The 49240-nt window shown below is 57.1% G+C and carries 51 protein-coding genes and 1 tRNA gene; 28 read left to right on the top strand and 24 right to left on the bottom strand.

What is annotated here, in order from left to right:
* The 4 genes from K5I40_RS08900 to K5I40_RS08885 all read left to right on the top strand — a co-directional run.
* Positions 1-169 (top strand): carbohydrate porin (locus K5I40_RS08900; RefSeq protein WP_223074355.1); only part of this gene is annotated, 169 nt, incomplete at its 5' end.
* A gap of 170 nt (positions 170-339) precedes the next feature.
* A tRNA-Ser gene (locus K5I40_RS08895) sits at positions 340-427 on the top strand.
* A 134-nt stretch (positions 428-561) separates the two neighbouring features.
* Positions 562-756: a transposase gene (locus K5I40_RS24120; RefSeq protein WP_405023082.1), complete on the top strand. Its 195-nt coding sequence runs from the start codon at positions 562-564 to the stop codon at positions 754-756.
* Positions 726-1022: a hypothetical protein gene (locus K5I40_RS08885; protein ID WP_251931011.1), complete on the top strand. Its 297-nt coding sequence runs from the start codon at positions 726-728 to the stop codon at positions 1020-1022. Before K5I40_RS24120 ends, K5I40_RS08885 begins: the two co-directional genes overlap by 31 nt.
* Positions 1023-1067: 45 nt before the next feature.
* Here K5I40_RS08885 and K5I40_RS08880 read toward each other — a convergent pair whose 3' ends face one another.
* The gene (locus K5I40_RS08880) at positions 1068-2171 is read right to left on the bottom strand and encodes an NADH:flavin oxidoreductase/NADH oxidase (protein ID WP_139564715.1); all 1104 of its coding nucleotides are present in this window, start codon (positions 2169-2171) and stop codon (positions 1068-1070) included.
* A gap of 904 nt (positions 2172-3075) precedes the next feature.
* On the opposite strand from K5I40_RS08880, the gene K5I40_RS08875 reads away from it, so the two are divergent.
* From K5I40_RS08875 to ampC, 5 genes are all read left to right on the top strand, one after another.
* The gene (locus tag K5I40_RS08875; protein WP_039032273.1) at positions 3076-3636 is read left to right on the top strand and encodes a fimbrial protein; all 561 of its coding nucleotides are present in this window, start codon (positions 3076-3078) and stop codon (positions 3634-3636) included.
* Between the two features lie 59 nt (positions 3637-3695).
* Positions 3696-4358 (top strand): molecular chaperone, encoded by a 663-nt coding sequence (locus tag K5I40_RS08870; protein ID WP_223074337.1) that lies wholly within the window; start codon positions 3696-3698, stop codon positions 4356-4358.
* Between the two features lie 104 nt (positions 4359-4462).
* The gene (locus tag K5I40_RS08865) at positions 4463-6901 is read left to right on the top strand and encodes a fimbria/pilus outer membrane usher protein (RefSeq protein ID WP_223074354.1); all 2439 of its coding nucleotides are present in this window, start codon (positions 4463-4465) and stop codon (positions 6899-6901) included.
* Between the two features lie 2 nt (positions 6902-6903).
* Complete coding sequence (locus K5I40_RS08860) at positions 6904-7968, top strand: fimbrial protein (protein ID WP_223074336.1); 1065 nt, start codon at positions 6904-6906, stop codon at positions 7966-7968.
* 95 nt (positions 7969-8063) lie between these two features.
* On the top strand, positions 8064-9206 hold the full coding sequence (ampC, locus tag K5I40_RS08855; RefSeq protein WP_223074335.1) for a CMY2/MIR/ACT/EC family class C beta-lactamase: 1143 nt from the start codon (positions 8064-8066) through the stop codon (positions 9204-9206).
* Positions 9207-9246: 40 nt separating this feature from the next.
* Here ampC and K5I40_RS23910 read toward each other — a convergent pair whose 3' ends face one another.
* The 5 genes from K5I40_RS23910 to K5I40_RS08835 all read right to left on the bottom strand — a co-directional run bounded on the left by K5I40_RS23910 (position 9247) and on the right by K5I40_RS08835 (position 12639).
* The gene (locus K5I40_RS23910; protein WP_255588898.1) at positions 9247-9378 is read right to left on the bottom strand and encodes a hypothetical protein; all 132 of its coding nucleotides are present in this window, start codon (positions 9376-9378) and stop codon (positions 9247-9249) included.
* An 89-nt stretch (positions 9379-9467) separates the two neighbouring features.
* Positions 9468-10784, bottom strand: a complete 1317-nt coding sequence (locus K5I40_RS08850; RefSeq protein WP_251929593.1) for a Xaa-Pro peptidase family protein — start codon at positions 10782-10784, stop codon at positions 9468-9470.
* A gap of 78 nt (positions 10785-10862) precedes the next feature.
* Positions 10863-11099 carry a DUF1272 domain-containing protein gene (locus tag K5I40_RS08845; RefSeq protein ID WP_039032278.1) on the bottom strand — a complete coding sequence of 79 codons (237 nt, stop codon included), beginning with the start codon at positions 11097-11099 and terminating at the stop codon, positions 10863-10865.
* Between the two features lie 111 nt (positions 11100-11210).
* Positions 11211-11792: an NTP transferase domain-containing protein gene (locus K5I40_RS08840; RefSeq protein ID WP_223074333.1), complete on the bottom strand. Its 582-nt coding sequence runs from the start codon at positions 11790-11792 to the stop codon at positions 11211-11213.
* Between the two features lie 52 nt (positions 11793-11844).
* Entirely contained in the window at positions 11845-12639 is a 795-nt protein-coding gene (locus K5I40_RS08835; RefSeq protein ID WP_223074332.1) for an SDR family oxidoreductase, read from the bottom strand.
* Between the two features lie 207 nt (positions 12640-12846).
* Between K5I40_RS08835 and K5I40_RS08830 the strand changes: the two genes are divergently transcribed.
* The 3 genes from K5I40_RS08830 to K5I40_RS08820 all read left to right on the top strand — a co-directional run bounded on the left by K5I40_RS08830 (position 12847) and on the right by K5I40_RS08820 (position 16460).
* On the top strand, positions 12847-13710 hold the full coding sequence (locus tag K5I40_RS08830; protein WP_223074331.1) for a DMT family transporter: 864 nt from the start codon (positions 12847-12849) through the stop codon (positions 13708-13710).
* 306 nt (positions 13711-14016) lie between these two features.
* Entirely contained in the window at positions 14017-14511 is a 495-nt protein-coding gene (locus tag K5I40_RS08825) for a molybdopterin-dependent oxidoreductase (protein WP_138368582.1), read from the top strand.
* Positions 14512-14528: 17 nt separating this feature from the next.
* The gene (locus K5I40_RS08820) at positions 14529-16460 is read left to right on the top strand and encodes a bifunctional diguanylate cyclase/phosphodiesterase (protein ID WP_039032283.1); all 1932 of its coding nucleotides are present in this window, start codon (positions 14529-14531) and stop codon (positions 16458-16460) included.
* Positions 16461-16635: 175 nt separating this feature from the next.
* Here the strand turns inward: K5I40_RS08820 and K5I40_RS08815 are convergent, their stop codons facing one another.
* Positions 16636-17613: a hypothetical protein gene (locus K5I40_RS08815; protein WP_039032284.1), complete on the bottom strand. Its 978-nt coding sequence runs from the start codon at positions 17611-17613 to the stop codon at positions 16636-16638.
* Positions 17614-17900: 287 nt separating this feature from the next.
* On the bottom strand, positions 17901-18785 hold the full coding sequence (locus tag K5I40_RS08810) for an SDR family oxidoreductase (protein ID WP_223074330.1): 885 nt from the start codon (positions 18783-18785) through the stop codon (positions 17901-17903).
* 225 nt (positions 18786-19010) lie between these two features.
* On the opposite strand from K5I40_RS08810, the gene K5I40_RS08805 reads away from it, so the two are divergent.
* Positions 19011-19805 (top strand): helix-turn-helix transcriptional regulator, encoded by a 795-nt coding sequence (locus K5I40_RS08805; protein WP_052246253.1) that lies wholly within the window; start codon positions 19011-19013, stop codon positions 19803-19805.
* On the opposite strand, the gene leuA is transcribed toward K5I40_RS08805, so the two are convergent.
* Both leuA and K5I40_RS08795 read right to left on the bottom strand, forming a co-directional pair.
* A complete protein-coding gene (gene leuA / locus K5I40_RS08800; protein WP_223074329.1) occupies positions 19757-21433 on the bottom strand; it encodes a 2-isopropylmalate synthase in 1677 nt (558 codons plus the stop codon). The genes K5I40_RS08805 and leuA overlap by 49 nt on opposite strands.
* A gap of 94 nt (positions 21434-21527) precedes the next feature.
* Positions 21528-22412 (bottom strand): LysR substrate-binding domain-containing protein, encoded by an 885-nt coding sequence (locus tag K5I40_RS08795; protein WP_223074328.1) that lies wholly within the window; start codon positions 22410-22412, stop codon positions 21528-21530.
* Between the two features lie 100 nt (positions 22413-22512).
* Here K5I40_RS08795 and K5I40_RS08790 point away from each other — a divergent pair, with 100 nt between their 5' ends.
* From K5I40_RS08790 to K5I40_RS08765, 6 genes are all read left to right on the top strand, one after another.
* A complete protein-coding gene (locus tag K5I40_RS08790) occupies positions 22513-22815 on the top strand; it encodes a carboxymuconolactone decarboxylase family protein (RefSeq protein WP_039032288.1) in 303 nt (100 codons plus the stop codon).
* 5 nt (positions 22816-22820) lie between these two features.
* A complete protein-coding gene (locus tag K5I40_RS08785; RefSeq protein WP_139564725.1) occupies positions 22821-23231 on the top strand; it encodes a tautomerase family protein in 411 nt (136 codons plus the stop codon).
* Between the two features lie 228 nt (positions 23232-23459).
* Entirely contained in the window at positions 23460-24020 is a 561-nt protein-coding gene (locus K5I40_RS08780; protein ID WP_039032289.1) for a hypothetical protein, read from the top strand.
* Positions 24017-24433 (top strand): putative T6SS immunity periplasmic lipoprotein, encoded by a 417-nt coding sequence (locus tag K5I40_RS08775; protein ID WP_197057151.1) that lies wholly within the window; start codon positions 24017-24019, stop codon positions 24431-24433. Before K5I40_RS08780 ends, K5I40_RS08775 begins: the two co-directional genes overlap by 4 nt.
* Before the next feature lie 26 nt (positions 24434-24459).
* The gene (locus K5I40_RS08770) at positions 24460-24828 is read left to right on the top strand and encodes a putative T6SS immunity periplasmic lipoprotein (protein WP_223074327.1); all 369 of its coding nucleotides are present in this window, start codon (positions 24460-24462) and stop codon (positions 24826-24828) included.
* 66 nt (positions 24829-24894) lie between these two features.
* Positions 24895-25398, top strand: coding sequence for a type VI secretion system tube protein TssD (locus K5I40_RS08765; RefSeq protein ID WP_223074326.1), 504 nt, complete (start codon positions 24895-24897; stop codon positions 25396-25398).
* Positions 25399-25526: 128 nt separating this feature from the next.
* Here the strand turns inward: K5I40_RS08765 and catA are convergent, their stop codons facing one another.
* Together catA and K5I40_RS08755 are read right to left on the bottom strand one after the other, a co-directional pair.
* Positions 25527-26213: a type A chloramphenicol O-acetyltransferase gene (catA, locus tag K5I40_RS08760; protein ID WP_405023065.1), complete on the bottom strand. Its 687-nt coding sequence runs from the start codon at positions 26211-26213 to the stop codon at positions 25527-25529.
* A gap of 52 nt (positions 26214-26265) precedes the next feature.
* Complete coding sequence (locus tag K5I40_RS08755) at positions 26266-26736, bottom strand: helix-turn-helix domain-containing protein (RefSeq protein ID WP_223074325.1); 471 nt, start codon at positions 26734-26736, stop codon at positions 26266-26268.
* A 146-nt stretch (positions 26737-26882) separates the two neighbouring features.
* Here K5I40_RS08755 and agp point away from each other — a divergent pair, with 146 nt between their 5' ends.
* The gene (agp, locus tag K5I40_RS08750) at positions 26883-28124 is read left to right on the top strand and encodes a bifunctional glucose-1-phosphatase/inositol phosphatase (RefSeq protein WP_223074324.1); all 1242 of its coding nucleotides are present in this window, start codon (positions 26883-26885) and stop codon (positions 28122-28124) included.
* Between the two features lie 121 nt (positions 28125-28245).
* Here agp and K5I40_RS08745 read toward each other — a convergent pair whose 3' ends face one another.
* On the bottom strand, positions 28246-28473 hold the full coding sequence (locus K5I40_RS08745; RefSeq protein WP_039032294.1) for a YccJ family protein: 228 nt from the start codon (positions 28471-28473) through the stop codon (positions 28246-28248).
* Between the two features lie 20 nt (positions 28474-28493).
* A complete protein-coding gene (wrbA, locus tag K5I40_RS08740) occupies positions 28494-29090 on the bottom strand; it encodes an NAD(P)H:quinone oxidoreductase (RefSeq protein ID WP_223074323.1) in 597 nt (198 codons plus the stop codon).
* A gap of 394 nt (positions 29091-29484) precedes the next feature.
* Between wrbA and K5I40_RS08735 the strand changes: the two genes are divergently transcribed.
* Both K5I40_RS08735 and K5I40_RS08730 read left to right on the top strand, forming a co-directional pair.
* Entirely contained in the window at positions 29485-29661 is a 177-nt protein-coding gene (locus K5I40_RS08735; protein WP_072036748.1) for a general stress protein, read from the top strand.
* A 140-nt stretch (positions 29662-29801) separates the two neighbouring features.
* Complete coding sequence (locus K5I40_RS08730) at positions 29802-30722, top strand: DMT family transporter (protein ID WP_039032297.1); 921 nt, start codon at positions 29802-29804, stop codon at positions 30720-30722.
* Here K5I40_RS08730 and rutG read toward each other — a convergent pair.
* From rutG to rutA, 7 genes are read right to left on the bottom strand one after another with little or no spacing between them, the layout of a single operon-like run.
* Positions 30713-32035 carry a pyrimidine utilization transport protein G gene (gene rutG, locus K5I40_RS08725; RefSeq protein ID WP_223074322.1) on the bottom strand — a complete coding sequence of 441 codons (1323 nt, stop codon included), beginning with the start codon at positions 32033-32035 and terminating at the stop codon, positions 30713-30715. The genes K5I40_RS08730 and rutG overlap by 10 nt on opposite strands.
* Before the next feature lie 20 nt (positions 32036-32055).
* Complete coding sequence (gene rutF / locus K5I40_RS08720; RefSeq protein WP_223074321.1) at positions 32056-32547, bottom strand: NADH-dependent FMN reductase RutF; 492 nt, start codon at positions 32545-32547, stop codon at positions 32056-32058.
* 9 nt (positions 32548-32556) lie between these two features.
* Entirely contained in the window at positions 32557-33147 is a 591-nt protein-coding gene (locus K5I40_RS08715) for a malonic semialdehyde reductase (protein WP_039032300.1), read from the bottom strand.
* The gene (gene rutD, locus K5I40_RS08710) at positions 33144-33956 is read right to left on the bottom strand and encodes a pyrimidine utilization protein D (protein ID WP_223074320.1); all 813 of its coding nucleotides are present in this window, start codon (positions 33954-33956) and stop codon (positions 33144-33146) included. Before rutD ends, K5I40_RS08715 begins: the two co-directional genes overlap by 4 nt.
* 7 nt (positions 33957-33963) lie before the next feature.
* Positions 33964-34350, bottom strand: coding sequence for a pyrimidine utilization protein C (gene rutC, locus K5I40_RS08705; protein WP_139564733.1), 387 nt, complete (start codon positions 34348-34350; stop codon positions 33964-33966).
* An 11-nt stretch (positions 34351-34361) separates the two neighbouring features.
* The gene (gene rutB / locus K5I40_RS08700) at positions 34362-35054 is read right to left on the bottom strand and encodes a pyrimidine utilization protein B (RefSeq protein ID WP_223074319.1); all 693 of its coding nucleotides are present in this window, start codon (positions 35052-35054) and stop codon (positions 34362-34364) included.
* Positions 35054-36145: a pyrimidine utilization protein A gene (rutA, locus tag K5I40_RS08695; protein ID WP_223074318.1), complete on the bottom strand. Its 1092-nt coding sequence runs from the start codon at positions 36143-36145 to the stop codon at positions 35054-35056. Before rutA ends, rutB begins: the two co-directional genes overlap by 1 nt.
* Positions 36146-36395: 250 nt before the next feature.
* On the opposite strand from rutA, the gene rutR reads away from it, so the two are divergent.
* Positions 36396-37034 carry an HTH-type transcriptional regulator RutR gene (gene rutR, locus K5I40_RS08690; RefSeq protein WP_039032305.1) on the top strand — a complete coding sequence of 213 codons (639 nt, stop codon included), beginning with the start codon at positions 36396-36398 and terminating at the stop codon, positions 37032-37034.
* Here rutR and K5I40_RS08685 read toward each other — a convergent pair.
* Positions 37031-37426, bottom strand: a complete 396-nt coding sequence (locus tag K5I40_RS08685; protein ID WP_223074317.1) for a lysozyme inhibitor LprI family protein — start codon at positions 37424-37426, stop codon at positions 37031-37033. The two genes, rutR and K5I40_RS08685, sit on opposite strands and share 4 nt — an antisense overlap.
* Before the next feature lie 162 nt (positions 37427-37588).
* A complete protein-coding gene (gene putA / locus K5I40_RS08680; protein WP_223074316.1) occupies positions 37589-41551 on the bottom strand; it encodes a trifunctional transcriptional regulator/proline dehydrogenase/L-glutamate gamma-semialdehyde dehydrogenase in 3963 nt (1320 codons plus the stop codon).
* A gap of 420 nt (positions 41552-41971) precedes the next feature.
* Here putA and putP point away from each other — a divergent pair, with 420 nt between their 5' ends.
* Both putP and K5I40_RS08670 read left to right on the top strand, forming a co-directional pair.
* Positions 41972-43480, top strand: a complete 1509-nt coding sequence (gene putP, locus K5I40_RS08675; protein ID WP_138368601.1) for a sodium/proline symporter PutP — start codon at positions 41972-41974, stop codon at positions 43478-43480.
* Positions 43481-43596: 116 nt separating this feature from the next.
* On the top strand, positions 43597-44016 hold the full coding sequence (locus K5I40_RS08670) for a DUF3574 domain-containing protein (protein ID WP_223074315.1): 420 nt from the start codon (positions 43597-43599) through the stop codon (positions 44014-44016).
* A gap of 130 nt (positions 44017-44146) precedes the next feature.
* Here K5I40_RS08670 and K5I40_RS08665 read toward each other — a convergent pair whose 3' ends face one another.
* A complete protein-coding gene (locus K5I40_RS08665) occupies positions 44147-45331 on the bottom strand; it encodes a NupC/NupG family nucleoside CNT transporter (protein WP_223074314.1) in 1185 nt (394 codons plus the stop codon).
* 250 nt (positions 45332-45581) lie between these two features.
* Between K5I40_RS08665 and efeU the strand changes: the two genes are divergently transcribed.
* Genes efeU through efeB form a run of 3 tightly spaced genes read left to right on the top strand, consistent with a single transcriptional unit; the run spans position 45582 to position 48874 of the window.
* On the top strand, positions 45582-46415 hold the full coding sequence (gene efeU / locus K5I40_RS08660) for an iron uptake transporter permease EfeU (protein WP_223074313.1): 834 nt from the start codon (positions 45582-45584) through the stop codon (positions 46413-46415).
* Positions 46416-46458: 43 nt separating this feature from the next.
* Positions 46459-47586 carry an iron uptake system protein EfeO gene (efeO, locus tag K5I40_RS08655; protein WP_138368604.1) on the top strand — a complete coding sequence of 376 codons (1128 nt, stop codon included), beginning with the start codon at positions 46459-46461 and terminating at the stop codon, positions 47584-47586.
* 4 nt (positions 47587-47590) lie between these two features.
* Entirely contained in the window at positions 47591-48874 is a 1284-nt protein-coding gene (efeB, locus tag K5I40_RS08650) for an iron uptake transporter deferrochelatase/peroxidase subunit (RefSeq protein ID WP_139564741.1), read from the top strand.
* Positions 48875-49240: the final 366 nt, after the last annotated feature.

Here is a 49240-nt window from a genome sequence, read left to right as displayed (position 1 = left end):
CCTGTCGCAGAACATGTCCATCGCCATGGGCCCGGAATTCCGCCCGATGCTGCGCTTCTACGTCACCGGCGGCAAGGTGGATAACGAACGCACCGCCCGCGTGAACAACACCAAAGACGAAACCCTCGACGACTTCAACGTCGGCGCGATGTGGGAGGCGTGGTTCTGAGACCCGCCCGGCGGCGCTGCGCTTGCACGGGCCTACTAAATTCGTAGGCCGGGTAAGCGTAGCGCCACCCGGCAATGGTATGCGAAAGACGCAAAAACCATCACATTATCAAATTCTTCAATTCACCCCTTTACATAGCGCGCAGAGATGTTTATAGTGCGCCTCACTTTGGAAGCGTGGCCGAGCGGTTGAAGGCACCGGTCTTGAAAACCGGCGACCCGAAAGGGTTCTAGAGTTCGAATCTCTACGCTTCCGCCAAATTCTGCAAAAAGCCCGTGAAAACGGGCTTTTTTGTATCTAAAATTTGTACCTTTCTCACTCCGCCTCTTTTCAGTTATTCATTTTTCAGGTGAGGGCAACGCCCGCCCAGGTTCTGCGAAGGAAGAGACTCTATGAGCAGAAAGCGTTTTAAAGAGGAGCAAATCGCAGATTTTCTTCGACAGGCTAAAGAAGGCATGCCTGATAAGGCGTTGTGTGAACAATACGGTTTCAGTATCACTACGCTTCGACGCTGGAAAGAGCTGCACGACGGTGCTATCAGAAACAAACTAAAAAAATGGAATCGATCGCAGCGGTGGTCTATTTAGCGATCATCGCCACTAGCGTGCTGCTTGCGATCGTTTTTGATAAGGTCGTTGGTGTCCTGTTCATATTCCTGATGCTGGGTTATTGCGTTTATTATATTGTTCAGTTTCGCAAGGTGTCCGGGTTATTTATCTCAGGTGATAATGTATTTCTCTCTCGCAGAGGATTAGGAGCGAGTAATGCATTTTATTTGTTTAGCTGGATCTTTGTTATTTTGTTTACGCTCTTCATCATTAGCTCAGCTGCTGTCGGCGTTTTTCGGGGCTGAGGCATAAAGCGTACCCGTGTGACCACGGGTACTTGCAGGGAAAAATCAGGACTTAAACAGGTTCTTCAGGGTGTGGGGCTGACAGCGCAGATACTGTTCCGGCGCATGCACCTGCGCACCCAGTGCCGCCGCCGCATGCCACGGCCAGCGTGGGTTGTAGAGCGCCCCTCGGGCGATGGCGATGATATCCGCATCCCCGCTCGCCACGATAGATTCCGCATGCTCCGGCTCGGTGATTAACCCCACCGCCACCACCGGAATGTTGACCGCCGCTTTAACCGCTCTTGCCAGCGGCACCTGATAGCCAGGATAGACAGCAATTTTCTGGTCAGGATGCAGGCCGCCGCTGGAGACGTGAATCGCGTCGACGCCGTGCGCTTCCAACATCTCAGAGAACGCGACCGCTTCCTCGAGGTCAAATCCGCCGTCCACCCAGTCCGTCGCAGAGATACGCACGCTGATGGCTTTGTCCGCAGGGAAGACTTCGCGCACCGCATCGACAATCTCAAGCGGGAAGCGGGCTCTGTTTTCCAGCGAACCACCGTAATTATCCGTGCGCTGGTTAGAGAGCGGCGATAAGAACTGGTGCAGCAGATACCCGTGGGCAGCGTGGATCTGAATCAGATCAAAATTCAGTCTGGCGGCACGCTTAGCGGCCTCGATGAACTGATTGCGGATTTCGGCCAGGCCGTTGCTGTCGAGGGCCGTCGGCGGGATATAACCCTCGTTGTAGGGCACCGCCGAAGGGGCCAGGGTTTGCCAGCCACCCTGCCGATCGGGTGGGATCTGGCCCTGTTTTTCCCACGGTTTGTACGTAGAAGCTTTGCGGCCCGCATGAGCCAGCTGAATGCCTACAGGAATATTTGACCACTTACGAATCGTGTTAAGCACCTGGCCCATGGCTTCTTCGGTTTTATCATCATAGAGCCCGACGTCCGCGTAAGTAATGCGGCCTTCAGGGGAGACCGCTGCCGCCTCGATGGTCAGCAGGCCCGCGCCGGACAGCGCCAGTTGTCCCAGATGGAGAGTGTGCCAGTCATTCATACAGCCCTCTTCGGCGGAATACTGACACATGGGGGCGATCACGATGCGATTATCAAGTTCAAGATTGCGGATACGTAACGGTGTAAACAGCTTGGGTTGAGACATACATGTCACTCCAGATTGCAGCGTTAGAAACAGGGTGTTTAATGCTGGAATACTCAGCAATATAACGCAGGGATACCGGTAGATGAATGTTCATTTTATGCTACAAACGTATCCGGGTTAGGGCTTATGGACTTATCCGAGGCCGACAAGAAGCGCGTCAGCGTAAAGTTATTTAAGCCTGGCGGCATAAACGATACAGCACCATCAGCATCACGCTGATGGTGCTGGTTTTGCTGGCATGCTCTATTTTTTCTCGTCAGCATAGCGACGAGCGTTGTCATAAAGACCTGTACACATCAAATTCCCCTTTTTAAATTGTCCCCTGCCCACCATGGGCAGGGGAAGATACAGCGCTTAATTTGTATTCTGCGCACGGTCATTATCAATATCACAAATTAATTCCGTAATCATCCCGCGTCACGATGAATATTTTAATGTAAACATTTACACTGTGATTTTTATTTAAAATTCCTCCTTAGGATTTTTCCTAATATTAATTTCACTGCTATTTTTACTGTCGGGGATAATTTCTTGGGTAGCCATTTTAAACGCTTGGATGTTATATTTTTGTAGCTATATCTCACCATTGTGGTGCAATCTAATACAAAAATAGCTATATTAATCAGGTACATCAATGTTGACATGTATACATTGATGGGCGCGCAGTTTTACGTCGTCGTGCAATGGTTGTGTTTTATTGTTACGGGAAATATCATTTTTCTGTGCGTAAAAGAATTAAACGTATTTTATTCATTTATAAAGGGCGATTAATCAGGGGAATAATGCACTCCGGTTAACCAGACGAGGCATTTTAATTTAAAGGGAAACGCATAAGGGATGAATGTCACGACCGGAGGGCTTCGGTCAACGTCATCATGAATAACAATTAAAGTTGAGTGTAATAATGAAAAATCACTTTCGCGTCGCCGCAGCCCTGATGGGCATTCTGGCTTCTGGTGCGGCATTTTCTAACAATATAACCACCAACCCGGGCGCTGCCGCAGGTACGCAAAGCACCGGCGGCGTCGTTGAGTTCAGCGGTGAAATCGTCGACAACTCCTGCGATGTCACCACCTCCAGCAAAGATGTGAAGGTGGATCTGGGGAAATGGAGCGCAAGCTATTTCACCGCAGCCAATGTCGAAACAACAAAAACCCCCTTCAAAATTCAGATAGATAACTGCCCGACGTCGGTTAAGACGGTGGCGGTGCTGTTTGATGGTCAAAAAGATGCCGACGATGCCACGCTGCTGGCGGTAGCAGGCGGAGCGAAGGGCGTGGGCATTAAATTGTATAACGGCGGCGCATCCAGCTCGCAGGTCAACCTGGGGAGCGTGTCTGCCAGCGTTCCGGTGGCCTCCGGTAAAGCCACGGTGCCGTTTTTCGCTGACTACACCTCCACGGTGGCAACCGTCACCTCGGGTGCGGCCAACGGCGTTGCAAACTTCCTGATGGTTTACAACTGATCCCCGCATGAGCAGGCCCCGCGCCTGTTCATCTCTCTGACTTCGATGGTAATTGCACGATGAAACAGCTTCTTGCCGCTGTGATGGCCTCTTTTTTTCTGTTCTGCGCCAGCGCGCAGGCCGGCATCGTTATGGGCGGAACCCGCGTTATTTATCAGGAAGGTAAACGCGAGGCCGCCATTACGGTGACCAATATGGATACCCACGTTCCGTACCTGGTGCAGTCGTGGGTGGAAAACCTGGCCGCGGACGATAAACGCCCGGTGCCTTTTGTGGTGACACCGCCGCTCTTTCGCCTCGATCCCGAGCAGGAGAACATCCTGCGTATCAGCTTTACCGGCGGGACGCTGCCCGGTGACCGGGAATCGGTTTTCTGGCTGTGCGTGAAAAATATCTCCCCGTCGCAAAAAGGGGAGTCCAACAAGCTGCAGATCAACGTCAAATCCAAATTCAAGCTCTTCTGGCGACCGAAAGGGCTGGGCGACGCAAAAGAGGCCTGGCAGAAGCTGACCTTTACCCGCAGCGGCAACCGGCTGGTGGCCCATAACCCGACGCCGTTTTACGTCTCATTTTACAGTCTGGCGGTTGGCGGAAAAGAGATCTTCGAGCCGGGGATGATCGCCCCGATGAGCAGCCAGACGTGGACGGTTAGCGGCACCGGGCAGGTGACGTGGCGCGCCATTAATGATTCGGGCGGTATCACTGACGCCGCGCAGCAGTAAACCGGGGAGCGAGGGTGAAAAAGCAGACATCACGCCGTCACCGCGCGCAGACGGCCTCGTCCGGCGGCGCGTTACTGCTGGCGACGGTTCCTACGGCGCTGTTTATGCTGTGCCGGCCCGGGCTGGTAAGGGCTGAGGATTATTTCGATCCGGCGGCGCTGGAGCTGAGCTCCCCGCAGCAAAAAACCGCCGACCTGCACTATTTTGCCTCTGCGGGCGGGCAGCAGCCCGGGACGTATCCGGTCAGCATCTGGGTCAACGGTCAGCAGGTGAGCGAGAGCAACATCACCTTTGTGGAAGAGAACGACAAACTGACGCCGGTGCTGACGGCCCCGCAGCTGGCGGAATATGGCGTCAACGTCAGCGCGTTCTCGTCATTTGAACGGCTGCATGAAGGGGAGACCTTTACCCGCATCGGGGAATACATCCCGGATGCCAGCAGCGCGTTCGACTTCTCCACCCAGCGTCTCAATCTGAGCATTCCCCAGGCGGCGATGAACGTGCAGAGCCGTGGCTACGTCGATCCGGCGCGCTGGGATGAGGGGATTCCGGCCGCGTTTGTCGACTATACGCTTAGCGGATCGCAAACCGGGCAGTCCACTCATGACGGGCGCGCCACCTTCCTGAGCCTGCGCAGCGGCGTAAACCTTGGGGCGTGGCGCTTACGCAATACCTCGTCCATGCAGTATGACACCACCCGGCGCTGGAATTCGCTCAGCACCTGGCTGCAACGGGACGTCACGGCGCTGAAAAGCCAGCTGCGGATGGGGGATACTTACACCAGCGGCGACGTGTTCGACAGCGTGCAGTTTCGCGGCGTCCAACTGATGTCGAATGAGGAGATGCTCCCGGACAGCCAGCGCGGTTTTGCCCCAGTGATCCGAGGCGTGGCCCACAGCAACGCCAAAGTCACCGTCTCCCAGCACGGCTACGTGATCTACGAAACCTATGTCTCGCCCGGGGCGTTTGCCATCAAGGATCTCTACCCGACGGCGCAGAGCGGCGACCTTGAGGTCAAAGTGAAGGAGAGTGACGGGTCGGAACGCACCTTCACCCAGCCGTTTTCCTCCGTGCCGTTTATGCTGCGCGAGGGCCGGGTTAAATACAGCCTCAGCGCCGGGCGCTTTCATTCCGGTGAGGATGAGAGCCGCTCGCCTGTTTTTATCCAGGGCACGCTGTTTTACGGTTTACCGGCCGCGTTCACGCTCTATGGCGGCACGCAGGTTGCCGACGATTATCACGCCCTGGCCCTCGGGTTGGGGCACGGCTTAGGCGAGCTCGGGTCTCTTGGCGCGGACGTGACGCTGGCAGGCACCGCCGCACCGTCCGGCAGGCGCTACAACGGCCATTCCCTGCGGGCGCAGTATCAGAAAAGTTTTGCCCAGGCGGGTACCACCTTCAGCCTCGCCAGCTATCGCTACTCCTCCAGCGGGTTTTATGATTTCAGCGAGGCGATGATGCTGGAGCGTCGCGACGGGCAGATTGACAACAAACGCAGCCGGGAAGAAATAGCCATCAGTCAGACCCTCGGCGATGTGGGTAACATGTCGTTTTCCGCCTGGTCCCAGGATTACTGGCACAGCCAGAGCAGCGACAAAACGCTCCATGCCGGGTTTTACAGCGCCTGGAAAGGCATCTCCTGGGGGCTCGGCTACTACTACACCCGATCCAGCAGCCACAACAATCCCGATCGCTCCTGGTCGTTCAACGTCAATATTCCGCTGGGCGGCGCGCTGGCCAGCAGTTCCGTCAGCTACACCACTTCATCGGATAACCGCGGCTACACCTCGCACCAGATGGCGATGTACGGCTCGGTGCCAAAGAACCCGAACCTTTATTACTCGGTGCAGCAGGGCTACGCCCGCCAGGGGCAGGGGAGTAACAGCGGCGCTTCCCTCGATTACCACGGCGGCTACGGTCAGGCGCAGCTCGGCTATCGACGCGACCGCGACAGCAGCCAGCTCACCTGGGGAGCCTCGGGCTCCATCGTCGCGCACCCGCACGGCGTCACGCTGGGGCAAAATCTCGGCGACAGCTTTGCCATCGTGCGGGCACCGGGGGCCGCTAACGTGGCTGTCCAGAACGGCAGCAACGTCCACACCGACTGGCGGGGCTACGCGGTGGTGCCCACCCTGACGGCGTATCACAAGAACGTCATCACTCTCGATACCGAATCGATGACCAGCGACACCGACGTCGATCAGTTCGGCGCAACGGTGATCCCCGGCGGTGGAGCGGTGGTCGAAGCCAACTACCAGACCCATATCGGCCATCGCGTGCTGTTCACCCTGCATGACAAACAGGGCCCGGTGCCGTTTGGCGCCAGCGCGCAGCTGGCGGGTGATAATACCGCCGCCACCGGCATGGTCGCCGACGGTGGAACCGTCTATCTGAGCGGTATCCCGGATGACGGCATCCTTGAGGTGAACTGGGATGACGACGGGGTGGCCCACCGGTGCACGCTGCCGTTCCACATTGCTGGCGGCCAGCAGGACGCGGTGAAACGTATCTATGCCGCCTGTTTATCTCCCGGAGGAAATTAATCATGCGCTTAATGTATTTACTTCTGATAGTGGCCGGGCTGTTCAGCCCCGGCGTGTGGGCGGCAGCCTGTAATGGCGATACCGGCCAGATGACCATTAACTTTCAGAACATCAAATATCTGCCTTCGCTGCGTAATAACATCCAGATGACCAGCATCATGGCCGACAGCGGCAGCGGGTTTCGCTTCACCTGCGACCAGCAGGCCCAGCAGGCGAGTGCGTTAAACGTCCACTATGCCCAGACGCGCACCGGGAATGAGACCTTTATCAACGGGCGGATGGTGTTTGCGTCGGCTATTCCCGGCATCGGTTACGCGCTGGGCTTCCAGTGTGACGGCGGGCCAGTTCACTACCTGGACGGCTCCGGCGTGCATGACGAGGAAGTCTGTAGCAGCAGCGAAAATCATGCCCTGCTGAATCAGGAGCATATCGTGGTGAAAGCGTTCATCACCTTCTATAAAACCGGCGACGTCAGCCTGACCAGCGGCAACCACACCAACGCGCAGCCCCTGGGGAACGTCGGCAAACTGTATGTCGAGCTCCCGGGGTCAGGCACTACCGGCACCCCCATCAGCGCCGATCTGACAGCGATGAACGTGGATATCGGCTCGGCGGGCAGTTGCAACGTTACCACCCCGAGCATTTTTGTCGATCTGGGCAAGGTGAACCGCGCCGACTTTAAAGGGGTGGGGCAAATGGCGGGGACGGCAAAAACGTTTACCATTCCGGTCTATTGTTCCCAGCCCGCGACGATCAAAATTGGCTTTTTCGGCACGCCTGCCGACACCGGTGTCACCGATACCCTGGCCATCACGCAAAGCCCAACAAGCGCCAGCGGCGTAGGGGTCAAGCTGAGCTACGGCAATAATGGTTCCGGTGCGCCGTCGGCAGGCAGCAGCCTGCACATCAACGAAGCCGGAAACCTGCCGGGGCTGGGACAGGTGACCGCGACGGACGCGGCCAACGCTCAGCCTTTCCACTTCGTTGCCCAACTGGTGCAGACGGAGCCGACCGTGACGGCGGGCTGGGCAAACACCACCGCCACCTTTGCGCTGGAGTATAACTAGCCCTGTGAGCACGGGCGTCGGTTCGCGCGCCCGTTTTACATCTCCCCGTCAGGTCTGCAAAATAGCGCTCTCACTTTTCGCTAAAGATCATTACGATGAAAAAATCCCTGCTCTGTACGCTCCTCGTTTGCCTGTCCGCTTCCGCCCTTGCCGCCATCCCGGAGGAGGCGCAGGTCGCACAGGCGGTCAACCCCACCATAACCGCGCTGATGAATGCCCAGGCGATCCCGGGGATGGCCGTCGCGGTCATCTATAAGGGCCAGGCCTATTACTTTACGCAAGGGGTGGCGGATGTCGCCGGGAAAAAGCCCGTTACCCGGCAAACCCTGTTCGAGCTGGGCTCGGTGAGCAAAACCTTCACCGGGGTGCTCGGCGGCGATGCGGTGGCGCGGGGGGAGATAGCGCTCAGCGATCCGGCCAGCAAGTACTGGGACGCGCTGTCAGGCAGGCAGTGGCAGGGCATCACTCTTCTGCATCTGGCGACCTACACCGCAGGCGGTCTTCCGCTTCAGGTGCCAGAAGAGGTGACCGATACCGCCGCGCTGAAAAAATACTACCAGACCTGGCAGCCGGAGTGGGCCCCGGGCACCCGACGCCTGTACGCCAACGCCAGTATTGGGCTGTTCGGTGCCCTGGCGGTCAAGCCCTCGAAGATGAGCTTTGAGCAGGCGCTGACGAGTCGGGTGCTTAAGCCTCTGAATCTTAACCACACCTGGGTGAACGTCCCGGCCAGCGAGCAGGGGGACTACGCTTGGGGCTATCGCGACGGCAAAGCGATGCACGTCTCGCCGGGCATGCTCGATGCCGAGGCCTACGGCGTGAAAACGTCCATCGTGGATATGGCGGGCTGGCTCAGGGCCAACCTGCAGCCGGAAAACATCAAAGACGCTTCGCTGAAGAAAGGGGTGGAAATCGCCCAGTCACGCTACTGGCAGGTGGGGGAGATGTATCAGGGGCTGGGCTGGGAGATGCTCAACTGGCCGGTCTCCTCAGCAACGCTGGAGGAGGGCGCGGATAACAAAAACGCCCTGGCCGCGCGGGAGGCCACGGCAATCACCCCCGCACAGCCGCCGGTGCAGGCCTCGTGGGTTCACAAAACCGGCTCTACCGGCGGGTTTGGCAGCTACATTGCTTTTATTCCGCAGAAGCAGCTTGGCATTGTGATGCTGGCAAACAAAAGTTATCCCAACGCCGAGCGGGTGAAAGCGGCGTACCGGATCCTGGAGGCGTTGCAGTAGCACTGGTCTGTTTTCCCGGCCCTGTGCCGGGAAAATATCATCACGGATGATGCTGAACGCCTTCCACCGTAGTCCCTCTCACCACCAGCATCACCGGCAACAAAATGGTCGTTTCGTCGCTCTCCTGCATCACCAGTTCAAAGGTCTTGCGTGCGAGCTGCTGCTTATCCACCGATTCCCGGCTGGGCTGCGCTTACCCGGCCTGGGAAACTTGTCCCTTGTAGGCCCGCGCAAGCGCAGCGCCGCCGGGCAAAAACCGGCTCAGCAGGTAAACGCCTGCTTCTTCGCCAGCAGGAACGGTCGCAGATATGCCACGGTATTCGACAGCGGGATCACCTCGTCCGCCAGCCTGATATTTAATACGTCACGAATGTACGCCTTACGGGTGACGATCCGCGACCACAGGTCCGGGTATGCCGCCTGGATCTTCTCCTGCAAATCCTCGTCCGCCAGAGCGATGCTCTCCTCGGCGCTCACCCCGGTATAGCCCGGCACGGAGGGGATAATATCGATCTGCAGGATCATCCCGCTCTTCAGCGTCTCGGCAGAGCCGGGGTAAATGGGCGAAGACATCCACTCTTCATCGGCGCTGAGGTGGCCAGGATTCAGATGCCAGCCATACTGCGCTTTATCAAGCACCTGCTCGATATGGGCGTACATCTCACCGCCCGGCATTCCGATATGGATAGTTTCAAGCCAGCTGGCGACGGCGGCAAAGTAGGGTTTCGCTACCCGATCCAGATAATCGTTCTGACCCTCGGGCAAGTCGCTCTCGTCGGCAATCACGAACCCGGTCCGGCTGGAAAGCCCGCCCTTAAACCCGGTGGTCATCGACAGCGGCTGACCGCGCTCCAGCTTTTTATAGGTGGGATAAAAGTTCGCCTTCTCAAAGCGCTGCCCGGCGGCGGCGATGGTTACCACGGTCTGATACTGCCCCTCTGCCGCCAGCAGCGCACCCAGCTCAGTCTCGCGGATGCCCGGCACCACCGCGTCCATAGCTTTCAGCATACAGGTTGAGGCCAGATTCGCGCCGTATTCATAGTGCGCAATTTCGTTCGCGTTGTTGGTGATACGCACCCCGTTATCACCGCCGATAAACAGGTGTGTGGCGTTTTCAAGCGTTGCCGGGGTGCTGTTTTTCAGCGCCTCGACGATAAAATACGGTAGATCGAAAAGCTGCTTATTATCCGTCCCGGACGCGGTAAACATCTTCCAGCCCACCACCCCGATTCGGCCATGCGCGCTCAGGCCCGCGTCGCCAAACAGCGTCTCCAGCGAGGCTTCATTCTCCATCGGCTGGTTGGGCAGCGAGAAAAACGGGCAGTGTTTGAGCTCAACCGGAATGCGGGAATGCTTCGCCATCTTCAGGTTCTCATTGCCCAGAATCACCGTCGCCACACCTGTTTTATCCAGGATCAACAGCCCCTCCTCGAAGCGCGGCACAAACCCGGTCAGGTACTCAAAGTTGCTTCCGTGCTCCTTATCGGCATAGATCACCAGGGCGTCTAAACCCGCCTCGTTAATGCGGGTCAGTACTCTGTTTTTACGCTCAAGCAGGGTGGCATCGGTGAGCAACACCGGGGCCACGTCGGGGAAGGTGCGCGGAGAGGAACGGTCTGCAGCTGGATCATTATTTACCTCGTTAAGGCATGGGAGTCAGGATCGTTTTTGCGTATGCACCCGCACGGTGGAGGCAGGCGCGTTCACCAGCTTCGTCGCCGGACGCACCGGGCGGCGCACCAGTTCGCCCTGGCAGTTGGGGCAGCGGTGGTTGAGATGGGTGTTGGCGCAGGCGGCGCAGAAGGTGCATTCAAAGGAGCAGATTCGGGCGTCCAGGTCATCAGGGTGGAGATCACGGTCACACCATTCGCAGTTCGGGCGAAGCTCGAGCATGGTTTTCATCCTGTTCAGTGAGTTGCGTCCTCTTCACTATGACAGAGAGTAAAAAAAACCGCGACACCCCGATCTCAGCGGGCGTCGCAGGGACATTTCAATGGACTACAATCACGCTGAACTCTTTTTAACCAGCAGTTGCAGCCTCCTGAAATCGTCCGGAGTATCGATATCAAAAATGATTTCCGGGCGTTTAAGAGACACGCAGTGATGTTTACCCTGCATTAGCGCCTGGCGCATAGTGCGGATATCCGGCCGGGCAATGGCCTGGAGCAGGCTGTTTTTATCAACCAGAACAGGGTGACCCGGCGTGCCCTGATAGTGCGGCAGGAGCGCCCCCTCGGCACGTAACGCCCACAGCTCACGGTAAACATCCCCGTGCAGGCAGGGTAGATCGCCTGTGGTGATAAAGCAGTACTCCGTCTTTACCGCCCGGGCACCGGCAATAACCGAACCCAACAGCCCTTTTTCATAATCGGGATTATGAACCAGCGTCACACTTTCCTGATGGCGATACCGGGCCTGCAACGCTTCTGCGCGATAACCGGTGACAAGGATGATTCGGGAGCAAAATTGCAGTGCGTTTTCAATGCTTGCATCGAGAATCGTCCCATCCCGTAAGGGCAGCATCATTTTCCACTTCCCCATCCGGGAGGAGAGTCCTGCGGCGGTAATAATACAGTCGACTGACATTGTTTATCCCGTTGTGAAGATGAGAGGGGAAATAAAAAATATACCGCAAATTTCAGCGCGTCAGATAGCGCGGCGCCGGTTCGCCGGTTCGGGCGCTGGCAAACAGCGCCAGCCTCGCCTCTTCATAGCGCGTCCACAGCGCTTCATCGTGCATCGGCGGAATGGTAATCAGCTCACCCTGATCGAGCCCCGCCAGCGCCGCATCCACCATGTTGTCGGTGGTCATCACCGACCCGGCGGGCAGATCGTCGGCGGTGATGCCGGACAGCTCCCAGATCTCCGTGGCCGTTGCCGCCGGTAATACCGCCTGAATGCGCACCTTGCTGTCGGCAAACTCCTCCTGCAACCCACGGGTAAAGTTCAGCACCCAGGCTTTGGTGGCGCTGTACAGCGCGCTGCCCGCCCGGGCATGGATCGACAGTACCGAGGCGATGTTAATCAGCGTGCCGCGATTATTTTGCGCCAGTCGCGGCAGCAGAGCATACGTGAGGCGCATCAGGGCGGTGGTGTTGAGCATGTTGATCGCCTGATGTTGCGCCACGTCGCCCGCGAGGAAAGGGGCCATCTGGGCGGTACCGGCATTGTTGATCAGGGTGTCGATAGCGGTATTGCTGCGCAGGTGCTCTTCCACGGCGCGGATCCCGGTTTCATCGGTAAGATCCGCCGTCAGGGTGGCGACCTTCACCCCATAACGTTGCTCAAGCTGTTCCGCCAGCGCCAGCAGGCGCGCTTCCCGGCGGGCGACCAGCACCAGATCGTAGCCGCGCGCGGCGAGACGGTCGGCGTAGACCGCGCCGATCCCGGATGATGCACCTGTGATTAAAGCGGTGGAACGTTGCGTAGTCATCGTAATACCTCTGGGTTGTAAAATGATTGGTTTCAAAATGAAACTGAATTAAGGGTGGAGTATTTGGTTTTATAATGCAACCACTGTGCGGGGTTTTTTTGATCTTTGCGGTGGAGAAGTGAAACAGTCATCCGTGCGATTTTGCATTACAGTAAAGACAAAGAACCAAACGCCAGCCGGGTGCTGGCGATCCTCGTCAGGAAGCGTATGAAAAAGCTGTTGCTGGTGCTTTTTGTGTTAACTGCCTTTGCCGCTAACTCGATTCTCTGCCGCATCGCCCTTAAAAACGGCCACGCCGATCCGCAGACCTTCAGCATGCTGAGATTGCTGGGTGGAGCGGGGGTGCTGTTCGCCTGGCATCTGGCGCGCGGAAAGGTGAAAGAGATACGCTGGAAAATCATCGACGCCGTATTGCTGTGCGCCTATGTCTTGTTCTTCTCGCTGGCTTACGTTCAGCTCAATACGGCGACAGGCGCATTGCTGCTGTTTGGCGCAGTTCAGGTCTGCATGATTGGCTGGGGCGTGATAAAAGGCGAGAAACTGAGCGGGGTTAAGGCCTGCGGCATTCTTATTGCCGTTGGTGGGATCGTTACGCTTCTGTTGCCCGGCGCCACCGCGCCTCCTCTGTTTGCCGCCATTACCATGGTGGCCTCTGGCATGGCGTGGGGAGCCTATTCCGTGCGCGGTAAAAATATCAAAGCGCCAGCAGGCACGACGGCGGGGAATTTCATTCTCGGCTTACCGGTTATTCTGGTCTGGAGCCTGATACGACAGGCACCCGTGCAGATTGACGCCAGCGGCATCCTTCTTGCGCTGCTGTCTGGCGGGCTGGCTTCCGGCGTAGCGTATGTGCTCTGGTATGCCCTGGTCGCCACCCTCTCTTCAGCCACCGCCAGCACACTGCAACTGAGCGTGCCCTGTATTGCCGCCGCAGGCGGGGGGTTATTTCTCGGGGAAGTGCCGGATATAAGAATGCTGATTTGCACGCTGGTGGTGCTGGCGGGGATAGCGATGGTTATCGCTGCCGATCGCAAACAGCGCGAAAAGGTTAAGCGAAATGATTTCAGATAAGGAAGAGAGTCCCCAACTTCCCGGCCCATACAAACAAAAATTAAACCTTTATATTGTTGTGTGTTTAATTGCATTAAATAAGCGCGTGGCTTATTTTTTGTACAGACAGAATAAAATCTGGCGTAATTCAAATAACAGTGCAGATTTTACTTAATCGTTTTAAAAAATAGAAAAATTTAACCTATTGATTTTAATGAGTTATAATGTGAATGTTCTTAGTGCGTCAATAATAGCCAGGTCGCATATATAAATAGCATGTTAACTAAATTATAATTCCGTAAAATCCGGTAGAAAGGGGAGGTCAGTATGCGGTTAATTGTCATGTTGTTGAGCCTGGTGGTCGCCACCCAGGTCTGGGCGGGTGAACTTCCCAAACCTGAAGGCAAAGTCCTTTTAACCCTCTCCGGTAATATTCAAAATACGAATGCAGACGGGAAAGCCGTTTTTGATATCGCCAGCCTTGAGAAACTGGGCCTGGTCAGTTTCCAGACAACTTCTCCCTGGTACAATGGGCGTACAACCTTTACGGGCGTTCCGCTACGAAAGCTCATGGAGTATGTTGGCGCCAAAGGTTCTATCGTCAAGGTCATTGCGCTTAATGACTATACTACCGTTATCCCTCTCAATGACTTCAATAAATACAATGTTATTCTTGCCTTAAAAGTCAACGGCGAATATATGCGTATCCGTGACAAAGGCCCGTTATTCATTGTGTATCCATATGACAGCATGCCCGAGCTGAATAGTCAGATTTTTTATTCAAGATCAGCATGGCAGGTCAGCAAAATGAATATTGAGTAGGAGTTCAGACGCGCATCATGAACAGGATACTGGCGGGCATCATTTTTTTCCTATTTATCTCTACTGGATACATCTCTTTCCTCGTACATGAAAGGCAGCAAGAGTTACAAAAACTGACTCACTACACGGATTCATGGTCTGCGGCCCAGCTGGTATCGGAGTATTATCGTTTCGAATCAACGCTGGGTCTTTATGCAAATCAAAGTGAAGCCCTGACCATCGATGATGTGCGCCTGCGTCTGGACATTATGCTCAGCCAGAGTGGTTTGATGAAAGAAGGGGATCTTGGGCGTTATATTGCCAGCAATAAGGCCCACCATGAACTCGCTTTAAATGTCGAAAACATCCTCAAATATCTTGATGCTCATCTTGAGAGGATGGACCGTTCAGAGATCCAGGTCTATCTGGATAAAATGCATACGCTTGATGCCCCCCTTAGCCACCTTTCCTCCAGTGCACTGGATAATGACGTTAACTCGATAAACAGAGCTAACCTGAAAATACAGACGCTTTACTATATTTATTCGGCTGCTTCATTACTGCTGATCATTTTGAGCGGCATCCTTGGCGTGATGATATTCTTTCAAAACAGGAATATTCTTAAAGCGCACCTTCAGGTTAAAAGCCTTGCTGAAGAATTACAGAAATCCAAAGAAAAACTGCAAATCCAGAATACGCAGCTGGAATATGACGTCTACCATGACTCCCTGACAGGGATGAATAACCGTCAGCTTTTCTGGGAAAACATTAAAAAAGTCATCCAGACCGCCGAGAAAAACGGTGAATCTGTGGCGGTGATGCTGTTCGACCTGGATCGCTTCAAGGAGATCAATGACACCTATGGCCACGATGTCGGCGATATGTTACTTCGTCAGATATCCGACCGTCTGGTTTCCATGAGCCTGACCGCCGATACGCTTTATCGCCTGGGTGGCGATGAGTTTGCGTTTCTTTCAAGTGGCCTGACGGAGAGCAGTGCCGTTTCACGAGCCCGACAAATTTGCGCGTCTATCAACCAGCCGTACACCATCTATAACACCATCATCAATATCGCCACCTGCGTGGGTATTGTTATATCAGACACCGAACGGCGCTCCGATTATCTGTATAAATTCGCCGATCTGGCCCTGTATGAGGCCAAAAGTGAAGGCCCGGGTAAGATAAAAGTGTTCCGGCCATTTATGCTGCAAAAGCTGCAGGAAAGCCGGACCCTGGAACACGATCTGGCGATGGCGTTAGCGAATAAAGAGTTCGTGGTGTATTACCAGCCTATCGTCGATTCATTCACCCGGGAAATCTACAGCTATGAAGCCCTTATTCGCTGGATACACCCGTTAAAAGGGCTCCTGTCGCCTGACACTTTTGTTCCTGCCGCTGAAAAAACAGGCATGATCAACGAGATGGGTAAATATGTGCTGGAGATTGCCTGCCGGGAAGCGGCGACCTGGGCGGTGCCGGCAAAAATTTCCGTGAATGTCTCGCCAATCCAGTTGAGCAGCAAAGCCTTTGCCGGGATCGTGCTCTCTATTCTGGAAGAGAGTGGGCTGTCGGCAGATCGCCTTGAGCTGGAAGTGACCGAGTCCTCTCTCTTTACCGAGAACGATACGCCGCTGAAGACGCTCAATAAGCTCAGAGCCCGGGGCGTGCAAATTTCTATTGATGATTTTGGAACCGGATACTCTTCGCTTTCCCGTCTGAGTAAGCTTGCCTTCGATAAAATAAAAATAGATAAATCCTTCGTACATTCGATATCCACCCAGGATGATGCCCTGAATATCATCAGGCTCATCACCGGCATGGCGAAGTCCCTCAATATGAAGGCGGTTGCAGAAGGGGTTGAAACTCAGGAGCAGCTGGAAAGGCTTCAGGCGCTGGGTTGCGATCTCGCCCAGGGCTATCTGTTCGGGAAACCTCAGCCGGGCATCGCCGGCAGGATCCGCAACGGTTAAACGATAAAATGGACAGGATGCTTGTAGCTAAAAACATAAATGCCCTTGCGGGCATTTATGTTCAGGCGGCGGCTGTTAGTGGAAGAACAGCGCAATCAGAATAATGATTGGGATAGGAACGCCTAAAAAGAACAGTAATAGTGAGCGCATTTTAAACCTCCTGCTTAATTAAAAATTATAAGTCACGTTGACGGCCACCGTAGGTCGCACACAGGCTGGCGACGAAAGCACCGGCCAGCAGTGAGATGAATGTCCAGAGCATCAGGTAGCTTGTGGCTTTACGTGCAGCATCAGCAGCTTGCTGCGCTTTCTCCTTGGTTTCTTTTAATTTGGCCTGGGCTTTGTCATAGGTGGCCTGTACACGCTGTTCAGCTTCTTGCTGACTGATGCCGGTCTTCTGGGCAATCAGCTGGGCGACATACTGACGATCTTCTGCAGGTAACGCCCCGGTGCTAATGCTGTTAGCAAAAATACCGGTCACTTCGCTTAGCTGGGCAGGGGTCAAATCCTGGCCGGGCGCGGCTGGCGCTGCCGGAGCAGGAGCCGCGGCAGGGTCTGTCGGTGCCGCAGGTGCTGGAGCCGCATTTCCTCTGAACATCGAATTCACGAAATAATCCATTGGATTACCAGGTGCGCCAGACGAAGCGTTCGCCATACCCGCAGCGCCCGCCGCTGTAGCCGTCGCAGCACCACCGGCAACGGTACCCACAACCTTAGCCCCGCCGCCAATAATGGCGCCTACGGTGCTGGTTAACAGCGCAGCCGAAACCAGCGCAGCCACCGCCCATGTCAAAAATCCGTGGGCCGTATCGCGGAAATAAACTTCATCCGTGTGTACATCCACCCATTTGGTGCGCAGTCGCCCGGCTAAATAACCCCCCATGCCCGACGCCACGATTTGGGTGAACGTCAGCCAGGCTATCGCCGCGATACCCACCGTCCCGGCGTCGAGCCCGCGGCTCTCCCAGGGCGAGATGGACGTCAGGCCCAGACCCGCGCCCAGCATCAGCAAAATCAGCGACAGGGATGCGGCGGCGGCCGCGCCGGCAAAGATGGCCCCCCAGGATACGGCGCTACTGCTCGCGGCAGGCACGGGCAGACGCGTATCGGGATACGTAGTGTTAACCGTAGCGTGTTCGTGAATGTGAGTCATAGCTGTTGCCCTTTAATTAATATGCGTTCGGAAACAGGAACCGATTGAAAAACAGGAAACATTATCAACTTCAACATTTAAGCCCTTTAAGAGCCAGAGGATGTCATTTTTAACAAATTAGACTTTCAAGCTTAAAGGAATAAAAAAACGAAAATTAACGATCTAATAATAGTTGATAATTTTACGCCGGACGGCTTTTGAAATTTTAAAATCCATTACCGCTTCGAATAATGGATTTATAATAAGTCCGCCAGCCGTCAGGCAGGTCAAAAATAAAGACAACAGAATCAGGCTACGCCGGTACCACCGTCTGAGCACCAGACCTGACCGGAGGCATAGGAGCACTCTTCAGACGCCAGCAGAACATATAGAGGCGCGATCTCCACGGGCTGACCCGGTCTGCCCAGCGGCGTATCTTCCCCGAACTGCTGCACCTTCTCCTGCGGCTGACCGCCGCTTGACTGCAGCGGGGTCCAGTAAGGGCCGGGTGCCACGGCATTCACCCGAATGCCTTTCGGCCCAAGCTGTTTCGCCAGTGATTTGGTAAAGGCCACGTTACAGGCTTTGGTCTGGGCATAATCCAGCAGGATCTCGCTCGGCTTAAACGCCTGAACCGAAGAGGTATTGATAATGACGGCACCTTCCGACAGGTGACGCACGGCCGCGCGGGTGATCCAGAACGGCGCATACACATTGGTTTTGAACGTCGCGTCGAAAGCGGCGGTGGTCAGATCTTCAATGGACTCGCAGAACTGCTGTCTGCCGGCGTTATTGACTAAAATATCGAGGCCGCCCAGTTCAGTGACGGCGCGCTCAACCAGCGTCTCACAGAACGATTCCACGCGAATATCGCCCGGGATCGCTACGGCCTTACGTCCTTCCGCCTGAATCAGGGCAATAACCGCTGCGGCGTCAGATTCTTCTTCCGGCAGATAGCCAATAGCCACATCGGCACCTTCACGGGCATAGGCGATTGCCACGGCGCGGCCAATACCGGAATCACCACCGGTAATAAGCGCTTTTTTACCTGCGAGTCGACCCGAGCCGGTATAACTGGTTTCGCCATGATCGGGGATTGGCTTCATCTCTGATGCCAGTCCTGGCATTTGTTGCGGTTGTTCCACAAATGGGGGTTGTGGGTAGTTTTTTGAAGTGATGTTTCCTGATGTCATCCCGACCTCCTTAGTCAATGAATTTAAAGCGTAGCCACTGTGACGCAACGCACCTTTATGCAGGACGTAATTCGGATTATTCTTCTTCTGGATATATTTTTGCGTTTTTCTGAATATGTCATATGAGGAAGCAGGGTGTTATTTTCCTGGAAAGGAATGCATAAGCTGACGTATAAAAAAGCCACGCTCATCGAGCATCAAAATAAATCATCCACGAGTTAACCTGTGACCACACAAACACAATTCAGCTTTACTACCCGGCCGCTGGTGCCGTTTGCCCACGATTACACCCATGGCGAAACGGAGCCGTGGCACAGCCACGACTGCGCGCAACTGCTGCACACCCTGAGCGGGGTGGTGCGGGTGGAGACCGGGCAGGGGTTCTGGATTGTGCCGCCGGGGCGGGGCGTCTGGCTGCCTGCCGGGACCCAACATCGGCTGCTGATCACCGGCAACGTGGCGGCGCGGACGCTGTTTATCGATCCCTTTGCCCGGGCGGATTTACCTTCGGTGTGCCAGGTGGTGCAGATATCCACCCTGCTTCGCGAGCTGATCATCGCCTCGCTGCACCTGCCGGAAAGCTACGGTGCAGGCAGTCGGGCGGAGCGCATCTACGAGCTGATCCTCGATGAGATCCGGGGGATTAGCGTGCTGCCGTTTAACCTTCCTGAACCTCAGGCGCCCGCGCTGCTGGCACTCTGCCGCCGGATCCAGGCCGAGCCGGGAACAAAGTGGACAACGATGTTCGCAGCAAAAACGCTCAATATCAGCGAACGCACCCTGCTGCGGCACTTTCGCCAGCAGACCGGGCTGGCGTTCAGCGAATGGCTGCGCAGGGCGCGGCTGATGGAGGCGCTGAACCGACTGGCGCAGGGTCAGTCGGTGCTTCGGGTGGCGCTGGACCTCGGTTATGAGAGCCACAGCGCCTTTAGCGCGATGTTTCGCCGCACGCTCGGGGTGGCACCGAGCGACTACTTCCCGCCCGGGGCGCTCTCCGGCAATGCGTTCAGCAAGGCCTGAAGCGACGCCCGGGAAACGTCGTTGTCGATGCCCGTCCCCCAGCGGCTTTCACCCTGCTTAAAGCTGCAGCGGATATAGGCCGCCGAGCGGCTTTCGCTGCATCTGCCCAGCGTATGCTCGTGATAATCCTCAATGGCGAAGGACAGACTGAAGCAGGATTTCATCGCGCTGGCGGCGGCTGAGAGCAGGCCGTTGCCTTTCCCCTCCAGAGTCACAATACCTTCCGCCGTCTGGACGCGGGCCCACAGCGCCAGCCCGCCATCAGCCTGGCTCTCGGTGCGGTAATCCAGCAGCTGCCGAGGGGCGAGCTGATGCGGCCCGTACAACTCGCGATACAGCTGCCACAGGGCGCTCAGCGTCATCTCGGTGCCTTCCCGGTCGGTATGCGCCTGAACGTGGCGGCTAAAGTCCTGCTGCAGGGCACGGGGCAGCACCAGGCCATGATTTTGCTCCAGCATCCAGGCCGCACCGCTTTTCCCGGACTGGCTGTTGACGCGGATCACCGCCTCATAGCTACAGCCGATATCCTCCGGGTCGACCGGAAGATAAGGCATCTCCCAGCGCGGAGAGGTGGACTGTTCCCGGGCGTGAAAGCCCTTTTTGATGGCGTCCTGATGTGAGCCAGAGAAGGCGGTAAAGGCCAGCTTCCCGGCGTAAGGATGGCGGGGATGCACCGGCAGCTGGTTGCACTGCTCCACCAGTTCCACCACCTGCTTCATGTCGCTGAAATCCAGCTCAGGCGGGACGCCCTGGCTGTAAAGGTTCATCGCCAGCGTCACCAGGCAGACGTTCCCGGTGCGCTCCCCGTTGCCGAACAGGCAACCTTCAACCCGGTCAGCGCCTGCCAGCAGGGCCAGTTCGGCACTGGCGACGCCGCTGCCGCGATCGTTATGGGGATGGACGCTGATGCAGACGTCTTCCCGACGGGAAAAGTGACGGCAGAAATACTCGATCTGATCGGCATACACGTTGGGTGTATTCACCTCAACCGTCGCGGGCAGGTTGATAATCATCGGCCGTTCGGCAGAGGGCTCCCAGACATCGGCTACCGCCTCGCAGATTTGCAGGGCGAATTCCGGCTCGGTGAAGCAAAAGGTTTCCGGGGAGTACTCGTACGTCCAGCGCGTCTGCGGGTTGGCCTCGCACAGCGCGCGTATCTGGCGCGTGGCGCTGACTGCCAGCTGGACAATCTCCTCCTTGCTCTGGCGAAACACCAGCTCGCGGAACAGCGGCGCGGTGGCGTTATAGAGATGCACCGTGGCGCGTTTTACGCCGTCCAGCGACGCGAAGGTGCGCTCAATCAGATCCCTGCGGGCCTGGGTGAGCACCTGAATGGTGACATCATCCGGAATGCGCTGCTCCTCAATCAGCTGGCGCACAAACTGAAAGTCCGTTTCGGAGGCGGAGGGGAAAGCCACCTCGATCTCCTTAAAGCCGCATTTGAGCAACTGCTCCCAGAAGCGCAGCTTGCGGGGGATATCCATCGGCTCGGCCAGCGCCTGGTTGCCGTCGCGGAGATCGGTAGAGAGCCAGCGCGGGGCGTGGGTCAGCGTCTTATCCGGCCACTGGCGATCGGGTAAGGAAATCGGGGCATAGGCCGCGTACTTTTGCGAGGGATTGCGCAACATAGTGATTCTCCAGGTGATGTCGTGTTTTCATCCTGGCGAATAACGGGGCAGGGTACTGGCGCAAAACTGACAACCTGTGGCGAGGATCCGCCATTTACGTCACTGCACGCAGGGCCTGCTCCATCAGCTGGGCCAGCAGCGTCTGCGCGCGCTGCTGTGACTCGCTCCCGTGCTGCTGCTCCAGCGTAATCCCCAGCCTGCCCGGCGCGGGCAGCTCGCTTCCCGTCACCTGCAGCCTGGGCGGCATCCCGATCCGGGTGCGCAGCGTCACGCCGAGCCCGGCCTGCACCGCAGCCCAGATCCCGCTCAGGCTGTGGCTGACAAACTCCACCCGCCAGGGGATGCCCGCCCGGTTCAGGCAGTCGATGGCGTGGGAGCGCATCAGGCAGGGGCTGTCGAACATCACCAGCGGCAGAGGCTCGCCCCGGGCCAGCAGACTGACGATGTCCATCTCCGGGGGCTGGATCCACACCAGCTGGCTCTGGCCGATCGCTGTGCCCTTGCGCGGTTCGCTCTCGTTCTGCCACAGCAGCACCATATCAAGGGCGTTATCATCAAAGGCGTTGAGCAGCGCCCGGTTGCGATCCACCCGGGCAACGATCCGCACCCCCGGATGGTGGCGTCTGAATTCCCCCAGGATGCCCGGCATCAGCGACTCGCCAAAATCCTCCTGCATGCCGATGCGGATCTCCTCCTGCAACCGTTCGCCCTTCAACGCGAACTGCACCTCGTCATTAAGCGACAGCATGCGGCGGGCGTACCCCATGACGATTTCGCCGTTGCGGGTCAGCGTCAGGCCGCGGCCTTTTTTCATCACCAGTTCTGCGCCGCACTGCTGCTCCAGCTTTTTGAGCTGGGCGCTTACCGCCGAGGTGGAGCGGCAGAGGTGGGTTGCGGCCAGGGCAAAGCTGCCATACTCAATGCCGGTAACAAAACTGCGCAGCGCGTCGAGGTCGAGCGTCGGGGGAAGCTTATTCATAATCATCCTGAAATGCGGGATGGTGCGCCGCATATAATTTGATTTTCAGGATGAAAATATGACGCCAGAATCGCCTTACTGTCAATGCGGAGAGAACACGATGGCGAAATCACTCACTTCTGAAACCCTGAGCCGCGTCGCGCCGAAACTGGCCGAGCTGAGCCAGGAGGTGCTTTTCAATGATATCTGGAAACGCGACGCGCTCTCCCCGCGCGATCGCAGCCTGATTACTCTCGGTGCCCTGACGGCGCTGGGCCGGGTACAGCAGTTGCCCTGGCATATCGGTTTCGCGCAGCAAAACGGCCTGAGCCGGGAGCAAATCACCGAAGTCTTTACCCATCTGGCGTTCTACGCCGGCTGGCCTGCGGCGGTCTCCGCCCTCGGCTGCCTGGAAGAAGAGTGATCCCGATGCCCTTCACCCGTATTTCCCTGCGTCCGGGATACAGCGACGCACAGATAGCGCAGATCTCCGACATCCTACAGCAGTGCCTGGAGGCAGAATTCGCGGTTCCGCCGGGGGATCGCTTCCAGATTTTTGAGAAGATCCCGGCCACGCGGCACCTGTTCGACCGGCACTATAAAAGCGGCGGGCGCAGCGACAATTTTATTCAGTTTCACATTCTGGCGGGCAAGCCCCGCTCGTTTGCGCAGAAGCAGAACCTCTGCCGCAGGCTGTGTGAAGAGTTGCACCGGGCGCTGAATATTCATCCGGATGACGTTATGGTGATGATCCAGTTCAACACCGCCGATGAGTGGAGCTTCAGCCAGGGACGAATGCTGTCGGAGGAGGGGTTTTCGCATCGACTACATGGCGAGTGAATTTATGAATTAATTGCCGCCATTGTTAAGGCTTTTTATTACGCGTCCGTTTTACTGGCGCGTTTTTTTTCGTGTCATAAATTTTGAATATAAGATAGACGGTTGAATGTGTTATTTAAATACATTCCTGAATGATTTCTTATATTTAATTTAATGTATGTTTTGCTCCGGAAGTACGTGAGTGAATGAGATACGCTTTTCGTCAAATACCACTCCGGGAATAACGATATGTATTATCCAAATTCTGTTGAATGGGCAGAGACTGAAGAAGGCGGGTTAAGGCGGTTAAGGCTTGGTGAAATAAACTTAGCCAGTACCCTTTATGGTTACAGCATTCATTATCATAAAGTCTGGATCCATCGTGAAAGTTATCTTCCTTTTAATCTGCAGGATCCTAACCGGGCTATGGCTCCTGATGGTGAGATGTGGTTCCGAACCGGCACATATCAGGATGATTTTTCTATTCCGGGCAAAGAGGACACGCCGTTCGCCCAACATCTTTTTCTGCATGAAATGATGCATGTCTGGCAGCATCAGCGTGGCATGTGGGTACGGATGCGCGGTGCATTTTCATGGATGGCGGATTACACCTACAGCCTGGATAAAGCAAACCTGCTTGATTACGGTCTGGAACAGCAGGCGTCTATTGTGAGCGATTACTGGTTGTTGAAACATTATGGGTTCGAAGGCAGTGAACGCCTACATGATTACAAGGATTATGATCCCTCTGAACCTTTTCTGGTGTTAATGCGAAAATATGAGAGGGTGCTAGGGAGTTTCCCAGGATGAAAAAACTATTAATAACTTCTTTAGTCGTTCTGCTTACAGGATGTCCAGGTAAAGGTAAAGAAGGAGCACAATATGGAGAAAGAAAAGCAATTCACATTGAGGGTAACCGCGTCTGCTTTACTCTTGATAAAAATGATGTTTTAGAAAGTTATAGCTTATCACCCAACCACGATGTAATTGATAAGTTACTTAGAAATTATTCCGCGCAATTGACCTATCCTGACACATGTTTTCATGTCAATTTAGAAAAGGCTGTAGTCTACGGGACACGCTATACGGTCAACCAAAAAATGTACTATTACACTTTCATTATTGATAACCACGGTCAGGTCATTGATTTAGGCTGGAACGCAGTTTGCCCTTTCCCGGGTAAGGCTTCAGAAATAACATCTGCGCATGCAGAAAAGGATTGAGGGAGTTATCAAGGATGAGAAAAATCATGTTGCTTACTCTGATTGCGTTACTGTCCGGATGCGTGAGTAAAGATTCACAGCATATAAGAAGAGGGGGGATGTTTATTGACGGAAATCGGGTCTGTTTCAGCGTTAATAAAAAGCAAGTACTCAGTCATTATGAGTTTTCGGCAATTGGTAAAGTCTACTCATCTCTACTGAGTGGACGTTCAAAACATCTTTCCTATCCAGACAGTTGTTTTATGCTTCCTTTAGAAAATGGGGTGATCTACCGGGCAAATTATATAGTGGATAATGAAAAATATTATAATGTTTTTATTAAGGATAATACTGGCCATGTCATATATTTATGGTCGGGAGTCGACTGTCCTTATTTGAGTGCTGTTCCGTGGTGATGAACGATGCAGTTAATATGTTAAATGGCAACGAAATCTCCAAATTCTAAACTGGGAAAACTAACCATGTCATTACCTGCCTACCTGTTTCTTTACGATGAAAATGGGATGTTATTAAACGGCGGAAGCCTTGCTCTGGGCCGTGAAGGCGCGGTTGAAGTGATGAGTAGCAGCTATGGTGTTAGCCAACCGGTTGACACGCACACCGGGAGAATGACAGGTACCAGACAGCATGCGCCATACATCATCCATAAACAAGTGAATAAACTATCTCCTTATCTCGCTATCTGTATTTGTGAGGGGCGGCGACTGCAAAAAGCTGAAATCAAATATTATGAAATTAACGCTGCGGGTATCGAGCGGGAAATCTATCGGGTCACTATGGAAGGTGTGGTCATCATGTCGGTAAATGCCAATCATACGTATATTCCGGGCACCAATAGCCACAATATGATTGAAACTGTTAGTTTATGTTATAACAGCATTGAGTGGTATTATCTGGACGGCGTAATTAAATATTCTGACGCCTGGTCTAAGCCTGCGCCACAGCAGCAACAAGCTGGTCAATAAAACGAGTATGTGCGCTGGGTTCGTTGCACTAGAAAGCGGGGCAGTAAAGCATATAATAGCCATCTTTCCCGCTCACTCCCCGTATAAAGATCTTGAAGACCTAAAGCGCATCACGCATTGCGTGACGCTCACTGGTGCCGTAAGTCATCACACATCTCCTGCAACTCATTAAACAGTCTTGCCGCATGAAAACCGTCGCACACCGAATGGTGGATCTGAATAGCGAGAGGCAATAATACTTTCCCATCCTGGTTGTAATATTTCCCAAAGGTGAACATCGGCGAGAAAAAGTTCTGCATTTTCGCAATGTTCATATTGAAGTTGGTAAAGGTTACCCAGGGAATCGACGATACAAAAAATATATTCTCCGGTGATTCTCCCTTAGGCCAATAAGCAAGGTTATTACCATAGCGGGCGACGTCTTCTGAATAAGTGTTCTGGAAGTGCTGAAGATTGCCATCATATTGACTCCATAATGATGAAAAGGTCTCCGTTTCATTATGGAAAATGGTATAGCTGGGATGCACTTCATTCCAGATGACAAGCTCATTGTTTTTCATGGCCATACGAAACTCCGCATGCCTGTTCACAATTTTAGCGAGGAGGGAAATAATCGTCGGGTAAAACTTCCAGCCAACCTCTTTGATATGTTTTAGCAGCGCGGTAATGTCCACCAGAACCGTCTGATTAATTGAGCATTCAGCAAAGGACTGGAATACCTCAAAATGCTCTTTCCTTGCCCAGGTTGATAAGTCAACAGGTGTATATTCTGGCGTTATTTTTTCATTTTTAACCTTTGTCCGGCAGTGATATATCAGACAGTAGTCTGAGCGTTGTCGTGCTTTATGCAGGTGATTTTCGAAATATCTAATCTGCTGAGTTAGAGGACTCCTCCAGCGCCGGATATTTCGCCACCACCTCGTCCGGCCCCAGTTCTCGTCCATCGCTTGCGATCATTGTTAACCTGCGCAGGGGCTGACGATCCCGCGCGTCCACCAGCACCGTTCCCGTATCGCCCTCGGCGAACAGGTGCGCGTTCCCCCATTGCGAGAGCGCCAGCAGCACGGTTTGCAGATCGCGGCCTTTTTCGGTCAGCACATACTCCTGCCAGGCGCTGCCGTCGGAAGCGGGTTGCAGCACCAGGATGCCTTCGTCCACCAGCAACTTCAACCGGGTTGCCAGCATGTTCTTCGCAATGCCGAGGCTTTTCTGAAACTCACCAAAACGCGTAACGCCGCTCAGGGCATCACGCACGATCAGCAGGGACCACCAGTCGCCGATAATATCCAGCGAGCGGGCAACAGGGCAGGGACTCTCTTCCAGACGGGTACGTTTCACGGTGTCTCCTTATCAGCGGTAAGTTTAATTATAAAACCAATCCGCCCCAACGTACAAAGCAAGCCGTCACTTTGCGGGCAGGCTCCAGGTAATTCGTCACAAATCTGTCACACTGTTAACAACAATAAACACGTGAGGAATTAGGGATGAGAAAAGCACTACTCGCTGTCGCCGTGGCGGGCAGCATCGGATTGTCTTGTGGCGTTCAGGCGCAAACCGCGCCGGAAGGGTATCAGCTGCAACAGGTTCTGATCATGAGCCGCCATAACCTGCGTGCGCCGCTGGCTAACAACGGCAGCGTGCTTGAACAGTCGACCCCGGAAAAATGGCCGGAGTGGGATGTGCCCGGCGGGCAGCTCACCACCAAAGGGGGCGTGCTGGAGGTCTATATGGGCCACTACATGCGCGAGTGGCTGGCTGAGCAGGGCCTGGTGACCGCCGGGGAGTGTCCGGCGGCGAACAGCGTCTATGCCTATGCCAACAGCCTCCAGCGCACGGTGGCGACCGCGCAATTCTTCATTACCGGCGCCTTCCCGGGCTGCGATGTGCCGGTGCACCATCAGGAACAGATGGGCACCATGGACCCAACCTTCAATCCGGTGATCACCGACAACTCCCCGGAATTCCGCGAAAAAGCGCTGCAGGCGATGAACAAAGAGCGCGCCGGGATGCAGCTTGATGAGAGCTACAAGCTGCTGGAGCAGATGACCGACTACGACCAGTCGCCGTCCTGCAAAGAGAAACAGGTCTGCTCCCTGACGGAGGCGAAAGACACCTACAGCGCCGAATACCAGAAAGAGCCCGGCGTCTCCGGTCCGCTGAAGGTAGGGAACTCGCTGGTGGACGCCTTCACGTTGCAGTATTACGAGGGCTTCCCGATGGATCAGGTGGCCTGGGGCGAGATCAAAACCGACCAGCAGTGGCGGGTGCTCTCTCAGCTGAAAAATGGCTATCAGGATTCGCTCTTCACCTCCGCAGAGGTGGCGCGTAACGTGGCGAAACCGCTGGTGAAATACATCGACAACGCGCTGGTCACCGACCAGGCGAAAGCGCCGAAAATCACCGTGCTGGTCGGGCATGACTCCAACATTGCCTCTCTGCTGAAGGCCCTCGATTTTAAACCCTATCAGCTGCACGGCCAGTACGAGCGTACGCCAATCGGCGGCAAGATCGTCTTCCAGCGCTGGCACGACAAGAGCGGCAACCGCGACCTGATGAAAATTGAGTATGTTTACCAGAGCACGGAGCAGCTGCGAAATGCTCAGGTGCTGACGTTAGAAGCCCCGGCGCAGCGCGTCACCCTGGAGCTGAATGGCTGTCCGGTGGATGCGAATGGGTTCTGCCCGGTGGAGACGTTTAACGCTGTGCTGAATACGGCGGCGAAGTAAGGGGATTTCCTCTCCCTTGAGGGAGAGGAAACAAAGCGTCGGGTGGCGCGTTGCTTACCCGACCTACAGGACCTCATCCCGTAGGCCTGATAAGCGTAGCGCCATCAGGCGCCGCATGCGGTCAGACGTTTTTACGTTCGATGGTCTGCTCGCCCCAGAACAGCGAGTCTTTGTCGGTTTTTTCGAAGGCTAACATCAGCACCTCATCATTACCTTCTTCCCAGATTTTCTCTGCCAGTTTTTCGTCATATTTTGCGACTTCAAAAATCGCCTCGGCAATCTCCGGTGACGTATTACGTAAGCGCGCAAATTCCCCGACGCGATGTGCTTTAGCTTCTTGTGTTGGCATAGTGATCCTCCAGTTGAGAGTTAACCTTTCAGTTTAGCAGCCAGGCCGGCGACATATTCACCCTGGTAGCGGGCGATGTTCAGTTCTGCTTCTGACGGCTGACGCGAGCCGTCGCCATCGGCAATGGTGGTCGCGCCGTAAGGCGTTCCACCGCGAACCTGTGAAATATCAAACAGCTCCTGCGTGCCATAGCCGATCGGCACAATGACCATCCCGTGGTGGGCAAGGGTAGTCCAGGTGGAGGTAATGGTCTGCTCCTGTCCGCCACCGGTGCCGGTTGAGCTGAACACGCTAGCAATCTTGCCGTGTAACGCGTTCTTAACCCACAGCCCGCCGGTTTGATCGAGGAAGGTGCGCATCTGTCCGGCCATGTTGCCGAAGCGCGTCGGGGTACCAAAGATGATCGCGTCGTAATCGCCCAGCTCCTGTGGAGAGGCCTCCGGTGCGTCCTGCGCTTTGCCGCCTGCTTTGGCAAAAGCGTCTGCCGGCATGGTTTCCGGCACGCGTTTGATCACTACCTCAACCCCCTCGACTTTCCTGGCGCCGTCCGCCACTGCGTGAGCCATGGTTTCGATGTGTCCGTACATGGAATAGTAGAGCACCAGAATTCTCGTCATTTCGCCTCACTCCTCGCATGATTTTTTTGGCCAGCGGCATGCTGTCCTCATTTAAAGATATGACGTGACAGCGAGACTGCAAATCTGAAGGCCATTTGTTTGATTTTAAACAACAAAGAATGCCGGGCTTTCTTCGTAGCAAAATGACACATTTTCCCTATTGTGAATTTCTGGAATGATAAGAAAGGTTTATGGTTCCGTTTCGTCGGGCTTCATACAAAAGGCTGATATCGTATTGCAGGATATTACGATTGGCTGGCTGAATGCCCATGCTCCACTAAGCTTAGGTTCACGCGGCGCAGATAAAGCCACTTTTTTAGCGTCGTCAGGTGGAAGAAACCGCTTTCACTGAATGCAGAATGAAATCTTATGTTTCTAACACTGGAGGTCCGACATGGCAAACCATCGTGGTGGGTCAGGTAATTTTGCAGAAGACCGTGAAAGAGCATCAGCAGCAGGACGTAAAGGTGGCCAGCAGAGCGGGGGTAACTTCAAGAATGACCCTCAGCGCGCATCCGAAGCTGGCAAAAAAGGGGGTAAAAATAGCCATGGCGGTAACAGGAGTAAATAAGTTGTCGCTGTCTGAAGTACGGGTCTCATGACCCCTGGCACCCCCGCCGCCGGGATACCCGGCGGTTTTTTTGTGCCTGTTATTGAACTGTTATCAAATTCCTCCCACACTAGCGGATTCACTCTTTACCCTGGTGTCCCATGTCCTCCTCTCGTTATGCCTTCTCCATCAAGCCGCAGGAAGCGATCCTGATCCTTATCACCATGTTCTGGGGCGGTACCTTTCTGGCCGTGCAGTACGCCGTGACGCTCAGCGATCCCTTCTTCTTTGTCGGCCTGCGCTTTGCAACGGCGGCGCTGGCGGTGGCGCTGATTTCCCTCAAAACCCTGCGCGGCCTGACCATGACCGAGCTGAAGGCAGGGCTGGCGATAGGGGTGGCGATTGCGATGGGCTACAGCCTGCAAACCTGGGGACTACAGACCATCCCCAGCAGTAAATCGGCCTTTATTACCGCCATGTATGTTCCGCTGGTGCCGCTGCTGCAGTGGCTCTGCCTGCGCCGGATGCCGGGGATGATGTCCTGCATCGGTATCGTGCTGGCCTTTATCGGGCTGATCCTGCTGGCCGGGCCGGAAGATAACCTGCTGGCGCTCGGGAAAGGTGAGATCATTACCCTGGTGGGCGCGGTGGCGATTGCCGCCGAGATTATCCTCATCAGCGCCTGGGCCGGAAAGGTGGATGTCAAGCGCGTCACCGTTGTGCAGCTGGCCACCGCCTCGCTGGTGGCGTTTCTGACCATGATCCCGGCGGGGGAATCCGTTCCGCCGATGTCGGCCGGGCTGTGGATCGTGGCGCTCGGGCTTGGGATTTTCAGCGCCATTATTCAGGTGACCATGAACTGGGCCCAGCGCAGCGTCTCTCCGACGCGAGCTACGGTTATCTATACCGGCGAGCCGGTGTGGGCGGGGATCTTTGGCCGTCTGGCCGGGGAGCGTCTGCCGTTGCTGGCCCTGCTGGGCGCCGCCTTTATCATTGCGGGCGTGCTGGTGAGCGAGCTAAAGCTCAAAAGAAAGAATAAGGCGCTGGCGGAAGCCGACAGCGCCTCGCTGGATCAGTCCTGAGGGACCGCCTCGCCCTGCGTCACCCCGGCCATCCGGCGGCTGAGCAGGGCGTTAAGGGCAATCGCGCCGAAAGTGGCCGTGCCGATCCCGCCGAGGGTAAAGCCGCCCAGCGAAAGGGCAAAATCACCCGCTCCCAGCACCAGGGTCACGGCGACCATAATCAGGTTACCGTTCTGGCTCAAATCGACATGGTTCTGCACCCAGATCCGCGCCCCGGCCACCGCGATTAACCCGAACACCACTATCGATGCCCCGCCAATCACCGGCGCGGGGATGGTGTGGATCAGCGCGCCAAACTTCGGTGAGAAACCGAGCAGCACGGCAATCACCGCCGCCGCCACGAACACCAGCGTCGAGTAGACTTTGGTCACCGCCATCACGCCGATATTCTCGGCATAGGTGGTCACTCCGCTGCCGCCCACCGAGCCCGACAGCATGGTCGCCAGCCCGTCGCCCACAAACGCCCGGCCCATATACGGGTCCATGTTGCGCCCGGTCATTCCGGCCACCGCCTTCAGGTGGCCGAGGTTCTCCGCCACCAGGATCACCGCCACCGGGGCAATCAGCATCATCGCCTGGCCGTTAAAGGTGGGCGAGGTCAGCTGCGGCAGGCCAAACCACGCCGCCTGCTGCACAAGGGCAAAATCCACCGGTTTGCCGAGCCCAAAGAGGCTGGTCACCAGGGCGTAGAGCAGGCAGGCGACGATCAGCCCCACCAGGATCAGCAGCCGCTGAACCATTCCCCGGGTAAACACCGCCACCAGACCGATGCACAGTACCGTCATCACCGCCATCCAGCTGTCAAAGGCCGAGCCGGAAACGCCTTTGACGGCAATAGGGGCCAGGTTCAGGCCAATCGCCATCACCACCGCGCCGGTCACCACTGGCGGCATCAGCCGTTCGATCCAGCGGGTGCCCATCTTCATCACTACCAGGCCGATCGCGGTATAGATCGCGCCGCAGGCGATGATCCCGCCCAGGGCAACGCTCAGCTGCGGGTTAACCCCCTGGCCGCTAAAGCCGGTGGCGGCAATGACCACTCCGACAAAGGCCGCGCTGGAGCCGAGGTAGCTCGGCACCCGTCCCCCGGTGATGAAAAAGAACAGCAGGGTGCCGATGCCCGACATCAGAATCGACAGGTTAGGATCCAGTCCCATCAGGATGGGCATCAGCACCGTGGCGCCGAACATCGCCACCGCGTGCTGCACGCCCATTACCGCGGTTTGCGCCAGCGGGAGACGTTCATCCGGCGCGACCACGCCGCTTTCTGAGGTCGATTTCAACTGCCAGTGAGGAAAACCGAATAGTGCCATCAGCTGCTCCTTAAGGAGGGTTAACAGGCGGGTCGCATCAGCGCGTGGTAGCCGCGGTCAAACCACACCAGGCCCTGCGGCACCGGGTGGCGGGTAATTGCAACGATCTCGCAAAACAGAATGTCGTGAGTGCCGACACTCACCACCTGGCTAATCCGGCAGTCGAACGAGGCCAGCGCGTCGTCCAGCCGCGGGCAGCCGGTGGCCCCCGTCTGCCACTCGGCGGCGGCAAAGCGGTCGGCCATCGGGGTTTTCCCTCCGAACAGATTCGAGAGCGCCTCCTGGCCCGCGCTCAGGGTGTTGACGCACAGGGTGCGGTTGTCGTTAAACACCGGCCATACCGACGCGCCGCGGTTCAGGCACACCAGCAGGGTCGGCGGCGAGTCGGTCACGCTGCACACCGCACTGGCGGTAAAGCCCGCCTGACCGGCCGGGCCGTCGGTGGTGATGATATTGACCGCCGCGCCGAGACAGGCCATCGCATCCCGAAACGTCTGTTTATCGATGTTCATGGTGGCTCCTTATGCCAGCCCGCAGGCGTCTTCAAAGCTGAGACGGGGCAGACGCCCGTAGAGTTTGCTGGTATCGCCGTAGCCGATATTGATCAGCAGATTGCTTTTCAGGCTGCTGCCGGTGAAGAAGGCCGCGTCTACTTTCTCCCGATCGAAGCCGGACATCGGCCCGGTATCCAGCCCCAGCGCCCGGCAGGCGACAATCAGATAGGCCGCCTGCATCGTGCTGTTGCGAAACGCGGTCTCCTCGGCGAGCTGCGGGCTGGCGGTAAACCAGCTCCGGGCATCCCCGTGGGGGAACAGCTCCGGCAGACGCTCATAAAACACGCTGTCCCAGGCCACAATCGCCGTCACCGGGGCGGTGAGGGTCTTTTGCAGATTGCCGCTGGAGAGCGCCGGGCGCAGCTTCTCTTTGCCTTCCGGGGTGCGGATAAACACCATCCGCGCCGGGGAGCAGTTGGCCGAGGTCGGGCCCCACTTCATCAGGTCGTAAATTTCGCGCAGCGTCTCGTCGCTGACCGGGCGATCCAGCCAGCCGTTATGGGTCCGCGCCTCGGTAAACAGCGCGTGCTGCGCCGTCGGGTTGATGGCTTCACTCATAGCAACTCCTTCGATAAACGTTCGTGGCGGTGCAGCAGCCTGGCGAGCCCGTTTTGCAGCAGGGCGTTAAAGGCCTCCGGCTCGGTCACGTTGCAGGCGTGGCCGCCCCGGGGCATCCGGGTGAAGATGCTGTCGGGCAGGGCGGCGTGCAGCTGCGAAGAGCAAACCGCGGGCACCAGCAGATCGTCGGCGGAACAGATGATCTGCACCGGGCAGCGGACGCGCATGGTCTGGCGACTGTAATCGGCCCGCTTCAGGGCGCTGAGCCTGCGCAGCAGGGTGGTTTTGCCCTGGAAATGCGCGAGGGCCAGCGCCTCTTCGGCCTCCATGCGCGGCTGGCGGGCCGCCATCCAGTCCGCCGGATAGAGAAACAGCGGCTGGGCTTCCACCCACGCCTGAGCGCCCCCTGCGTGCAGCAGCCGCTCGCGGATCTGAAAACAGCGCCGGGTATGGGGATGCAGCGCCAGCCAGCCGTTGACGCACACCAGCGCGCTGAGTGCGCCGGGGTGATCCACCGCCAGCTGCAGGCCGACAAGCGCCCCCAGGGCATGGCCCACCACGCTGAACTGCGCGATCCCGGCGGCATCCAGCGCCTGCCACAGCTCGTCGGCCATCTGCGCCAGGGTGTAATCCTCCGGCAGCTCGCCGGGATTGTTGCCGGTGCCGCGCTGGTCATAGCACACCACCTGATACCCCTGCTCCAGGTCGGCAAGCTGGGGCAGCCAGTAGCTGGCGCTGCCCCCTAATCCGGCGATCAGCACCACAACCGGCGCACCGGCAAAGGGGGGCGGTGAAATGGACAGATTCATGGCAACCTCACGGCGTGATGTGGGCGATGGTGGCGATCTCCACCAGCGCCTCGGGTTTGACCAGCCCGCACTGAATGCAGAAGCGGGCCGGTTTATCGCCGGGGAAAAACTCGGCGTAGATTTCGTTAATCGCGGCGTAATTTTTCCAGTCGGTGATAAAGATGCTGTTGAAGGTCACGTCCTCCATGGTCCCACCCGCCGTTTCGATAACGCGCTGAATGGTCTGCAGCACGTGGCGGGTTTGTGCCTTTGGGTCGTCGGGGAAGACCACGTTGTTCTGCGCATCGAACGGCAGGGTGCCGGAGACGTAGACCACGCCGTCCGCCAGGGTACCGGGAACGAATGGGGCAATCGGGGTGCTGGTGCCCGGGGGAATAATCACAGATTTCGGCATTGGCTTGCTCCTCAGGCTATACGGGCATACGCGGCGGGGGAGAGGGCGTCGCAGAAGGTGGCGACGTCGCTGACCCAGCCAAAAAAGGTTTCGATATTGAACAGCGCGGCCTGCTGGGCAAACGCCGGTCCCGCCTGGTGGGTGGCATCTTCCAGCACCACGCCGAAATATTCGAGAAAGAAGCCGTCGCGCAGGGTGGACTCCACGCAGACGTTGGTGGCAATACCGGTGAAGATCAGATGGCGAATGCTGCGGCTGCGCAGCAGGCTGTCCAGCGGCGTATTAAAGAAGCCGCTGTAGCGCGGTTTCGGCAGCACGATGTCGCCCGGCTCCGGCACCAGTTCGTTCACCAATTCATAGTCCCAGCCGCCTTTCGCCAGCAGCTGGCCCTGCAATTCCGGGCGCTGGCGCATGGTTTTCAGGGCGTTCGATTTGTGGAAGTTAGGCGAGCCGGGGCCGCCTGCCTCCACGTACTGGTCGTCCCAGCCGTTCTGGAACCAGACGATCAGCATTCCGGCGCGGCGGGCGGCGGCCACCGCGGTGCGGATATTCTCGATCACCGGGCGGGTGGCGGAGACGTCAAACCCGGCGAGATCGAGATAGCCGCCGGGGCTGGCGTAGGCGTTTTGCATATCCACCACGATCAGCGCGCTCTGCTGAGGGTCAAAGGTGATGGCTTCCGGGCGTGCGGGCAGGGTCGTCATTACGCCACCTCCTTCGTGATGGCCGGAATGTGGGCGCGACACTGCATCAGCGGCTGGATGCGCTCGCCGAAGGTCTCAATGCCGGTAAGGAAATCATCAAAGGTCAGGAGCACGCCTTCTGCCCCCGGGACGCTGGCGACGTCATCGAGCATCCGCGCCACGCTGGCGTAAGAGCCCACCAGGGTGCCCATGTTGATATTCACCGCCGAGGTCGGGTCGGCCATCTGGCGCACGTTGGTGTCCGAACCGGAGCGGGTGTCCTTCTGGCTCTGCTCGCTGAGCCAGCTCAGGGCTTCGTCGTCGGCCCCGGCTTTGTAGTGCTCCCACTTCGCCCGCGCCGCCTCGTCGGTTTCGTCGGCGATCACCATAAACAGCACGTAGGAGCCGACGTCGCGCCCGGTCTTTTCAGCCGCCGCCTTCATGCGGGCGGCGGTAGGGGCAAAGGCCGCCGGGGTGTTAATCCCTTTACCGAAGCAGAAGTTGAAATCGGCATATTTCGCCGAGAACTCCATCCCGGCATCGCTCTGCCCGGCGCAGATCACCTTCATCGGCACCGACGGCTGCGGGCTGACGCGGCAGTCGTTCATGGTGAAGAACTCGCCTTTGAAGTCGCTCTTGCCGGTGCCCCATAGATCGCGCAGGACCTGCACGTATTCGGTGAGGTAGTCGTAGCGTTTCGCGAAATAGTCATCCCCCGGCCAGAGCCCCATCTGCTCATACTCCGGCTTCTGCCAGCCGGTGACGAGGTTCACGCCGAAGCGCCCGCCGGAGATGGTATCGATGGTGGAAGCCATCCGCGCCACGATGGCCGGAGGCAGGGTGAGGGTGGCGGCGGTAGCGTAGATCTGGATGCGCGAGGTAACCGCCGCCAGCCCCGCCATCAGGGTGAAGGACTCCAGGTTGTGATCCCAGAATTCGGTCTTACCGCCGAAGCCGCGCAGCTTAATCATCGACAGGGCGAAATCGAAGTGATAGTGCTCTGCCTTCTGCACGATGGCCTTGTTCAGCTCAAAGGTCGGCATGTACTGCGGCGCGTGGGTAGAGATAAGCCAGCCGTTGTTGCCAATGGGAACGAATACGCCAATTTTCATCACGAACCTCTCTTCATCTCAGCATGGGGGAAAGTCTGAGGTCGGTTTTGCAAAGGCGATGCCAGTTTTGAAATTGGTAATGTTATTATGGTGTTAACGAATGGTTGATGAATTGCTTGCGTTAAAACTGGACTGTCTGGTCAAAATAGTTGCACACAAAGCAGGCAGTCGTGCGCGGTAGCGGTGCAGATTGTCGTAGCAGGCCTGGGGTTTTTGCTATGCTGGGGGCATATCAACAAGGAGTGAGCCCATGGCGCAAGGCGCAGTGAAAACAGGCGGTAAACGTTCGCAGGCAGTGAGCGCGAAAAAACAGGCGATCCTCTCGGCGGCGCTGGAGACCTTCTCGCAGTTTGGCATTCACGGTACGCGCCTGGAGCAGGTGGCTGAACTGGCCGGGGTGTCGAAAACCAATCTGCTCTACTACTTCCCCTCGAAAGAGGCGCTGTACATTGCCGTCCTGCAACAGATTCTGGATATCTGGCTGGCACCGCTGAAGGCGTTTCGCGAGGAGCTCACCCCGCTGCTGGCGATCCAGCAGTATATCCGCCTGAAGCTGGAGGTTTCACGGGACTACCCTCAGGCCTCGAGGCTGTTCTGTCTGGAGATGCTGCAGGGGGCACCGCTGCTGAAGGCGGCGCTGAGCGGCGATCTGAAATCGCTGGTGGATGAGAAGTCGGCGATCATTGCCGGCTGGGTCGCCACCGGCAAACTGGCACCGGTGGACCCGCACCATCTGATCTTTATGATCTGGGCCGCCACCCAGCACTACGCCGACTTTTCCGCTCAGGTCGAGGCGGTGACGGGCAAGACGCTCAAGGATGATGATTTCTTCCACAGCACGGTGGAAAACGTTGAGCGGATGATCATCGAAGGGATCCGGGTGCGTTAATTCGCCGGTGGCAGAGGGCAGCTCAGGTCGCCCTCTTCACACTGCATCAGCGTGGCCAGATACGCTTCACGTTCGTTGGTTTTATCAGCCAGACACTGGTTCACAATCATTGGCTGAATGGAGCCGCCTTCGGTGCCCGAGCCGATAAAGGCGCAGTCGGCATCACGCAGGGCGATCCACGCCTGCTGGGCCTTTTTCAGCAGCTCGCGCTGGGGCGCTTCGGCGCGTTTGATTGCCGACTGATAAGTCTGGTTCAGGGTTTTATCTGCGGCCTGATACTGCTGCGCGGTACAGGTATTCATTTCCGTCTGGGTGCTGGCGTTGGCGCACTCGTCCGCCTGGGCAATGCTGCTCATCAGTAGTGCGCCTGCGGCAATCATTAATCGTTTCATTATTTGCTCCCTGTAAAAAAGCCGGATGCGCTACGCTTATCCGGCCTACGAAAATCACATTGTCATTCTCTGTAGCCCCGGTAAGCGCAGCGCCACCGGGGAACAGACCGCACAATCCCGTAGCCCCGGTAAGCGTAGCGCCACCGGGGAAGGATTGCACGCTTAACCGATGGTCATCAGGCTGGCGTTGCCCCCTGCTGCGGCGGTGTTGACGCTAAGCGAACGCTCCACGTACAGGCGTTCCAACTGGAGGTTGGTTTCACCCCGGGCGAAGCCCTGCACCGAGACGATCGCGCCGTTACGGGCCGCAACCTGCTCACACAGCTCGCGCAGCTGGTCAGAGTCACCGTGATAGATCACCGCGTCAAACGGCTGGCTGGTCAGCACATCGGCTTTGGCAAAGCGAATGCGTTCGGTCACCGCCTTCGGCAGCTGCTTCGCCAGGTCGCGGTGCAGGCCATCTTCCGGCCACAGCACTTCACATCCGGTCGCCAGCGCGGCCGCCAGCTGGGTAAGCGCATCCTGCTCGTTATCCGCCACGCACAGCACGCGCTCGCGCGGCATCAGCGTCCAGGTGTTGCGCTCGCCCGTTGGGCCTGGCAGCACGCGCTGGGTTCCGGCCTGCGCCAGCTCGCCATACTCCTGGCACAGCTCACGCAGCTCAGGGCGTTTTTCTGCCCAGGCTTTCAGGGCTTCCAGCGGCTGGGTCAGCACCGCTTTCACCTGAGTGTCCACCGCGTACTGCGCATCCTGACGTGCCAGGGTCACGCCCAGCGCCTTCGCCGGACGGTTAGCCAGCAGGCGATAGAGGTACATTGGACCACCGGCTTTCGGACCGGTGCCCGATAGCCCTTCGCCGCCGAACGGCTGCACGCCAACCACGGCGCCCACCATATTGCGGTTCACGTACAGGTTGCCGACGTTGGCGCTGCCGGTCACCTGGGCGATGGTCTCGTCGATACGGGTATGCACGCCGAGGGTCAGACCATAGCCGGAGGCGTTGATCTGCCCGATCAACTGGTCGAGATTGTTACGGTTGTAGCGCACCACGTGCAGTACCGGACCAAACACCTCTTTCTTCAGCTCGTCGAAGCTCGCCAGCTCAATCAGGGTTGGGGCTACAAAGGTGCCGCTGGTCCACTCGCGGGCATCTTCGCTGTTCTCACGCACCGCCTGGTAAACCGGACGGCCTTTGGCGCGCATCGTCTGGATGTGGTTTTCGATGTTGGCTTTCGCTTCGGCATCAATCACCGGACCGATGTCGGTGGTCAGACGGCCAGGGTTGCCCATCCGGCATTCCGCCATCGCGCCGCGCAGCATTTTCAGGGTGTGGTCGGCGACTTCATCCTGCACGCAGAGCACGCGCAGGGCAGAGCAGCGCTGTCCGGCGCTGTCGAAGGCCGAGGCAACCACGTCCACCACCACCTGCTCGGTGAGGGCGGAGGAGTCGACGATCATCGCGTTCATACCGCCGGTTTCGGCGATCAGCGGCGTCGGACGGCCCTGCGCATCCAGACGGGTGGCGATGTTGCGTTGCAGCAGGGAGGCCACTTCGGTGGAGCCGGTGAACATCACGCCGCGCACGCGGTTGTCGGCGGTCAGCTTCGCGCCAACGGTCTCGCCGCGGCCTGGCAGCAGCTGCACCACGCCCGCCGGAACGCCCGCTTCCAGCAGGATATTGATCCCTTGGGCGGCAATCAGCGGCGTCTGTTCGGCCGGTTTTGCCAGCACGCTGTTACCGGCGGCAAGGGCGGCGGCAATCTGGCCGGTGAAGATGGCCAGCGGGAAGTTCCACGGGCTGATACAGACCACCGGGCCCAGCGGGCGGTGGGTTTCGTTGTCGAAATCGTCACGCACCTGACCGGCATAGTAGTGCAGGAAGTCAACGGCCTCGCGCACTTCGGCGATGGCGTTGCTGAAGGTTTTACCCGCTTCACGCACCAGAATGCCAATCAGCTGCTGCATCTGATCTTCCATCAGCACCGCAGCACGCTCCAGAATGGCCGCGCGCTCCTGCGGCGGGGTGGCGAACCAGATAGGGGCGTTGTTCACCGCGCTGTCGAGGGCCAGATCCACTTCCTGTTCGGTAGCTTCCCGGGCAAATCCGACGATGTCTTTCGGCTCGGCCGGGTTGACCACCGGCTGCATTTCGCCGTCGCTGACCGGCTGCTCCAGAATCGGTTTTGCCTGCCACTTCTGCAGGGCGCTGTTGAGCAGCGACGAGGAGAGGGACGCCAGACGGTGTTCGTTCGCCAGATCCAGGCCTGCAGAGTTGATGCGGCCATTGCCGTACAGCTCGCGCGGCAGGGCAATTTTCGGATGCGGCAGACCGACCTGACCTTCCTGAGCGGCCATTTTTTCCACCGCCTGGACCGGATCCGCCACCAGTTCGTCCAGCGGCAGGGTGGCATCGGCGATGCGGTTAACGAAGGAGGTGTTAGCCCCGTTTTCCAGCAGACGACGCACCAGGTACGCCAGCAGCGTTTCGTGGGTGCCGACCGGGGCGTAAATACGGCATGGACGGTTCAGTTTGCCATCCGCCACTTTACCGGTGACCTGCTCGTACAGCGGTTCACCCATGCCGTGCAGGCACTGGAACTCGTACTGGCCCGGATAGTAGTTCTGACCGGCCAGCTGATAGATGGCCGCCAGGGTGTGGGCGTTGTGGGTGGCGAACTGCGGGTAGATCAGATTCGGCACGCCGAGCAGCTTTTTGGCGCAGGCGAGGTAGGAGACGTCGGTGTAGACCTTGCGGGTGTAGACCGGATAGCCCTCCAGACCGTCCATCTGGGCGCGTTTGATCTCGCTGTCCCAGTAAGCGCCCTTCACCAGACGGATCATCAGGCGGCGACGGCTGCGGTTGGCGAGGTCAATCAGGTAATCAATCACGAACGGGCAGCGTTTCTGGTAGGCCTGAATAACAAAGCCAATCCCGTTCCAGCCCGCCAGCTCTGGTTCGAAGCACAGTTTTTCCAGCAGATCGAGGGAGATCTCCAGGCGGTCGGCCTCTTCGGCGTCGATGTTGATGCCGATATCATACTGGCGCGCCAGCAGGGTCAGGGACTTCAGGCGCGGGTAGAGCTCTTCCATCACGCGATCGTACTGGGCGCGGCTGTAGCGCGGGTGCAGGGCGGAGAGCTTGATGGAGATCCCCGGGCCTTCATAGATGCCCCGGCCGTTGGAGGCTTTACCGATGGCGTGGATCGCCTGCTGGTAAGAGACCAGATAGGCCTGCGCGTCGGCGGCGGTCAGCGCCGCTTCGCCCAGCATGTCATAGGAGTAGCGGAAGCCTTTGTCTTCCAGCTTGCGGGCGTTAGCCAGCGCTTCAGCGATGGTTTCGCCGGTCACGAACTGCTCGCCCATCAGGCGCATCGCCATGTCCACGCCTTTACGGATCAGCGGCTCGCCGCTCTTGCCGATAATGCGGTTCAGGGAGCGGGAGAGGTTGGCTTCGTTATGGGTGGAGACCAGCTTGCCGGTAAACAGCAGGCCCCAGGTGGCGGCGTTCACGAATAGCGACGGGCTGCGGCCAATGTGGGAGTGCCAGTTGCCGTTGCTGATCTTGTCGCGGATCAGGGCGTCGCGGGTGGCTTTGTCCGGGATACGCAGCAGCGCTTCCGCCAGACACATCAGGGCCACGCCCTCCTGAGAGGAGAGGGAGAACTCCTGCAGCAGGCTCTGCACCATTCCGGCGCGGCCTGAGGCGTTTTTCTGGTTACGCAGTTTTTCAGCAAGCTGATACGCCAGGCTGTGGGCCTGGGAGGCAATCGGCTCCGGCAGACGCGCCTGCTCCAGCAGCATCGGTACGGCGTCGGTCTCGGCACGACGGTAAGCGGCGGTAATGGCCGCACGGCTCACCGACTGCGGCAAAATCTGCTCGGCAAATTCGAGGAACGGCTGGTGGATCTCATCGCTCGCCTCGGCGCTGTCGTCGCTCTCGTTGGCGGCACCGGCCAGCAGGGCAGGCAGCTCTGGCAGGGCGTCGTCGCTCTCCAGTTTTTCCAGATAGTTGAAGATTGCCTGCTTAATTAACCAGTGTGGCGTGCGGTCAATTCGGGTTGCGGCCGATTTAATCCGTTCGCGGGTCGCGTCATCCAGCTTAACCCCCATAGTGGTCATGCCCATGCCAAAAACTCCTGTGATTCAGTAGCGCTAGTGTAGTTAACGTGAAATATCCACTATGTTGCAACTTTGTGCAACCACGTTAAATGTGACCCGGTTTGCAAGCTGGAAAATGAATGGAATGTTACTGCATGGTTAACCGTAAAATAAGTGTGGATTTTAAGAGTGAAGCCTGTTTTCATGCGGCGCTTAACACTTTTTAAAGGTGCAACCGCGAAAAACGTGAGCGAGTGCAACCTCCAGGAATCTGGTGTGAAACCGGGGATGAAAATGATGTAAATGCAGTGTTAAATCGTTTGTGTCATGGAGGCGCATACGGCAGGATACGCGCGGCCAACAGAAACACACATCATCACCCCCTCGTTCCGGGGGTGTAATAAAGACGGTCAGAAAGGCCGTCGAACATCTTTGCGGAGTATTTAAATGGCAATTAGCACACCGATGCTGGTGACATTTCTTATCTATATTTTTGGCATGATCCTGATAGGGTTCCTTGCATGGCGTTCTACCAAGAACTTTGACGACTACATCCTCGGCGGGCGTAGCCTTGGGCCGTTCGTGACCGCGCTCTCTGCGGGTGCGTCGGATATGAGCGGCTGGCTGCTGATGGGGCTGCCGGGCGCCATCTTTCTCTCCGGGATCTCGGAAAGCTGGATCGCCATCGGCCTGACGCTGGGGGCATGGATCAACTGGAAGCTGGTGGCCGGGCGTCTGCGCGTGCACACCGAAGCCAACAACAACGCCCTGACCCTGCCGGACTACTTCACCGGCCGTTTCGAAGATAAGAGCCGCATCCTGCGTATTATCTCAGCGGCGGTTATTCTGCTGTTCTTCACCATCTACTGTGCCTCCGGCATCGTGGCGGGCGCGCGTCTGTTCGAAAGCACCTTCGGCATGAGCTACGAAACCGCACTCTGGGCGGGCGCGGCGGCGACCATCCTCTACACCTTCGTGGGCGGGTTCCTGGCGGTAAGCTGGACCGACACCGTGCAGGCGAGCCTGATGATTTTTGCTCTGATCCTGACCCCGGTGATTGTGATCCTCTCCGTAGGCGGTCTGGGTGATTCGCTGGCGGTTATCCAGCAGAAGAGCATTGAAAACGTCGATATGCTGAAAGGGCTGAACTTTGTCGCCATCGTGTCGCTGATGGGCTGGGGGCTGGGTTACTTCGGCCAGCCGCACATCCTGGCGCGCTTTATGGCGGCAGACTCTCACCACACCATCGTTCATGCCCGTCGTATCAGCATGGCATGGATGATCCTCTGCCTGTGCGGCGCCTGTGCGGTAGGCTTCTTCGGGATTGCCTACTTCAGCAACAACCCGTCTCTGGCGGGCGCGGTAAACCAGAACGCCGAGCGCGTGTTTATCGAGCTGGCGCAGATCCTCTTCAACCCGTGGATCGCCGGTATTCTGCTCTCCGCCATCCTGGCGGCGGTAATGTCCACCCTGAGCTGCCAGCTGCTGGTCTGCTCCAGTGCCATCACCGAAGATCTGTACAAAGCCTTCCTGCGTAAAAACGCCAGCCAGAAAGAGCTGGTATGGGTCGGTCGCCTGATGGTGCTGGTGGTAGCCCTGGTCGCTATCGCCCTGGCATCTAACCCGGAAAACCGCGTGCTGGGTCTGGTGAGCTACGCCTGGGCAGGCTTTGGTGCCGCCTTTGGTCCGGTAGTGCTGTTCTCGGTGATGTGGTCCCGCATGACACGTAACGGCGCGCTGGCGGGGATGATTATCGGTGCGGTCACGGTGATCGTCTGGAAACAGTTTGCGTGGCTGGGTCTGTACGAAATCATCCCGGGCTTTATCTTCGGCAGCATCGGGATTGTGGTCTTCAGTTTGCTGGGTAAAGCGCCGTCTGCCACGATGCAGAAACGCTTTGCCGACGCCGATGCGATGTATCACACCACTGCACCAACGAAGTTACAGGCTGAATAAAAAGTTTCCCCCTTCACGTAGGCCGGGTAAGCGCAAGCGCCACCCGGCTTTTTTCTTGCCAAAACTCAAAAATTACGTTGATATCCTTGTGCTTATAACAATGAGGATAGCAAAGCATGACAATCAAAACAGGGCTAATGGCAGGCGCAATGTTACTGCTGGCAGGCTGTAACGCCCCATCGCACACCCCCGCGGATAATACCTGCAAAGCCGATAATCAGATGCAGCAGACCACCCTCTATTTCGGCCTGAACCGTCCGGCAGGCGAGGCGATCACCGGCCAGGAGTGGCAGCAGTTTGTCGATCGGGACGTCACGCCGCGTTTTCGCGATGGTTTAACGGTGTTTGATGCGCGCGGGCAGTGGCTGGGTAACGACGGGAAAGTGGCGCGCGAGTCGAGCAAGGCGCTGATGCTGATCCACGGCAAAGATGCGCAGAGCGAGAGCAATATCGAGGCATTGCGGGGGATCTATAAAAAGCGCTTCGCCCAGGAGTCGGTGATGCGCGTTGACCAGCCGGTGTGCGTGCAGTTTTAAACCCGCCCGGCGGCGCTGCGCTTGCACGGGCCTACAGGTTTCGTAGGCCGGGTAAGCGTCAGCGCCACCCGGCAAAACAAGCCGCACAATTCGTAGGCCCGTGCAAGCGCTAGCGCCGCCGGGCAATCAATTACAGCACCAGTCCCGCAAAGCTCGCCGACAACAGGCTTACCAGCGTCGCGCCATACACCAGGCGCAGACCAAATCGTGACACCACGTTACCCTGCTGCTCGTTCAGCCCCTTAATCGCCCCGGCGACAATGCCGATAGAGGCAAAGTTGGCGAAGGAAACCAGGAATACTGACAGGATCCCCAGCCCGCGCGGCGTCATCTGAGCGGCAATTTTTTGCAGCTCGATCATCGCCACAAATTCATTCGCCACCAGCTTGGTTGCCATAATGCCGCCCGCGTGCAGGGCATCGCTCAGAGGGATCCCCACCAGCCAGGCCAGCGGATAGAAGACATAACCCAGAATCTGCTGGAAGCTCAAACCAAACAGGCTTGAGAAGAGGGCGTTGACGGCGCTGATCAGGGCGATAAAGCCAATCAGCATCGCCAGAATAATCATCGCCACTTTGAACCCGGCCAGAATATATTCCCCCAGCATCTCAAAGAAACTCTGGGATTCGTGCATCTTCTCGAGCTTAATTTCCGGCTCCGCTTCCGGGCGGGTCGGGTTAATCACCGTCAGGATGATAAAGGTGCTGAACATATTCAGGATCAGCGCCGCCACCACATATTTTGCCTCCAGCATCGTCATATAGGCGCCGACGATGGACAGGGAAACGGTGGACATTGCGGTGGCCGCCATGGTGAACAGACGACGGGACGAGAGATCCCCCAGCACCCCTTTGTAAGCAATGAAGTTTTCTGACTGACCGAGCGTCAGGGAGCTGATGGCGTTAAAGGATTCCAGCTTACCCATGCCGTTCACTTTCGACAGCAGGATGCCGACAACGCGAATAATCACCGGCAGAATGCGCCAGTGCTGCAGAATACCGATCAGCGCGGAAATAAAGATAATTGGGCACAGGACGCCAAGGAAAATAAACGCCAGCCCTTTTTCACCCATCCCGCCAAATACAAAGTTGGTCCCTTCGGCGGCATATTTCAGTAACGACTCAAAGAAGCCCGAGACGTACTGAATAACAAACAGGCCGCTTTCGGCGTGGAGGAAAAAGAACGCCAGCGCAATCTCAATAACGATAAGTTGAATGACGTAACGAATGCGAACGCTGCGGCGGTCGAAGCTGACCAGCCAGGCCAGCGCAAGGATAACCACCAGCGCCAGCAGGAAGTGCAGGAATTGATACATAGTTGATTTTCAGCAGATTAGTGAGGCGCACATTTAGCCACAGCCTGCCGTAACCGTAAATGAACTTTTAAGTCTTAACTTATAAACCTTTTAATCACTTAAGTGATTATGTTTACGTTATGGTTTTACATCCTGTCATCAAAATGCAGCATATTTCGCTTGTATTTCTTATTGCCGTAATGATAATCACTATCACAAGAATTTACCTTTCTTTGCATCAGTTGACGGCGAAAAACATTTAAGGTGTCGCATGTTTGTTCCATTTCTCATTATGTTACGTGAAGGGCTCGAAGCAGCCTTAATTGTCAGCCTTATTGCCAGCTATCTGAAACGCACCCAGCGGGGCCGCTGGATCGGCGTCATGTGGATTGGCGTCTTCCTTGCCGCCGCGCTGTGTCTGGGTCTGGGTATTGCCATCAACGAAACCACCGGCGAATTCCCGCAGAAAGAGCAGGAGCTGTTCGAAGGGATCGTGGCGGTGATTGCAGTGGTGATCCTCACCTGGATGGTGTTCTGGATGCGCAAGGTGTCGCGTAACGTCAAGGTCCAGCTGGAACAGGCGGTGGACAGCGCCCTGGCGAAGGGCAATCACCACGGCTGGGCGCTGATTATGATGGTCTTTTTCGCCGTGGCGCGGGAAGGGCTGGAGTCGGTCTTCTTCCTGCTCGCCGCTTTCCAGCAGGATGTCGGGATCTGGCCGCCGCTGGGCGCGGTGCTGGGCCTGGCGACCGCGGTGGTGCTCGGTTTTCTGATCTACTGGGGCGGCATTCGTCTCAACCTGGGCGTCTTCTTCAAATGGACCAGCCTGTTTATTCTGCTGGTGGCCGCCGGGCTGGCCGCGGGCGCGATCCGCGCCTTCCACGAGGCGGGCCTGTGGAACCACTTCCAGGATATGGCGTTCGACTTCAGTAACGTCCTCTCCACCCATTCCCTGACCGGCACCCTGCTCGAAGGCATCTTCGGTTATCAGGAAGCGCCGAGCGTCAGCGAAGTGGCGATGTATTTCATCTATCTCATTCCGGCGCTGGCGCTGTTCTTTATGCCCCCGCGTGCAGGCACGCAGCCGTCGCGGTCTGCGCCCTGAAGTGCTCAATGTAGTTACAACATACTTTTAAAAGGGAAAGGTCATGGCAATCCATTTTCGTCGTAGTGCGTTACAGGCTGGCGTGGCAGCGCTGATTGCGTCTGCATTTGCGGCCCAGGCCGCGGATGTCCCGCAGGTGAAAGTCACCGTCAATGATAAGCAGTGTGAGCCGATGACCATCACGGTCAACAGCGGCAAAACCCAGTTCATTATCCAGAACCACAGTCAGAAAGCGCTGGAGTGGGAGATCCTGAAAGGGGTGATGGTGGTGGAAGAGCGTGAAAACATCGCGCCGGGCTTCAGCCAGAAGATGACCGCCAACCTGCAGCCGGGCGAATACGACATGACCTGCGGCCTGCTGACCAACCCGAAAGGCAAGCTGATTGTTAAAGGCGCCGCCACCGCCGATGCCGCCAAAGGCGAGGCGCTGCTGAGCCTGGGCGACGCCATTACCGCCTATAAAGCGTATGTCACCAAAGAGACCGCCGATCTGGTCGCGGGCACTAAAGCCTTTACCGACGCGGTGAAGGCGGGCGATATCGAAAAAGCGAAATCGCTGTACGCGCCAACCCGTCAGCACTACGAGCGCATCGAGCCGATTGCCGAGCTGTTCTCCGATCTCGACGGCAGCATCGACGCCCGTGAAGACGACTACGAGCAGAAAGCTGCCGATCCGAAATTCACCGGCTTTCACCGTCTGGAAAAAGCGCTGTTTGGCGACAACTCCACCAAAGGGATGGAGCAGTATGCGGAGCAGTTGAACAGCGATGTGCTGGATCTGCAAAAACGCATCAGCGAATTGGCCTTCCCGCCGTCAAAAGTGGTGGGCGGCGCAGCCGGTCTGATTGAAGAAGTGGCGGCCAGCAAGATCAGCGGGGAAGAAGATCGCTACAGCCATACCGACCTGTGGGACTTCCAGGCCAACGTCGAGGGGGCTCAGAAGATTGTTGACCTGCTGCGTCCGCAGCTGCAAAAAGACAACAGCGAACTGCTGGCAAAAGTGGATGCTAACTTCAAGAAAGTGACCACCATTCTGGCGAAATACCGCACCAAAGACGGCTTTGAGACCTACGACAAGCTGACCGATGCCGACCGTAATGCCCTGAAAGGGCCGATTACTACTCTGGCAGAAGATCTGGCTCAGCTGCGTGGTGTCCTGGGCCTGGATTAATTCGATGAACAAGCATGATGAGTACGACGTCGCTGAACCTTCACGGCGTCGGTTGTTAAAAGGGGTAGGGGCGCTTGGCGGCGCTCTTGCTCTGGCAGGTGGCTGTCCGGTGGCGCATGCGGCAAAACCGCAGAGTGCGCCGGGCACGCTCTCCCCGGATGCGCGGATGGAGACCCAGCCGTTTCATGGCCTGCATCAGGCGGGGATCTTAACCCCGCAGCAGGCCTCGATGATGCTGGTGGCCTTTGACGTGCTGGCCAGCGATAAAAGCGAGCTGGAACGCCTGTTCCGCCTGCTGACCCAGCGCATCACCTTTTTGACCACCGGCGGCCCGGCACCCGACACACCGAACCCGCGTCTGCCGCCGATGGACTCCGGGATCCTGGGGGCCTTTATCGCTCCGGATAACCTGACTATGACGGTGTCGCTGGGGGCGTCGCTTTTTGACGATCGCTTCGGCCTGGCCGGGCTGAAACCTAAATCACTGCAGAAGATGGTGCGTTTCCCGAATGATTCGCTGGATGCGGCGCTGTGTCATGGCGATCTGCTGATCCAGATCTGTGCCAACACACAGGACACGGTGATCCACGCCCTGCGGGATCTGATCAAGCACACCCCGGATCTACTGAGCGTGCGCTGGAAGCGGGAAGGGTTTATCTCTGACCACGCCGCGCGCAGCAAAGGCAAAGAGACGCCGGTGAACCTGCTTGGCTTTAAGGATGGCACTGCCAACCCCGACAGCCAGGATGCGCCGCTGATGGATCGCGTGGTATGGGTGACGGCGGATCAGGGCGAACCGGCCTGGACGGTGGGCGGCAGCTATCAGGCGGTGCGCATCATCCAGTTTCGCGTTGAGTTCTGGGACCGGACGCCGCTCAAAGAGCAGCAGACCATTTTTGGCCGCGACAAGCAAAGCGGTGCGCCGCTGGGCATGAAGAACGAACACGACGTGCCGGATTACGCCAGCGATCCGGACGGTAATGTTATCGCCCTCGACAGCCATATCCGTCTTGCCAATCCGCGCACGAAGGAGACCGAGCAAAACCTGATGATGCGCCGGGGATACAGCTACTCGCTGGGGGTGACCAACTCCGGTCAGCTGGATATGGGGCTGCTGTTTGTCTGCTTCCAGCACGATCTGGAGAAGGGCTTTTTGACCGTCCAGAAGCGCCTGAACGGCGAAGCGCTGGAAGAGTACGTGAAGCCGATTGGCGGGGGCTACTTCTTTGCCCTGCCGGGCGTGCAGAATAAAAACGGCTGGCTGGCACAGGGTCTGCTCGAAGCCTGATTAGCGTCCCGCTTAACCCTTAAGCGGGATGATTTTTTTCCGTCTCTCTATCTCCTTGTTATAATTCTGTAATAGTCCGATAGCAGACTAAGTGAAACTGTAGGTCGAGTCTTAAAAGTTGCATTCGGGTAAAATAAATGTTGCATTCATGCTAAATCCTGATGTACTTACTTTAAGAAAGCGGTAAACCTTACAGTGAACATGAATCACTCTGGAGATCGCCGATGGTTGGGTCCTGTACTGGACAAGGTAAACGTAACAACCGCAGCACCCGGCGCGGAGGCTCAAACTCCGGCAGCGATCTCTTCACCGAAAAATTCTCCCCCTCCACAGCAAATCCTGATTTTACCGACCCGTCGAATGGTG

Origin of the sequence: Leclercia sp. LTM14 (assembly GCF_023736175.1) — a bacterium.
Taxonomy (GTDB): domain Bacteria; phylum Pseudomonadota; class Gammaproteobacteria; order Enterobacterales; family Enterobacteriaceae; genus Enterobacter; species Enterobacter barmai.
This window is presented reverse-complemented; position numbering and strand designations above follow the sequence as displayed.

What these genes read in the sequence shown, in the direction of transcription:
- K5I40_RS24120 (WP_405023082.1), top strand. Translation starts at nt 562, where the DNA reads ATGAGCAGAAAGCGTTTTAAAGAGGAGCAAATCGCAGATTTTCTTCGA.
- K5I40_RS08885 (WP_251931011.1), top strand. Translation starts at nt 726, where the DNA reads ATGGAATCGATCGCAGCGGTGGTCTATTTAGCGATCATCGCCACTAGC.
- K5I40_RS08880 (WP_139564715.1), bottom strand. Translation starts at nt 2,171, where the DNA reads ATGTCTCAACCCAAGCTGTTTACACCGTTACGTATCCGCAATCTTGAA.
- K5I40_RS08875 (WP_039032273.1), top strand. Translation starts at nt 3,076, where the DNA reads ATGAAAAATCACTTTCGCGTCGCCGCAGCCCTGATGGGCATTCTGGCT.
- K5I40_RS08870 (WP_223074337.1), top strand. Translation starts at nt 3,696, where the DNA reads ATGAAACAGCTTCTTGCCGCTGTGATGGCCTCTTTTTTTCTGTTCTGC.
- K5I40_RS08865 (WP_223074354.1), top strand. Translation starts at nt 4,463, where the DNA reads ATGCTGTGCCGGCCCGGGCTGGTAAGGGCTGAGGATTATTTCGATCCG.
- K5I40_RS08860 (WP_223074336.1), top strand. Translation starts at nt 6,904, where the DNA reads ATGCGCTTAATGTATTTACTTCTGATAGTGGCCGGGCTGTTCAGCCCC.
- ampC (WP_223074335.1), top strand. Translation starts at nt 8,064, where the DNA reads ATGAAAAAATCCCTGCTCTGTACGCTCCTCGTTTGCCTGTCCGCTTCC.
- K5I40_RS08845 (WP_039032278.1), bottom strand. Translation starts at nt 11,099, where the DNA reads ATGCTCGAGCTTCGCCCGAACTGCGAATGGTGTGACCGTGATCTCCAC.
- K5I40_RS08840 (WP_223074333.1), bottom strand. Translation starts at nt 11,792, where the DNA reads ATGTCAGTCGACTGTATTATTACCGCCGCAGGACTCTCCTCCCGGATG.
- K5I40_RS08835 (WP_223074332.1), bottom strand. Translation starts at nt 12,639, where the DNA reads ATGACTACGCAACGTTCCACCGCTTTAATCACAGGTGCATCATCCGGG.
- K5I40_RS08830 (WP_223074331.1), top strand. Translation starts at nt 12,847, where the DNA reads ATGAAAAAGCTGTTGCTGGTGCTTTTTGTGTTAACTGCCTTTGCCGCT.
- K5I40_RS08825 (WP_138368582.1), top strand. Translation starts at nt 14,017, where the DNA reads ATGCGGTTAATTGTCATGTTGTTGAGCCTGGTGGTCGCCACCCAGGTC.
- K5I40_RS08820 (WP_039032283.1), top strand. Translation starts at nt 14,529, where the DNA reads ATGAACAGGATACTGGCGGGCATCATTTTTTTCCTATTTATCTCTACT.
- K5I40_RS08815 (WP_039032284.1), bottom strand. Translation starts at nt 17,613, where the DNA reads ATGACTCACATTCACGAACACGCTACGGTTAACACTACGTATCCCGAT.
- K5I40_RS08810 (WP_223074330.1), bottom strand. Translation starts at nt 18,785, where the DNA reads ATGACATCAGGAAACATCACTTCAAAAAACTACCCACAACCCCCATTT.
- leuA (WP_223074329.1), bottom strand. Translation starts at nt 21,433, where the DNA reads ATGTTGCGCAATCCCTCGCAAAAGTACGCGGCCTATGCCCCGATTTCC.
- K5I40_RS08795 (WP_223074328.1), bottom strand. Translation starts at nt 22,412, where the DNA reads ATGAATAAGCTTCCCCCGACGCTCGACCTCGACGCGCTGCGCAGTTTT.
- K5I40_RS08790 (WP_039032288.1), top strand. Translation starts at nt 22,513, where the DNA reads ATGGCGAAATCACTCACTTCTGAAACCCTGAGCCGCGTCGCGCCGAAA.
- K5I40_RS08785 (WP_139564725.1), top strand. Translation starts at nt 22,821, where the DNA reads ATGCCCTTCACCCGTATTTCCCTGCGTCCGGGATACAGCGACGCACAG.
- K5I40_RS08780 (WP_039032289.1), top strand. Translation starts at nt 23,460, where the DNA reads ATGTATTATCCAAATTCTGTTGAATGGGCAGAGACTGAAGAAGGCGGG.
- K5I40_RS08775 (WP_197057151.1), top strand. Translation starts at nt 24,017, where the DNA reads ATGAAAAAACTATTAATAACTTCTTTAGTCGTTCTGCTTACAGGATGT.
- K5I40_RS08770 (WP_223074327.1), top strand. Translation starts at nt 24,460, where the DNA reads ATGTTGCTTACTCTGATTGCGTTACTGTCCGGATGCGTGAGTAAAGAT.
- K5I40_RS08765 (WP_223074326.1), top strand. Translation starts at nt 24,895, where the DNA reads ATGTCATTACCTGCCTACCTGTTTCTTTACGATGAAAATGGGATGTTA.
- agp (WP_223074324.1), top strand. Translation starts at nt 26,883, where the DNA reads ATGAGAAAAGCACTACTCGCTGTCGCCGTGGCGGGCAGCATCGGATTG.
- K5I40_RS08745 (WP_039032294.1), bottom strand. Translation starts at nt 28,473, where the DNA reads ATGCCAACACAAGAAGCTAAAGCACATCGCGTCGGGGAATTTGCGCGC.
- wrbA (WP_223074323.1), bottom strand. Translation starts at nt 29,090, where the DNA reads ATGACGAGAATTCTGGTGCTCTACTATTCCATGTACGGACACATCGAA.
- K5I40_RS08735 (WP_072036748.1), top strand. Translation starts at nt 29,485, where the DNA reads ATGGCAAACCATCGTGGTGGGTCAGGTAATTTTGCAGAAGACCGTGAA.
- K5I40_RS08730 (WP_039032297.1), top strand. Translation starts at nt 29,802, where the DNA reads ATGTCCTCCTCTCGTTATGCCTTCTCCATCAAGCCGCAGGAAGCGATC.
- rutG (WP_223074322.1), bottom strand. Translation starts at nt 32,035, where the DNA reads ATGGCACTATTCGGTTTTCCTCACTGGCAGTTGAAATCGACCTCAGAA.
- rutF (WP_223074321.1), bottom strand. Translation starts at nt 32,547, where the DNA reads ATGAACATCGATAAACAGACGTTTCGGGATGCGATGGCCTGTCTCGGC.
- K5I40_RS08715 (WP_039032300.1), bottom strand. Translation starts at nt 33,147, where the DNA reads ATGAGTGAAGCCATCAACCCGACGGCGCAGCACGCGCTGTTTACCGAG.
- rutD (WP_223074320.1), bottom strand. Translation starts at nt 33,956, where the DNA reads ATGAATCTGTCCATTTCACCGCCCCCCTTTGCCGGTGCGCCGGTTGTG.
- rutC (WP_139564733.1), bottom strand. Translation starts at nt 34,350, where the DNA reads ATGCCGAAATCTGTGATTATTCCCCCGGGCACCAGCACCCCGATTGCC.
- rutB (WP_223074319.1), bottom strand. Translation starts at nt 35,054, where the DNA reads ATGACGACCCTGCCCGCACGCCCGGAAGCCATCACCTTTGACCCTCAG.
- rutA (WP_223074318.1), bottom strand. Translation starts at nt 36,145, where the DNA reads ATGAAAATTGGCGTATTCGTTCCCATTGGCAACAACGGCTGGCTTATC.
- rutR (WP_039032305.1), top strand. Translation starts at nt 36,396, where the DNA reads ATGGCGCAAGGCGCAGTGAAAACAGGCGGTAAACGTTCGCAGGCAGTG.
- K5I40_RS08685 (WP_223074317.1), bottom strand. Translation starts at nt 37,426, where the DNA reads ATGAAACGATTAATGATTGCCGCAGGCGCACTACTGATGAGCAGCATT.
- putA (WP_223074316.1), bottom strand. Translation starts at nt 41,551, where the DNA reads ATGGGCATGACCACTATGGGGGTTAAGCTGGATGACGCGACCCGCGAA.
- putP (WP_138368601.1), top strand. Translation starts at nt 41,972, where the DNA reads ATGGCAATTAGCACACCGATGCTGGTGACATTTCTTATCTATATTTTT.
- K5I40_RS08670 (WP_223074315.1), top strand. Translation starts at nt 43,597, where the DNA reads ATGACAATCAAAACAGGGCTAATGGCAGGCGCAATGTTACTGCTGGCA.
- K5I40_RS08665 (WP_223074314.1), bottom strand. Translation starts at nt 45,331, where the DNA reads ATGTATCAATTCCTGCACTTCCTGCTGGCGCTGGTGGTTATCCTTGCG.
- efeU (WP_223074313.1), top strand. Translation starts at nt 45,582, where the DNA reads ATGTTTGTTCCATTTCTCATTATGTTACGTGAAGGGCTCGAAGCAGCC.
- efeO (WP_138368604.1), top strand. Translation starts at nt 46,459, where the DNA reads ATGGCAATCCATTTTCGTCGTAGTGCGTTACAGGCTGGCGTGGCAGCG.
- efeB (WP_139564741.1), top strand. Translation starts at nt 47,591, where the DNA reads ATGAACAAGCATGATGAGTACGACGTCGCTGAACCTTCACGGCGTCGG.